A 57671-nucleotide genomic window follows, 5' to 3' on the forward strand; every position below is an offset into this window, starting at 1 on the left:
CCAAGGCCGAGTTCGAGCGCGCGCACGCGCTCAGCGCCGACGACCCCAAGGCGAATTATTTTCTCGGCCTCGCCGCCGAGCAGGACGGCCGCAAGGACGATGCCGCCAATATCTGGCGCGCGCTGCTGGCGAAAGCGCCGGCGGATGCGCCGTGGCGCCCTCTGGTGCAGACCTCGCTCGCGCGGGTCGGCGGCGGTGGCGCTACGATGCCGGCGCTGTCGGATGAGACCCTCGCAGCTTCCAAGGACATGAAAGAGGGCGATCGCAACGCGATGGTTCGCGGCATGGTCGAGCGGCTCGCCACGCGCCTCAAGCAGAACGGCGACGACGTCGAGGGTTGGCTGCGCCTGGTGCGCGCCTATCTCGTGATGGGGGATCGCGACAAGGCGCTGGGGGCATCGACCGATGCCCGCCAGGCGGTTGCCAATGATGCAGCGCGGTTGCGCCAGCTCGATGAAGGCCTCAAGACACTCGGGCTCGACGGATGACGATGTCAGGACGAGACGGGCAGGGAATGGATACGCCATGACGCGCAAGCAGCGACGTATGACCATCATCGGCGGCTCGCTCGCCGTGCTCGCGCTCGCGGCCGCGCTAGTGCTCAACGCGCTGCGCGACTCCATCGTGTTTTTCTCGACGCCGACCATGGTCGCCGAGAAGCACGTCGCGCCCGGCAAGCGGTTTCGCCTCGGCGGCCTGGTGCAGCCCGGCTCGCTCCAGCGCGGCGCCAATCTCGCAGTGACCTTCGAAGTCGCCGACGGCGGCGCAAAGCTTCCGGTCGCCTTCAAGGGCATTTTGCCTGATCTGTTCCGGGAAGGGCAGGGCGTCGTCGCCGAAGGCGCGCTCGACGCGAATGGCGTGTTCAAGGCCGATACCGTGCTCGCCAAGCACGACGAAACCTACATGCCCAAGGACGTCGCGGATGCCCTGAAGAAGCAGGGGCACTGGAAGGATGACTACGGCGCCAAGGCTTCCGATAGCGTCAAGCCCGCGGCTACGACCGCACAGGGCAATCCGCAGGGAGCAGTTCGGTGATCGCGGAATCGGGACATTATGCGCTGGTGCTGGCGCTCGGACTGGCATTGATTCAGTCCATCGTGCCCCTGATCGGGGCGCGGCTGCGCGATGACGCGCTGATGAATGTGGCGCGCTCCACTGCGCTGGCGCAGCTCCTGTTCGTCGGTGCGTCGTTCATCGCGCTAGTGATGCTGCACGTAGCTTCGGATTTCTCGGTTGCCAACGTCTACGAGAATTCCCATTCCACGAAGCCGCTGCTCTACAAGATCACCGGCGTGTGGGGAAACCATGAAGGCTCGATGCTCTTGTGGGTGTCGATCCTCGCGCTGTTCGGCGGATTGGTCGCGGCCTTCGGCAACAATCTGCCGCTGTCGCTGCGCGCGCATGTGCTGGCCGTACAGGCGTGGATCGCCAGCGCCTTCTATCTCTTCATCCTGGTAACCTCCAATCCGTTCCTGCGCATCGCCAACCCGCCGATCGAGGGACGCGATCTCAATCCGGTGCTTCAGGACATCGGTCTCGCCGTGCATCCGCCAATGCTCTATCTCGGCTACGTCGGCTTCTCGATCTCGTTCTCCTTCGCGATCGCGGCGCTGCTGGAGGGGCGGATCGACGCCGCCTGGGCGCGCTGGGTGCGGCCGTGGACGCTGGTCGCGTGGATCTTCCTGACCCTCGGCATCGCCATGGGCTCGTACTGGGCCTATTACGAACTGGGTTGGGGCGGCTGGTGGTTCTGGGACCCGGTCGAGAACGCCTCGCTGATGCCGTGGCTTGCCGGCACCGCGCTGCTGCATTCGGCTCTGGTGATGGAGAAGCGCAACGCGCTGAAGGTCTGGACCATCCTCTTGTCGATCCTGACCTTCTCGCTATCACTGCTCGGCACCTTCCTGGTGCGCTCGGGGGTCATCACCTCGGTGCATGCCTTCGCGACCGATCCAACCCGCGGCGTGTTCATTCTCCTGATTCTCTGCCTGTTCATCGGCGGCAGCCTGTCGCTGTTCGCGGGGCGCGCGACGTCGTTGAAGCAGGGCGGCCTGTTTGCGCCGATCTCGCGCGAGGGTGCGCTGGTGCTGAACAATTTGCTGCTCACGGTCGCCTGCGCGGTGGTGCTGTTCGGCACGCTCTATCCGCTGGCGATGGAGATGCTCGCCGATTTCAAGATGTCGGTCGGCGCGCCGTTCTACAATCTCACCTTTGCTCCGCTGTTCACGCTGTTGCTGCTCGCCGTGCCGTTCGGGCCGATGCTGGCATGGAAACGCGGCGATCTGCTCGGCGTCACGCAGCGTCTGCTCGCGGCAGGCGTTGCCGGGCTTGTCGCCGCCGCCATGGTCTGGGGCTGGGTGCTCGGTGGGAGTGCGCTGGCGCCGCTCGCGATCGGGCTTGGCGTCTTCGTCATCGCCGGTGCCGTCACTGATATCGTCGAGCGGACCGGCCTCGTGCGGCTACCTTTCGCAACGGCACTGCACCGGGCCCGCGGCCTGCCGCGCTCGGCCTGGGGCTCAGCTTTTGCGCATGCCGGCCTCGGCGTCGCGCTGATCGGGATCGTCTGCGAGACCACCTGGAACACCGAATATATCGCGACCATGAAACAGAGCGACGTCGCCCATGTCGCCGGCTACGAGGTGAAGCTCGACGGCTTGTTTCAGCGTCAAGGGCCAAACTTCCACGAGATGATCGCCGAATTCAACGTCAGCAGTGACGGCGAGAAGCTCAGCGTGATGACGCCGTCCAAGCGCAGCTTCACCACCCGCGGCTCGTCGACGACGGAGGCCGCCCTGCTGACGCGCGGCGCCAGCCAGCTCTACATCTCGCTCGGCGACGCCACTGCCGAGGGCGCCATTGCCGTGCGCATCTATCACAAGCCGCTGGTGCTGCTGATCTGGTGGGGACCTGTGCTGATGGCGTTCGGCGGCGTGCTGTCGCTGTCGGATCGGCGCCTGCGGGTGGGTGCACCGAAACCGGCGCGGGCCAAGCAGCGCCTGCAGCCGGCGGAGTGAACCGATGCGCCGGATGATGGCCGCGTTCGTCGCGCTGATGCTGCTGGCCTTGCCTGCGGCGCATGCCGTGCAGCCTGACGAGATCATGTCGGACCCTGCGAAGGAGTCGCGTGCACGCGACTTGTCGCGCGAGCTGCGCTGCATGGTCTGCCAGAACCAGTCGATCGACGATTCCGATGCGCCGCTGGCGCGCGATTTGCGGCTTCTGGTGCGCGAGCGTATCGCGGCCGGCGACAGCAATTCGCAAGTGCTCGATTTCCTGGTCGCGCGCTACGGCGAGTTCGTGCTGCTCAAGCCGCGCTTCGAGCGCCAGAATATGCTGCTGTGGCTGCTCGCGCCGCTGCTGCTGATTGGCGGCGGCTTGGCGCTATGGCTGCAAATCCGCCGGCGCTCGCGAAATGGTGCAGATGTCCCAGCTCCGCCGCTCACGCCCGAGGAAGAGGCGCGTCTCGCCGCATTGATGTCGGACGAGGCCACATCGCGTTAGCTACGTCGCTGCATCAAAGCAGGCACTGCGCGGGCATTCCTGGAACTTCGTTAAGTTCCTGCAGGTTCGCGATTTTCGGCCGCGATAAACTGCCGCATCCGCACACGCGTTCATTACAAAAGTTTAACCCCGCCGCCAGCGCACGGTAAGGCGGCAGCCCCCATCTTCAGGTCCGTAAGGTGCCGCCGTCAGGTACCAAATGGATTTCAAGGCCCTGGAGATCTCTGCATGACCGACCGTTCCGACCTCTCGAACCTTCCGTCCTACCGGCAGCCCCGCCGATCCGTTTTCTCGGCCCGCAAGATCGCGCTGATGGCCTCGGTCGTCGCCGGCCTCGGCGCCGCCGTCTACGGCTTCGGCACGTCGACCTCGCCGGCCGACCTGTTCTCAAGCCCGGCGCATGCACAGGTCAACAACGAGGTCCGCAAGGTCGAACGTCCCGTCGGTTTCGCCGATGTGGTCGAGCGCGTGAAGCCCTCGGTGATTTCGGTGAAGGTCAACATGAAGGAGAAGACCGCGAGCAACGATGACGGCGATGACGCGCAGTCGCCGTTCCAGCCGGGCTCGCCGATGGAGCGGTTCTTCCGCCGTTTCGGCGGTCCGGATGGCATGCCGGGCCTGAAGGGTGGTGGCGGTCGTGGCCGCGTCGTGCAGGGCCAGGGCTCCGGCTTCTTCATCTCGGCTGATGGCTTTGCCGTGACCAACAACCACGTGGTCGACGGCGCCGACAAGGTCGAAGTCACGACCGACGACGGCAAGACCTACACCGCCAAGGTGATCGGCACCGACCAGCGCACCGACCTCGCCCTGATCAAGGTCGAGGGCAGCTCGAACTTCCCGTTCGCGAAGCTTGCCGACGGCAAGCCGCGGATCGGCGACTGGGTGCTCGCGGTCGGCAACCCGTTCGGCCTCGGCGGCACCGTGACTGCCGGCATCGTTTCGGCCAGCGGCCGCGACATCGGCAACGGCCCCTATGACGATTTCATCCAGATCGACGCGCCCGTGAACAAGGGCAATTCCGGCGGTCCCGCTTTCGACACCAACGGTGAGGTGATGGGCGTCAACACCGCGATCTACTCGCCTTCCGGCGGCAGCGTCGGCATCGCGTTCTCGATTCCCGCGAGCACTGTGAAGAGCGTGGTGGCGCAGCTCAAGGACAAGGGCTCGGTCAGCCGCGGCTGGATCGGCGTGCAGATTCAGCCGGTGACATCCGACATCGCCGACAGCCTTGGCATGAAGAAGGCCGAAGGTGCGCTGGTTGCAGAGCCGCAGGCGAATGGTCCGGCGGCCAAGGCCGGCATCGAGTCCGGTGACGTGATCACGTCGGTCAACGGCGAACCGGTCAAGGACGCACGCGAGCTCGCCCGTACCATTGGCGGCCTGGCGCCCGGCGCGACCGTGAAGCTCAACGTGCTGCACAAGGGCCAGGACAAGGTGGTGAACCTTACTCTCGGCCAGCTGCCGAACACGATCGAGGCCAAGGCCGACATCGACAAGGACAGCGGCAAGGGTGCGAGCCGCGGCACCGACGTGCCTAAGCTCGGCATGACCGTCGCGCCCGCCGATTCCGTGGCCGGTGCCGGCAAGGAAGGCGTCGTGATCACCGAAGTCGATCCGAAGAGCGCGGCTGCCGAACGCGGCTTCAAGGAAGGTGACGTGATTCTCGAAGTCGGCGGCAAGAGCGTGAGCACCGCCGGTGAAGTCCGCGACGCCATCAACATGGCGCGGACCGACAACAAGAACAGCGTCCTGATGCGGGTGAAGAGCGGCGGCCAGTCGCGCTTCGTCGCCGTGCCCATCGCCAAGGGTTAACCAAGGGCTGACCCAAGGGCTCGGCCTCAGGAGGCCTCCGAGATGAAGGGTGTCGCCGGCATCAGTCGCCCCCGCCGACGGCGCCCTTCGGGGGAGCAGCGCAACGTTTGCTTCCCCTGTCTACCTTCCGGTGGAATACGCCCCCCTCCGTCGGAAGGCCTAGGGCGGTGAAGTCCCCCCAGCTTCACCGCCCGCCTTTTTCTCGATGCCAGAGTCTCTCACTCGGCTTGCATGCGATTGCCGCTCGCGCCATGTTTAGAGAAGGTTCACTCCCTTGACCGTTGCCGAACGCACGATGCGCCTCCTCATCATCGAAGACGACCGCGAATCCGCCGACTACCTCGTGAAGGCGTTTCGCGAGGTCGGGCACATTGCCGACCACGCCGCCGACGGCGAGGAAGGCCTCGCCATGGCGGAGAACGGCGATTACGACGTGCTGGTGGTCGACCGCATGCTGCCCAAGCGCGACGGCCTGTCGGTGATCGGCGCGCTCCGCGACAAGGACGATTCGACGCCGGTGCTGATTCTCTCCGCGCTCGGCCAGGTCGACGACCGCATCAAGGGCTTGCGCGCCGGCGGCGACGACTATCTGCCGAAACCCTATTCCTTCGCCGAGCTGTTGGCCCGGGTCGAGGTGCTGTCGCGCCGCCGCGGCGGTCCGGCCGAGGACACGCTGTACCGCGTCGGCGATCTCGAGCTCGACCGGCTCTCCCATCGCGTCGCGCGCGGCAAGGACGAACTGACGCTGCAGCCGCGCGAATTTCGCCTGCTCGAATATTTGATGAAGCATGCGGGCCAGGTGGTGACCCGGACCATGCTGCTGGAGAACGTCTGGGACTATCATTTCGATCCGCAGACCAACGTGATCGACGTGCACATTTCGCGGCTGCGCTCCAAGATCGACAAGGGTTTTGAGCGGCCGCTGCTGCACACCATTCGCGGCGCGGGATATATGATCCGTGACGGCATTCGGTAAACTCGTCCGCACCACGGCATTCCGGCTGACGCTGGTCTATCTGCTGTTGTTCGCGATGTTCGCAGCTTCGCTGCTGGCTTATTTCGCCTGGAATACGCGGCGGCTGATCACCGAGGAAATCACGCAGACGGTCAATGCCGAGACGTCGGAGATCAACGAGATCTACGGCCGCCGCGGCTTGCGTGCTCTCGTGCTCGCGATCGAGTACCGGGCGTTGCGGCCGGGCGCCAACCTCTATCTGGTGACGACGCCGACGGGCCAGTCGATCGCCGGCAATGTCGGCTCGCTGGCGCCCGGCGTGATGGCGACGCGCGGCTGGTCCGAGACCGCCTACCGGCGGATCGAGGATGCCGATGATCGGGACCATCTTGCGCTCGTTCGCGTCACCGAATTGGAAAACGGCTTCCGGCTTCTGATCGGACGCGATCTGGCCGAGCGGCGACGGCTGTTCGGCATCGTGGCGAAGGCCGCGCAATGGTCGATCCTGATCGTCGTGGTGCTCGGCCTGGGCGGCGGCATCTTCGTGGCGCGCAGGGTGCTCAGGCGCATCGATGCGATGAGTGGCACGGCCCATCGCATCATGACCGGCGATCTCAGCGAACGCCTGCCGGTGGGGCGTAGCGGTGACGAGCTTGACCGCCTCGCCGAAAATCTCAACGCCATGCTGGAGCGTATCGAAGCGTTGATGGCGGGGCTGAAGGAGGTCTCCGACAACATCGCTCATGACCTCAAGACGCCGCTGACGCGCCTGCGCAACCGCGCTGAGGAGGCGCTGGCGAAATCGGGCGGCGAGGCCGATTACCGCGCCGCGCTTGAGCGGACCATCGAGGAATCCGACGGCCTGATCCGCACCTTCAACGCGCTTCTGATGATCGCGCGCGCCGAGTCAGGGCAGGCGCGCGGGAACATGGATGATTTCGACGCCGCCGACGTCGCCAACGGTATTCACGAGCTCTACGAGCCGCTGGCTGAAGACGACGGCATGACCTTGAAGGTCAGGTGCGAGCCGACGCCGGTTCACGCCAACCGCGAATTGATCAGCCAGGCTCTCGCGAATCTTGTCGAGAATGCGATCAAATACGGCAAGCCGGCCGCGCAGCCGGCGGGAACTGTGGTCAGCATGGAGGGCAGGCAGATCACGATCGAATCGAGGCGCGAGGGCGATCAGGTGCTTCTCAGCGTCACCGATCGCGGTCCCGGCATCCCCGAAGCCGACCGCAAGCATGTGGTGGAACGATTCGTGCGGCTGGAAGCGAGCCGCACGCTGCCTGGATCCGGCCTCGGCCTCAGTCTCGCCTCCGCGGTCGCGACATTGCATGGTGGTGAGTTGAGGTTGGGTGACGCCCAGCCCGGGCTTGTCGCCACGCTGGTGCTGCCGGCGCGAGCGGGGGTCGGCGACAGGGTTGCTCCGCCAATGCAGGATGTGCCACAGAAGGTGGCATGAACCATTCCGCGCCGGGAAACGCGGACAAGCATGGTGAGAGACTTGCCGCACGCTTCGCGGAGGCTCCCCATATTGCCGCTTCCGTCACCGACCAAGGACGTTTTGAAAGCTGGCTGGCCGAGCTCGAGCCCGCGCAATTCACCCGTCTTGAAGCGCTGTTGGCTCATCCCTTCGCGCGGGACATCCTGGCCGGCATCGCGGAATTCTCGCCTTATCTGTTCGAGCTGGTGCGCGCCGATCCACAGCGCCTGATCCGGCTGCTGGATTGCGATCCGGATGCGCATCTCGCCGCGCTGGTCGCGGAGGCGAACGGCGCCGTGCTCGCGGCATCCGATGAAGCTGAGGTGATGCGGCTGCTTCGCCGCATGAAGGCGGAGGCCGCGCTCCTGATCGCACTGTGCGACATCGGCGGGGTCTGGCCGGTGATGCGGGTGACCGCAGCGCTCACCGATGTCGCGGTGTCCTCAGTGCGGGCGGCGCTTCAATACCTCCTGCGGCAGGAAGCCGCACGTGGCAAGCTCTCGCCGTCCAATCCCGAGGCGCCGGAGGAGGGCTGCGGGCTGATCGTGCTTGCGATGGGCAAGATGGGCGCAGGCGAGCTGAACTATTCCAGCGACATCGATCTCATCGTGTTCTTCGATCCCGACCATACGACGCTGGCCGCGGATATCGAACCCCAGCCATTCTTCGTGAGGGTGACGCAGGGGATGGCACGCATTCTCCAGCAGCGCACCTATGACGGCTACGTCTTCCGCGTCGATCTGCGCCTGCGTCCCGATCCGTCCTCGACGCAGGTGGCGATTTCGCGCGACGCCGCGCTGAACTATTATGAGCGGGAAGGGCGTACCTGGGAGCGCGCCGCGATGATCAAGGCGCGAGCCTGCGCCGGCGATCCCAAGGCGGGTAAGGCGCTGCTCGCGGAAATCGCGCCCTTCGTCTGGCGCAAGCATCTCGACTTCGCCGCGCTTGCCGACGTTCACGACATGAAGCGACAGATGCAGACCTATCGCGGCCAGAGCGAGGTTGCGGTCGAAGGGCATAACGTGAAGGTCGGGCGCGGCGGAATCCGCGAGATCGAGTTCTTCGCCCAGACCCAGCAATTGATCGCCGGGGGGCGACATCCCGAGTTGCGCGTGCGGCCGACGCTCGCCGCGCTTGGCGTGCTCGCTTCCAGCAACTGGATCACATTTGCGGCGCGTGACGAGCTGACCACGGCGTACCAATTCCTGCGCCGGGTCGAGCATCGCCTCCAGATGATCGCCGACGAGCAGACCCACACGCTGCCCGAGGATAAGGAGGCGGTCGAGCGTTTCGCCTGGTTCTTCGGCTATCCGGATCGCGAGGCCTTTGCCCGCGACCTTTTACGCCAGCTCGAGATCGTCCAGGGCCACTACGAAAAACTTTTCGAGGGCGACGATCCGACCGGCACGGCCAAGCTTCCGGCGCTCGACTACAGTGCGGGTCCCGACGATCCGCGGCTGCTTCAGCATCTGGCGACGCTCGGCTTCAAGAAGCCTGCCGCCGTCGCGCAGACCGTGCGCGACTGGATCACCGGCGAGTACCGCGTCTTCCGCGTCGAGGCGACGCGCAACGCATTCGTCGAATTCGTGCCGGCCCTGATCGACGGTCTCGCTCATGCCGAGGAGCCGGATCGGGCCGTCGTGGCGTTCGACCATTTCCTTGGGGCGCTCCAGCGCGGCGGCCGGCTGATCACGCTGCTCGGTCAGAACCGCGATCTCGTCGCGCTCGTGGCCCTGGTGCTGGGCGCGGCGCCCCGGCTCGGCGAGATGCTGGCGCGGCAGCCGCAGCTCATGGACGGCCTGATCGATCCGCGCTTCTTCGGCGCCATGCCCGACCGGCAGGAATTGTCGGGGCGGCTCGCGAGTACAGTGCAGGACGCCGGCTCTTACGAAGAGTTTCTCGACCGCCTGCGCCTGTTCGGGCAGGAGAGCCTGTTCCTGATCGGTACGCGCATTCTCTCGGGCACGGTCTCGGCGCAGCAGGCGAGCACCGCATTTGTCGACGTCGCCGAGGGCATCGTCCATACCGTACATGGTCTCGTCGCCGACCGCTTCGCCGCCCATCACGGCCGGATCAGGGACCAGGAGACCGCGATCATCGCGATGGGCCGGCTCGGTAGCCGCGAGATGACCGCGTCGTCCGATCTCGACCTGATCCTGCTTTACGATTTCGACAGCGACAATCCGGACTCCGACGGTGCGAAGTCATTGCACGGTGCTCACTATTTCGCGCGCTTCACCCAGCGCCTGATCAGCGCGTTCACGACGCGCACCAATTACGGGGTGCTCTACGAGATCGACATGCGGCTGCGCCCCTCGGGACGTGCCGGCCCCGTGGCCTCGAGCCTCGTCTCGTTCGCGGACTACCAGGCCAACGAGGCCTGGACCTGGGAGCACATGGCGCTGACGCGCGCGCGCGTCGTATCGGCTTCGCCCGAATTCCGGCAACGGATCGAGCGCGTCATCCGCGATGTCCTGACCCGCCGCCGCGATCCCGGGATCACCGCCAACGATGTTGCCGACATGCGGCGTGCGATTGCCCAGGAGAAGGGCGAAGCTGATTGCTGGGACCTCAAATATGCGGCCGGCGGCATGGTCGACATCGACTTCATCGCGCAATATCTCCAGCTCGTGCATGCGCACGAGAAGCCGGAGATTCTCGACGTCGCCACGACGCAGGTGCTGGAAAATGCATGCGGGCTCGGCGTGCTCGCACAATCTGAGACCGAGATATTGCGTGCCGCAGCGCGGCTCTATCACGATTTGACGCAGATCCTGCGGCTATGCGTCAACGATCGGTTCAAGCCGGAGACCGCCGGCACCGACCTCCTGCGCGTGATGGCACGCGCGGGCGATGCGCCGCACTTCTCCTCGCTGGAGGCGCGCGTGAAGGAGACGCAGAGCGAGGTGCGCCGCGTCTTCAGGGCGCTGCTGGAAGGGACGTCGTCGGCTTCAGCGAAGTGAGCGCCTCGAGCACGTTAGGCTCAAGGCCCGCGCCGCCGGCGTCGAGATGGGCGAAGATCGCGCGCTTCATCCGCGGATCCCAGAACTTCTTGATGTGGTCGGCGATCCCCGGCACGGCCTTGTCGTGACCCTGACTCCGGAAGAACGTGCCGATCTGGTTGGCCATGTAGATCAGGCGGTCAGGCGACATCGGCAACCTCCGTGGCATGACGGGCGACAACCCGGCCGCCATGCGAAAACACTTCGAACCCGTCCTGGCGGGCAATGGCAATCAGCGTGATGCCGGCGGCCTCCGCGGTGCGCACCGCGAGTGCGGTCGGCGCGGAGACGGCGACCATCACCTGCGCGCCGATGGCGGCGGTCTTCTGCACCATCTCGATAGAGACGCGGCTCGTCAGCAACACGATGCCGCCGCTTGCAACCGTGCGGCTGCGCGCCAGCGAACCGGCGAGCTTGTCGAGCGCGTTGTGGCGGCCGACATCCTCGCGCAGCGCGACGATACCGCCGGCAGGCGACCAGAATGCGGCGGCGTGAACGGCGCGGGTTTGCAAATTGATCGATTGCAGTGGTGCGATGGTCTGCATCGCCGCCATCACCTGCCCGGGCGTAAACGTCTGCCCCTGCGGCACGACCGCCGCTGGCCGCACGGCCTCCGAGATCGAGTCGATGCCGCAAATGCCGCAGCCAGTCGGGCCGGCGATGTGGCGGCGACGCTCGCTGATGCGCGCGGCATCTTCCGACGCAAGCCACATGCGCAGCTCGATGCCCTCGTCTAGGCGGACCACCTCGAGTGACTTGATGTCATCGACCGATTTAATGATGCCTTCATCCAGGCTGAAGCCAACCGCAAAATCCTCGAGGTTCTGCGGCGTTCCCATCATGACGGCGTAGGTGCCGCCATTGTAGGTCAGCGCCAGCGGCGTCTCCTCCGGGATCAGCCGCGCTCCTTCGGACGCGACACCGTCGCGCCAGATCTCACGGTCGATAGCCTGGACCGGCACGTGCATGCCGCTACTCCGCGGCCTCGGCCGGCGCGATGCGGCGGGAATGCCGCGCCTGCGCGTCGTAGGCCTTCTGCCAGTCAGACGGGCCGTTCGACGGCGAAATCTGCACCGCCGTGACCTTGTATTCGGGGCAGTTGGTCGCCCAGTCCGAATAGTCGGTCGTGATGACGTTGGCCTGCGTGTCCGGATGGTGGAACGTGGTGTAGACGACGCCCGGCGCGACGCGATCGGTGATCTCCGCACGCAGCGTGGTCTCGCCGGCGCGGCTCTTCAGCCGCACCCAGTCCCCGTCGCGCACGCCACGCTGTTCGGCATCGTGCGGATGGATCTCCAGCCGATCCTCGGCATGCCAGACCACGTTTTCGGTGCGCCGGGTCTGCGCGCCGACATTGTACTGGCTGAGAATGCGGCCCGTGGTGAGCAGCAGCGGATAGCGCGGGCCGGTGCGTTCGTCGGTCGCGACATATTCGGTGACGACGAACTTGCCCTTGCCACGGACGAAGCCGTCGATATGCATCACCGGCGTGCCCTCGGGCGCCTTTTCGTTGCAGGGCCACTGCACCGAGCCGAGCTCGTCGAGCTTGGCATAGGAGACGCCGGCGAAGGTCGGGGTCAGCGCCGCGATCTCGTCCATGATCTCGGAAGGATGGCTGTAGGTCATCTCGAAGCCCATGGCCTTGGCAAGGCCGATGGTGACCTCCCAGTCGGCGAGGCCGTTCTTCGGCGTCATCACCTTGCGGACGCGCTGGATGCGGCGCTCGGCGTTGGTAAAGGTGCCGTCCTTCTCGAGGAAGCTGGAGCCCGGCAGGAACACATGGGCGTAGTTCGCGGTCTCGTTCAGGAAGAGGTCGTGGACGATGACGCATTCCATCGCCGACAGTGCCGCCACCACATGCTTGGTGTTGGGATCGGATTGCAGGATGTCTTCGCCCTGCACGTAGATCCCCATGAACGTGCCTTCGACCGCGGCGTCGAACATGTTGGGAATGCGCAGGCCGGGCTCGGGGTTGAGCTTGACGTTCCACAGCGCCTCGAACTGGTCACGCACGGCATCGCCCGAGATGTGGCGATAGCCGGGGAGCTCGTGCGGGAACGAGCCCATGTCGCAGGAGCCCTGCACGTTGTTCTGGCCGCGCAGCGGGTTCACGCCGACGCCGGGGCGACCAATATTGCCTGTGGCCATCGCGAGGTTCGCGATCGCAATCACGGTGGTCGAGCCCTGGCTGTGCTCGGTGACGCCGAGACCGTAATAGATCGCGCCGTTGCCGCCGGTGGCGTAGACGCGCGCTGCTTGGCGCAGATCGTTCGGATCGACGCCGGTGAGGATGGCGGTGGCTTCCGGGCTGTTGTTCGGCTGGGCGACGAACGCCGCCCATTCCTCGAACTCGCTCCAGTCGCAGCGTTCGCGCACGAAGGCTTCGTCGACGAGACCTTCGGTGACGATCACATGCGCCAGTGCCGTCATCACCGCAACGTTGGTGCCGGGCATCAGCGGCAGGTGCAGCGCCTTCACATGCGGCGATTCCACCATCTCGGTACGGCGCGGATCGATCACGATCAGCTTGGCGCCCTGGCGCAGCCGCTTCTTCAGGCGGGAGGCGAACACCGGATGGGCCGAAGCGGGGTTGGCACCGATGACGACGACGACGTCGGTGTCCTCGACCGAGTCGAAATCCTGCGTGCCGGCAGAGGTACCGAACGTGGTCGAGAGGCCATAGCCGGTGGGAGAGTGGCAGACGCGGGCGCAGGTGTCGACATTGTTGTTGCCGAATCCGGCCCGGATCAGCTTCTGCACCAGATAGGTCTCTTCATTGGTGCAGCGGGACGAGGTGATGCCACCGATGGCGTCGCGGCCGTATTTCTTCTGGATGCCGCGCATCCTGTCGGCGGCAAACGAGAATGCCTCGTCCCATGACACTTCGCGCCAGGGATCCTCGATCCGCTCGCGGATCATCGGGTGGAGGATGCGCTCCTTGTGGTTGGTGTACCCCCAGGCGAAGCGGCCCTTGACGCAGGAATGGCCGCGATTGGCCTTGCCGTCCTTGTACGGCACCATGCGGACGACTTCCTCGCCGCGCATCTCGGCCTTGAAGGCGCAGCCGACGCCGCAATAGGCGCAGGTGGTGACGACCGAGTGTTCGGGCTGGCCGATCTCGATCACGGATTTCTCGGTCAGCGTCGCGGTCGGGCAGGCCTGCACGCAGGCGCCGCAGGAGACGCATTCGGAGCCGAGGAAGCTCTCGCTCATGCCGGGCGAGACGCGGCTATCGAAGCCGCGGCCGGAGATCGTCAGCGCGAAGGTGCCTTGCACCTCCTCGCAGGCGCGGACGCAGCGCGAGCAGACGATGCACTTGGAGGGATCGTAGGTGAAGTACGGGTTGGACTCGTCCTTCGGCATCCAGGCGGCGTTGATCTCGCCATTGGACTTGCCGGGTGTCTTGGCGAAGACGTGGTTCTCGCCCTCATAGCCGTAACGCACGTCGCGCAGGCCTACGGCGCCCGCCATGTCCTGCAACTCGCAATCACCGTTAGCACCGCAGGTGAGGCAGTCGAGCGGATGGTCGGAGATGTAGAGCTCCATCACGCCCTTGCGCAGCTTCTTGAGCCGCTCGCTCTGGGTGTGCACGATCAGGCCGGACATGACAGGCGTGGTACAGGAGGCCGGCGTTCCGGCGCGGCCCTCGATCTCGACGACGCAAAGGCGACACGAGCCGAACGCATCAACCATGTCGGTCGCGCAGAGTTTCGGGATCTGATGGCCAGCGTCCATCGCCGCTCGCATGATCGAGGTGCCCTCGGGCACCGTGACCTGGTTGCCGTCGATTGTTAGCGTGACCATTGTTTCCGATTTCGAGCGCGGTGTACCGAAGTCGATTTCTTCGATCAGAGACATTGTCGTTCTCCTATTCCGCGGCCTGAAGCGTGGTCGGGGCCGGGACGAAATCCTCCCGGAAGTGCTTCAATGCGCTGAGCACGGGGTAGGGCGTGAAGCCGCCGAGCGCGCAGAGCGAGCCGAATCTCATGGTGTTGCAGAGATCTTCGACGAGTGCGAGGTTCTCGCTCACGCGCTCGCCGTTGATGATCTTCTCGATCGTCTCGACGCCGCGGGTCGAACCGATCCGGCATGGCGTGCACTTGCCGCAGGATTCGATGGCGCAGAATTCCATGGCGAAACGCGCCTGCTTGCGCATGTCGACACGATCGTCGAACACGACGATACCGCCATGGCCGATCAGGCCGTCGCGCGCGGCGAAGGCCTCGTAGTCGAACGGTGTGTCGAACAGCGCGCGCGGGAAGTAGGCGCCCAAGGGACCACCGACCTGCACCGCGCGGACCGGACGGCCCGTGAACGTGCCGCCGCCGATGTCGTCGACGAGCTCGCCGAGCGTCACGCCGAACGCCGTCTCGAACAGCCCGCCGTGGCGAATGTTGCCGGCGAGCTGGATCGGCATCGTGCCGCGCGAGCGGCCCATACCGAAATCGGCATAGGCCTTGGCGCCCTCGGCCAGGATGAAGGGGATGGCGGCGAACGACAGCACGTTGTTGATGACGGTGGGCTTGCCGAACAGGCCGCGATGCGCGGGCAGTGGCGGCTTTGCGCGCACGAGGCCACGGCGGCCTTCGAGGCTTTCCAGCAGCGAGGTCTCTTCGCCGCAAACGTAAGCCCCGGCGCCGACCCGCACTTCGAGATCGAAGCTGTGCGTGGAGCCACCGATGTTCGCGCCGAGATAGCCGTCGCGCTTCGCAGCCTGGATGGCCGCATTCATCGCCTCGACCGCGTGCGGATACTCGCTGCGGATGTAGATGTAACCCTTGGTCGCGCCGACCGTGAGTCCGGCGGTCGTCATCCCCTCAATGACGAGAAAGGGATCGCCTTCCATGATCATGCGGTCGGCGAAGGTGCCGCTGTCGCCTTCGTCGGCGTTGCAGACGATGAACTTGCGATCCGCTTTCGCCTGCGCGACAGTCTTCCACTTGATGCCGGTCGGGAAGCCCGCGCCGCCGCGACCGCGCAGGCCGGACGCGGTCACTTCATTGAGGATCGCTTCCGAGCCGAGCGACAGCGCGCGCTCCAGGCCCTTGTAGCCGCCATGGGCGCGGTAGTCGTCGAGCGAGCGCGGGTCGATCACGCCGCAGCGCGCGAAGGTCAGGCGGGTCTGGCGTTTGAGCCAGGGAATCTCGTCGGTGGCTCCGAGCCGCAGCAGATGCGGCGTGTTGCTCGCGAGCGCGTCGAGCAGGGAGGGCACATCGGTCTCGGTCACAGGGCCGAACGCGATCCGGCCCTGCGGCGTCGCGACCTCGACCAGCGGCTCGAGCCAGTACAGGCCGCGCGAGCCGGTCCTGACGATCTCGACGGCAATGCCACGCTTGGCTGCAGTCTGCTCCAGCGCCAGCGCGACCTCGTCCGCGCCGACCGCAAGCGCACCCGCATCGCGAGAGACATATAGACGGATGCTCATCGCTGCGCCTCCGCAACGAGAGCATCGATGCGCTTTTCATCGAGTCGGCCGATCAGCCGGCCGTCGAGCATCGCGGACGGCGCGGTTGCGCACAGTCCGAGGCAGTAGATCGGCTCCAGCGTGACGCGGTCATCGGCCGTGGTGTGGCCGAGCGAGACGCCAAGCTTCGCCTCCGCACGCGCAGCCAGCGCGTCACCGCCCGCCGCCTGACAGGCCTCCGCGCGGCAGAGCTTCAGCACATGGCGGCCGGCCGGCCTGTGGCGGAAATCATGGTAGAATGTGAACACGCCGTGCACTTCGGCGCGGGACAGATTGAGCGCCTGCGCCACCATGGGAATGGCTGCCGCTGGCACGTAGCCGAACGCCTCCTGGAGCGAGTGCAGGATCACCAGCGTCGCGCCTTCCTGCTCGCTGTGTTCGGCAATGATCTCGGCGCCGCGCGTTTCGTCCCAAGGCTCAAAAACCGCTGTCATTCTTCGTTCTCAACCGGAGCGTCTGCTCAGGGCAAACTATTTGGAATCATTCGAAGATCAATAAAGCTGTCTCATGCTGCGATTGCGGATTCCGATCGATCTGCCATGGCAATCATTCGATTTGAAATTGCAATTGAAGCCGTCCGCGGGGCGGTTTTTACGTGTTGGGAGGGGGAGGGCATGCTAGCTTGCATGCCGCCACACGATCCGGGGGACGAACGGTTGCTCGACAAGCTTGAACTGCTGCTGGCGCTGGCGAAGGAACGGCATTTCGGCCGGGCTGCCGAAATGTGCGGCGTGACGCAACCGACGATGTCGACCGGGCTGAAGCAGCTCGAGGAGATCCTCGGCGTGATGCTGGTCCAGCGCGGCTCCCGTTTCCAGGGTTTTACGCCGGAAGGCGAGCGGGCGCTGGATTGGGCGCGGCGGATCGTCGGCGATGCCCGCGCGATGCGTGATGAGATCAACGGGCTGAAGCATCAGCTCTCCGGCGAGATCCGTATCGCCGCAATCCCTACCGTGCTGGGCATGGTCGCCGCGCTGACGACGCCGTTCCGTGCCAGGCATCCCGAGGTGCGTTTCCGCATCCAGTCCACCACCTCATCGGAGGTGCTGGGGTTGCTCGAGAATCTCGAGGTGGATGCGGGGCTGACCTATATCGAGAACGAGCCGATCGGCAAGGTGCGCACCATCCCGCTCTACAGCGAGAGCTATCGTCTGCTCACCGCGCCGGATGGAATGTTCGGCGATCGCGAGACGGTGACGTGGAAGGAGGTCGGGCAGGTGCCGCTATGCCTGCTGACGCCCGACATGCAGAACCGCCGCATCATCGACCGCGCGTTACGTTCGGTCGGCGCCGAGGCGACGCCGACCTTGACCTCGAATTCGCTGCTGGTGCTGTTCACGCATGTGAAGACGGGGCGCTGGGCCAGCGTGATGCCGGCCAAGCTCGCCGAGACGCTCGGCCTTTCCGATACGGTGCGCTCGATCCCGATCACCGATCCCGATGTCAATTACAGCATCGGCATGGTGATCCCGCAGCGTGATCCGATGACGCCGCTGATTGCGGCGCTGGTCAACGTCGCGCGGGAAGTCGCGCCGTCGCTGCAATCGTAGCAATCAGGCCGCGGCCGATATTCCGGACGCCGACTTGATCGCGTCGCGGGGCAGGGTGACGCGCACGACCGTGCCGACCTCGAGTTTGGAGCGCAGCCGCATCGAGCCGCCATGGAGCTGCGCCAGCGAGCGAGCAATCGCCAGCCCCAGTCCCGAGCCGTGATAGGTCTTGGTGAGCTGGCTCTCGACCTGCTCGAACGGGCGGCCGAGCCGCGCCAGTGAATGCGGCGCGATGCCGATGCCGGTGTCGGCGATCATCAGCACGATCCTGTCGTCGAGCTGTCGGCTGCGCACCACGATGCGTCCGCCGTCGGGCGTGAACTTCACGGCGTTGGAGAGCAAATTGACGATGATCTGCTTGGTGGCGCGGCGGTCGGCGACGACCGAGATGGACTTTGCGATGTCGGCGTCGAGCGTCAGGTGCTTGTCCTGCGCGCGGCCAGTGACGACTCGCAGGGATTCCGCCAGCGTCTGCGCCAGGTCGAGCTCTTCCATGTCGAGCTTCATGCGGCCGGCTTCGATCTTGGACATGTCGAGGATGTCGTTGATGACTTCGAGCAGATAATGCCCGCTGGTCAGGATGTCGTGGCAGTATTCCTGGTACTTCTCCGAGCCGAGCTCGCCGAACATGCCCGAGCCCATGATCTCGGAGAAGCCGATGATCGCGTTCAGCGGCGTGCGCAACTCGTGGCTCATATTGGCGAGGAATTTCGACTTGGTCTGGTTGGCTTCCTCGGCGCGGGTCTTCTCACGCTGGTATTTCTCGGCGAGATCGGCGAGTTCGCCGGCCTGGCGTTCCAGGGCTGCCTGCGAGCGCTTGAGGTCGATGACGGTGGCGCGCAGGCGCAGATCGTTGTCGACCAGCTTCTGCTCGTGCTCCTTGATGCGGGTGATGTCGGTGCCGACCGAGACGTAGCCGCCGTCCTTGGTGCGGCGCTCGCTGATGTGCAGCCAGCTGCCGTCGTCAAGCTGCGCCTCGAAGGTGCGCGCGCCGGGACCCTGGCTCGCGGTCTCGTTGTGCCGGGTGCGGACCTCGGGCATGCGGCCGACCTCGAGCACGGTCTCGTAGGAGGTGCCTGGGATGACGGCGCTGTCGGGCAGCTTGTGCAGCCGCTGGAAGTGCGAATTGCAGAGCACCAGGCGGTCGCTCGCATCCCACAGCACGAAGGCTTCGGGAATGGTCTCGATCGCGTCGCGCAGGCGCAGATCGGCTTCCACGGTCCGCTCGGCGAGGCTCTTCTGCTCGGTGATGTCGACGGCGATCCCGATCAGGTGAACGCTGGAGTCGGTGGCGCCGCTGGTTTTTTCGCAGCGGACGCGGAGCCAGATCCAGTGGCCGTCGACATGCTGCATGCGGAAGGTCTGGTCGATGTGGTCGATCTTCTCGGAGATGAGCTGGTCGGCGATCTCGAACAGGTCGATGTCGTCGGACTTCACCAGCGCGTTGACCTCGCCGAAGGTGAGGAGTTCGTTGCGGCCGTCGAGGCCGAGCATGGAAAACATCGACTGCGACCAGAAGATGCGGCCGCGTGACAGGTCCCAGTCCCACAGTCCGCAGCGGCCGCGGTTGAGCGCGGTGTCGATCCGGCCGCGCACGGCGTCGTTGATCAGGTCGCCCTCGCGGGCACGGGTGGACTGCCAGTGGAAGGCGAAGCCGAGGATCAGGACCACGAAGCCGGTGGTGGCCGACAGCGTCACCGACAGCGCGGCGTCCGAGCCCCAGATCGGCTCGTTGCGTTCCTGGATCACGGTCACGAAGCCGGGCAGCGACTTGATCTGCCGCGAGGTCGCCATCGCGGCATTGCCGTTCGGCAGCGTCATGTCGGAGATGTTGCCGTCGCGCGGCGGCGCCGCCAGCAGTTGCGCCGTCGTGATTGCGTCGAGCAGGCGGTCGTTGCCCGAGGGATCGCTGTCGACCGGGATACGGGCGAGGATACGACGGTCGAGTCCGGCCGAGGTGACGATGACGTGGCGGCCCGAGGCGGTGCCCCAGGATGGAATGAGATCGGGCAGCAGCGCCGGCAGGCTCTCGATATTTTTCAGCCGCTCCTGTCGCGCAGAGGTGAGGCGGTCGATACGCTCGGCGAGCAGGTCGGCGAGCGCCGAGATGTCGTGGCGGATCACCAGTCGCTTCTGGCGCGTCTGGTCGACGACCTGCACGAACGCGCCGAGGCAGATCGTGATCAGGAACGCGATGATGAGCGTCGGCACGGCACGGCGCAGTGCAGGCTCCGCGATCAGGAGCCGATGATAGGCAGGTTTCGCGATCGATTGCGCCAATCCTTTGATCGAATCGGATTGGACGCACGCGTTCGCGGCGTCTGCACGCGACATGCCTAAAGCCCCCTGGAAACCTGCTTGCAACTGGACTTCGGAAGCAGCCCCACATCGCTTCCGAATCATGGTCGATTTGAATCCAGATTTCGCGAGCTGTCGAGAGTCAACGAATCGTTAACGCGAATTTATTCTTATCCAACGCGCAGTTTGCGTGATGCGCGTCCGCAAACTTACGTGCGCGGCGAGTCCGAAACGAGAACATGTGACTCCTCGCACATTCTCCGTCACGCGCGCGGCGGTTCGGCGTGACTGATGACGCGCTTCACGCTCGGGAACGCGCGCCGCAACGCGCGCTCGATCGCGTCGACATGCTCGTGCACCCTGATCACGCTCATCGACGGCTCGGCGCGGCAGTGGAAGTTGACGATCTCGCCGGCATCGGTGTTGCGGACGCGGACATTGTGGATGTCGTGGATCTCGCCGCCGGCGGTATATTCCGTCAGAGCGGCGGCGATGGCCCGCACCCGTTCCGGTTCGGCGTCGACCCCGAACGGCAGTTCCGGTTCCAGCGGTTCGATGTGGACGTCGACTTCGACGTCCGCGCCGAACTCTTCCTGGATGTTGCGTTCCAGCGTATTGGCGACGTCATGGGCGGCGTCGAGCTGCATCCCGGCGTCGACCTCGAGGTCGATGCTGACGATCAGCTTGGCGCCGAGGTCGTGCACGGTGACGTGGTGGATGGCGAGGCCCGAATTGTGGGCGATGACCATGATGCGGTCGCGCACGGTCTCGTTGTCGCGCGCCACGGGGACTGCGGTGAAGGTGAGGTCGGTATCGCCGAAGGCCTTCTCGACGGCTGCTTGCGCGTTGCGCTTGATGTCCTCGACCCGGTCGATGGGATAAGTCCGCGGCACCTTTGCGATCGTGTCGATAAACGTGGTTGCACCGACCATGCGCACGCGGAGCCGCTCGACGTCGATCACGCCCGGCACGCTGCGGATCGCAGCCGTGGCCGTCTCATGCGCGCCTTCCGGGGCGCGGTCGACCAGCGTCTGCACGGTCGAGCCGGCCATGCGCAGGCCGAGCAGGGCGATCATCACGGCCACCGCGGCGGCGGCAGCCGCGTCGCCCCACCAGAAGCCGAGGCCGGCGAGGATCAGGCCCACGATCACGGCGAACGAGCCCATCACGTCGGAGGCGAAATGCAGCGCATCCGCGGCGAGCGCCTGGCTCCTGGTCTCCCGCGCGGCACGGTGCAGGGCACGGGCGCGCCAGAGATTGACGACGATGTCGATCACCAGCACCACGAACGGCACGGCCGAAATGGTCGGCGGCGCGGTTCCCTCGCGCAGCCGGCTGTAGGCTTCGACCAGGATGCCGCCGGCGAGCACATAGAGCAGGGCGGTGACGCCCAGCGCCGAGACGCTTTCGAGCTTGCCGTGGCCGTAATGATGCTCCTCGTCCGCCGGCTTGTCGGACACCCGCACCACCGCCCAGGTGATGATGGTCGCGACCAGGTCGATCGAGGAATGCAGCGCCTCAGAAATCAGCGCCAGCGAGCCGATCGCGATGCCGACCGCGAACTTGGCCGCCGCCATGCCGCCGCTGGCGAAGATCGAGATCGCTGCGACTGAGGTTTTGTTGTGTTGGCCTGTCATGGCGGGGATTTAGCAGCCCAGGGGTGAACATCAAGCGACGATCCACAGGCGTACACGCTAGTGAGTTGCAGGAGCGGGCGCCTCCACCTCCGTCATGCCCGGGCTTGTCCCGGGCATCCACGATCTTTCTAAATCGCGGGAAAGACGTGGATGGCCGGGACAAGCCCGGCCACGACGAGCTGAGAGAGCGCGCCATATGGCCTCTCGCCGCTGCCCGCGGTCACTAGAGCGTCACCACAATCTTCCCCAGGTGCTTGTTCGCCTCCATGTGCTCGAACGCCTTGTCGATGTCGTCGAAGGCAAACACCTTGTCGATCGGCAGCTGGAGCTTGCGCGACTCGACCGCGCCCCAGATGTCCTTCTTGACCTCGTCGAAGATCTCACGGACTTCCGCGATGGTGCGGGTGCGAAAGGTGACGCCGATGTAGCTGATGCGGCGCGCTGCATGCAGGTCGAAGTTGAAATCGGCGTGGGTGCCGCCGAGCCGGCCGACATTGACGATGCGACCCTTGACCCTGGTCGCTGCAAGGTTCTGATTGGCGACTTGGCCCGAGACCTGGTCCACGATGAGGTCGACACCTTCGCCGTTCGTCGCCTTCAGCACCTCGTCGACCCATGTGGGGTCGGAGGAATCGACCGCGAGGTCGGCGCCATACTCCTTCAGCCGGTCGCGACGAGTGGCATCGGTCGAGGAGCCGATCACGAGCCTGGCGCCCTTCAGCTTCGCAATCTGCATCGCCATCAGGCCGACGCCGGAGCTTGCGCCCTGGATCAGCACGGCCTGCCCGGGCTGCACGCCGCCGATGGTGACGACGGCGTTGTGCATGGTCGCCAGCGCGACGGGCAGGGTGGCGGCTTCCTCGAAGTTCATGTTCGAGGGCGCGCGGAACAGCCGGCCGTGATCGGCCAGCGTGTATTCGGCAAACGCCGCGCCGCCCGAGCCCATGATGCGGTCACCGACCTTGACGCCCTTGGCATCCGGTCCGAGCGCGGCGACCTCGCCGGCCCATTCCATGCCGAGCACGGTGCCGGCGCCGCCGGCCGCGCCATGAGCGTGGCCCTTGCGCATGCCGGTATCGGCGCGATTGAGGCCACAGGCGCGGACCCGGACCAGCACCTGCGTGCCTTCAGGCTTTGGTTGAACGACGTCGGAAATCGTAGCGCCACCAGGGCCGTAGACATAAGCCTTCATGTATTGCTCTCGCTTCTTGCAGTGATTATTCCGCAGCCTGCGCTGTCGGATGAACGATCATGCCTTCGAGCCGGCTGCGGATGATGGCCTCCGCTTCGCGCACGATGCGGGAGATCAGCTCGGCGCAGGTCGGGATGTCCTGGATCAGACCCTGGACCTGGCCCGCCGACCAGATGCCTTCGTCCGAGTTGCCGGTCGCGTAGACCATCTTGCCGCGGGCGCCCGCGACGAGCTCGCGTATGTCCTCGAACTTGGCGCCTTCCTTCTCCATCGCGACAACCTTGGTCGAGATCTCGTTCCTGGCGACGCGGGAGGTGTTGCGCATGGTGCGGAAGATCAGCTCGGTCTCGCGCTCGTCATTGGCGACGATCTTCTCCTTGATGAGCTGATGAATGGGGCTCTCTTTGGTCGCCATGAAGCGGGTGCCCATGTTGATGCCTTCGGCGCCCAGCGCCAGTGCGGCGACCAGGCCGCGGGCGTCGGCAAAGCCGCCGGAGGCGATCATCGGGATCTTGATCTTGTTGGCGGCGGCCGGGATCAAAATCAGGCCGGGGGTGTCGTCCTCACCGGGGTGGCCTGCGCATTCGAACCCGTCGATCGAGATGGCGTCGACGCCCATGCGCTCGGCGGAGAGCCCGTGACGGACGCTGGTGCATTTGTGCACGACCTTGACGCCGTGCTTCCTGAACTCGTCGACATGTTCCTGCGGCTTGTTGCCGGCGGTTTCGACCACCTTGATACCGCTCTCGATGATGGCGGCGCGGTATTCGGCATAAAGCGGCGGCTTGATCGCGGGCAGGATGGTGAGGTTGACGCCAAACGGCTTGTCGGTGAGATCGCGGCAGCGGGCGATCTCCTTCCTGAGGTCCTCCGGCGTCGGCTGGGTCAACGCCGTGATGAAACCGAGCGCGCCGGCATTGGCGACGGCAGCGACCAGCTCGGCGCGCCCGACCCATTGCATGCCGCCCTGGACGATCGGGTGCTCGACACCGACGAGCTTGGTGAACCGTGTCTGCAGCATGATCTGTTTCCTCCGCCCGTGTGGCGTTCTGTTATCGTTTGATGGCGGCAGGATGCCGCCCGGGTCGGGAAAAGTCTATTGGGAGAGCGTGCCGTGGAGGCGGGTCGATCATGCGGGGAGCGGGGGGATTCCGCAGGGCGGATAATTGAGGTGGGTAGCACCGGTGGCGCGAGGGTCTTGTGCGCCGCTGCTTCAACATCGTCATTGCGAGCGCAGCGAAGCAATCCCGGCTGTCCCCGTGGAGGGATTCTGGATTGCTTCGCTGCGCTCGCAATTGACGGAGGATGAGGAGCTTTCGGAGACCATCAACTTGCATTTCCGTCGCAAGACACGCCTTCGCATCCTCGCGGCGTATCCGCCCGAGCTTTGCCTGGTCGCATCACCCTCGCGGTAACAAGGGCGCAGGGAAGGCCGGGCGCCGGCTGGCACCCGCAAGTCCGTGCGCCAAAGGAATGCACACGGGGTGGACCACAGGTCAGCCAATCGCCCGGCCTTCCCTGCGCGATGGTTTACGGTGTACTTCGTGCTCTCCCCGGGGAGCGATGCACTATTGCCCCCGTCGCCCCGCAGATCGCTGATGCGCGCGCCCGGTCGGGCAGCACGCATCACCACAGGACTTGACGCACAGACCCCGGGCGTCAGGACCACACGACTTGACCGTCCGCGCACGTCCTCGCTGGGCCTTCGGGAGCTGGCGTGTGCTCGCACCCGAAGCCATGCGAAGACGCTGTCGGCGCCGTGTCGTAGGCACGAAAGCCTGTGCTCACGGTTTCCCGCCCTGCAAGGCTCGCCGCGCCCGACGCCGTCGCGTCCATCGCTGCCCAACCCGCGGTTCGTGACGATCGCGATCCGCCCCTTGTTCCGGGTCAGGGTATCGCGTACGTACGACAAATCCGAATTTCGGTAAAGCGGAATATTTTTGCGGGCGGGGATTGACAGGCGGGCTGGGAAATTTGCGCGGGTGTTTTGCCCGACGGGCACTCCGCCGATCCATCGTGCCCCAATTGCTTCGGCATCGTCATTGCGAGCGCAGCGAAGCAATCCAGACTTTACCCGGGGAGGGACTCTGGATTGCTTCGCTGCACTCGCAATGACGGCGTCGCGTGGTACGTCCTGGCAGGCTCTATTCCGTCGACAGCCGCACCATCTGGCGGCCGCCGTTCATTTCCTTGAGGCTGTTGACGAAGTTTTCCGGGCGCTGCCAGCGGTTGGGGACCTTCAATCCCATGTACTCGGCGATGTCGCCGATGAACCCGGTGCAATTGGTGGTCTCGGCGTTCCAGACCGGCGAGTTCGCTTGCAATTTCTTGATATAGGCAAACACGCGCTTGGCGTCGGCTTCGTTCAAATAGACGCGGTAGTTCGCGGTCAGGTAATCCGGGTCGAGATCGCCGTAACTCGCGCCGGTCTCCGCCGGCACCCAGGTGAGGTGACCGAGCACATAGGCCCAAGTGTCGCCGGCGGGCGTGAGCCCTGCCACCTCGACGGCGCGCTCGCTGGTCTTGCCGTACCAGACGAAGGCGTGGCCCCAGCTCGCGGCCGTGCGGGCGCGGAAATCGACGTAATACGGACCTTTCTCCGCGCGCGCGACCGCGCGCCGCGTCGTTTGCGGCGCCGGACGTGATGCGGTGTCGGTCGTGGCAAGCGCGTTTGCATCGGCAACGCGCTTGTTCGCTTCGTGGGCCGAAGCCGAGGGTGTCGTACACGCGAGCATGGCCGCGAGCGCGACTCCCGCAAGGATGCAGGGTCCCGATCGATCAGGTTTGTTCGTCACGCTATGCCCCTCGACTGTCGGCCACTCACGCAGAGTGCCTCTTCTGCGCGTATTCGCTAAGGCGTCAGTAGCGCGCCGCGACCGGGCCGGGCGCCTTGCCGATCGGGGCCTTTCCAACCGGGCTCTTGCCAATCGGCATCTTGCCGATCGGCGCCTGCTCTGAATAGACGGGAACGGGCTGGCGGCGCGGCAGATCCGCAGCGTTCGCAGCCGTCACCAGAGCAAACGTAGCACCCACGACAAATACAATCTTCTTCACAGTCATACCCCTAGAAGGTTTGGTCCAAACACGGCACCGCCGTGCCCGCAGACACGCTCACAGAAGGGCGGCCGAATGCGTCCACAGTGCGGCGCGCTGGCGACATGTTGGCGGCATATGCCGGGCGCGCGGAGATGTGATGTGTCTGAAAGTTTCGGAGCCCGCGGCTGGTAGGATGGGTAGAGCGGAAGCGAAACCCATCGAACGCTTAGCCGAGGTGAGATGATGGGTTTCGCTGCGCTCTACCCATCCTACGAGGCTCACCCGATCCGGTTCAGGCTATTCCGGATCGTCGAGAAGATGCCGCCGATGTCTTTTCGCAAGCCGTCGAGCGCGTTGAAATTGTCGAAGATGCGGGCGAGGCGGTCTTCGACCTCGCGCTTGCTCCTGGTCAGTGCCTCGACGCGAGAGGCGAGGGTGACGTCGCCGCTCGCCTCGATCTCGCCGACGGTTTTGGCAAGGAGATCGCGCGTGGTGCCGACGTCCGCGATCAGGGCCTCGATGCCGAACACGGGCGCCTTCAGCGGGAGGAGGTCGGCCTGCGACTTCGACAGCTCCGTCTGGAAGGCGTTCAGTGTCGCCAGCGTCTCCTGTAACGCACCGAGGCGCTGGCGCGACTGGAGCACAAAATCGTTCAGCGCATTCTGGCGGTCGGCAAGCGTCTTGCCGTCGGCGTCGGTCTCGACACCCGCGAGCGAGCGTTCGAGCTGGGCCTGGCGCTGGCCGAGCTCTTCGAAGTCGAGTCCGATGCCTTTCAGGATGTGGAAGCTGTCGTCGATGCGGGCCAGGCGCTGCTCGATCTCGATCTTGTTCTTCGACAGCGTCGCGACGCGGGCGCCGAGCGGGGCTTCGCCGCCGGTTTCGAGCTCGTCGACGCTCTTGGCGAGGCGCTCATGACCGAGGCCCAGCTCGCCGATCAAGGCATTGAGGCCGGCGTCCGACGCGCGCAGCGGCACCAGCTCGGCGTGGGACTTCGCCAGATCTTCCTTGTACTGGTTCAGGGTCGCAAAGGTGTTCTGGACCGTGCCGACCCGCGACAGCAGCATCGATCCGTCGCGCGCGATGTCCTGGAGCCGGTCGGCGAGGTTGTTCTTGCGATCGTCGGTCTCGAGGTCGTGCAGCGAGCGTTCGAGCTGGTTCTGGCGGTCGCGGATCTCGGTGAAAACCGGCTCCACCGCGCGGCGCTGCTCGGCGACCTTGCCGACCATGTCGCGCAGCTCCTGCTGGCGGCGGCGGATTGCGGCGAGCTGGTCGTGCATGTCGGTGGATTCGTTGCGGCCGCGCTGGAGCAGTGCGCGCTGCTCGGTCTCGCCCAGCTTGTCGTCGAGGGCGGAGACGGCCTCCCGGGGATCGCTCTCGATCAGGTGTTGGACGGTGGCGTCGAGATGGTTCTGCAGGGCGTGGGCGACGACGACGTCCTCGCGGGTCTTCTTGAGGCGGTCGCGCAATGTGTCGAGGCGCCGGTCCTGGCGCGAGAGCCGCCAGGCGGAGGCGCCAATCAACGCCAGCGCCAGGGCCAGGATCGCGCCGGTCGCAATACGCTGCGGGACGGGCAGGCCTCCGAACCAGGCAGGCAGGTGGCCGAAATCGTAACCGAGCGCCTGCTGGGCGAAGATCGCGATGGCGGTGAGCAGAACAAACCAGGCAACCAGGAAAAACAGCCACATCGTGACTTCCTCACGCCGGCACATTATCGCCATAGTTGCTATTGGAGAGCGGAACCGAGATCAAGGGCCGCGGGGCTTGCCGGAGGTTTCCCGGTAGCGCGATCCACGGCCGGCCGCGTCAGCCGATCGGTGGAGGGGCGGCGCGGGTTGCGGGGGTTTCCCGACGCGGGGTGGGGCGCTTCCTCCGCGTCATTCCGGGGCGCGCGCGGCGCGAGCCCGGAATCCATTGATCTGCAGTCTCTGACGCCCGATGGACTCCGGGTTCGGCGCTGCGCACCGCCCCGGAATGACAGAGTGCGCTACAGCCGAAACTCGTTGGTCAACTCGCCGATGCCGTCGATCGCGACGGTTACCGTGTTCACGGGCTCTTTCATCACGCCGACGCCGACCGAGGTGCCGACGGCAATGAGGTCGCCGGGAAGCAGGGTCATGTCGTGGGAGATCCGGCTGACCAGCTCCTGCGCGGTGAAGATCATGTCCGATATCGGATAGTTCTGCCGCTCCGCGCCGTTGAGGATGGTACGGACCACCAGCTTGGCCGGATCGAGACCGGTGGCGATGACCGGGCCGAACGGGCCGTAATCGTCGATGCCCTTGGCCCGCGCCCATTGCGGGAAGGTCGGGTCGCTGGTCAGGATGTCGTTGGCGGTGATGTCGTTGACGCAGGTGTAGCCGAAGATGAAGCTGTCCGCTTCCGCCGGCGACACCCGGGCACAGGCCTTGCCGATGACGATGCCGAGCTCGCCTTCATAGGTAGTCTTGCCGTCGTAATGAGAGGGGCGGCGGATCACGGCGCCGGGCGTCGTGATGCTGGTGGTGGCCTTCAGGAGGTAGAGCGGCTCCGGCGGCTCGGGCTGGTTGAGCTTGGCCGCGAGCGCGTGAAAATTATTCCAGAGCGCGACGATCTTGCTGGGCGCGCAGGGCGCGAGCAGTTCGACCTCCGACAGCGCCAGCGTCTTGCCCGTGGCGGCATGGCGGCCAAACATCTCGCCCTCATGAACGCTGATGCTTGACGAATTCAGCGTGCCGAAGCCGGTCGCGCCGCTCTTGCGGAAGCGGAGCCATTGTTTGACCTCGCCAGCCATCACGCCACCGCCAGTGCGCGCGGATCTGATGGCGTCGAGATGCCGTCGTAGAGACCGGCGATGCGGGCGCGCTGGGTCACCATCGCCAGCACGGAATCGAGCGCGGGGGTGGCGACGCCGGTGAGGCGGCCCATCTCTTGCACGACGGTGACGAGCGGGTCGATCTCCATCGGGCGGCCGCGCTCGAGATCCTGGAGCATCGAGGTCTTGTGCGCGCCGACCTTGCGGGCGCCTTCGATGCGGCGCTCGACGTCGACGCGGAATTTGACGCCGAACGTCTCGGCGATGCCTTGCGTCTCCATCATGATCGCGCGCGACAGCGCGCGGGTGGCCGGATCGGTGCAGATCACGTCGAGCGTTGCATGGGTGAGTGCGCTGATCGGGTTGAAGCAGACATTGCCCCACAGCTTGAGCCAGATCTCGTCGCGGATGCGGTCGAGCACCGGTGCTTTCAGCCCGGCTGCGACGAAGAGATCGGCGAGGCGCTGCACGTCCGGGGTGATCTCGCCGGAGGGCTCGCCGAGCGGAAAGTTGTTGCCGTAGACGTGACGGATCACGCCGGGCGCCTCGATCTCGGTGGCGGGATAGACGATGCAGCCGATGGCGCGCGCGGCGCCGATTTCGCGCCACTGCCGTCCGCCGGGGTCGATGCTCTCCAGCGTCGCGTTCTCGTATTGGCCGCCATGCTTGTAGAAGTACCAGTAGGGAATGCCGTTGACGGCGGTGACGATGCGGGTGTGGGGCCCGAGCAGCGGCTGCATCGTCTCGATCACGCCGGTGATCGAGTGCGCCTTCAACGTGATGATGATGTAGTCCTGCACGCCGAGCTCGGCGGGATCGTCGGTGCAGCGCGGATGCACGGTGTGCTTCTCCTCGCCCGCGAGCAGCGTCAGGCCGCGCTCGCGCATCGCGGCAAGGTGTGCGCCGCGTGCGACTAGGCTGACGTCGGCGCCCGCGCGCGCGAGCTGAACCCCGAGATATCCGCCGATTGCGCCGGCGCCGTAGATGCAGATCTTCATGGAATCCTCGCGAAGCAGCGGAAGCCGGATTTCGGGACGAAAGATCCGGTCCGGCTCGGAAGGGTCCGAGCCGGGTCCGGTAGTCGCAGGGGAAGTGAGGCGCTTTAAGCTGCTTGCGGCGTGCCGTTGATCGCTTCGTCGATGAAGGATGCGATGTCGCGCATGCTGATGACGGAGACGAGGCTGTAGTCGTCGATGACGGGGAGGTGCCGGATGTGATTCCGGTTCATCAGATGGCGGACGTGCTCGATCGTGTCGCTCGACGTGCAGGACACGAGCTGTTGCACCGAGACGAGCTGCGAGACCTTGACGTTGACGGCATTGGCGCCGTGCTCGGCAACGGCGCGCACGACGTCGCGCTCGGTGAACATGCCGACCGCGGTATTACCCTCGGAGCGGACCACGTCCTTCACGACCAGCGCGCTGATATTGTTGGCGCGCATCAGCTTGGCGGCGATACCCACCGTTTCGTTCATTCGCACCGTGACAACGCGCGGTGTCTTCTTGCGCAGAATGTCTCCGACCAGCATTGCAACCTCCCTGGGTGAATGATGAACCAAGTGTGGTATACATAATGCCAATCGTCAAGCATTCGATTTGGCTGATCCGAAAAATCTTGCGGCAGTCATGCTGACGTTTGCCGTGAGCCAAAAAGAAAGGGGGCGCATCGCTGCGCCCCTGTCTCACCCGTGCAAGGTGCGTGTTCGTTATGCCGTCTCGGTCTTGGCGTTCCCGGTCGCGGCGTTGGCGCCCTCGGCTTCCTTGCCGAGGATGAAGGAGCGGCGCATCGGCTTGATCACGAACAGCGCCGTCAGCGCCGCCGTCGCGTTCAGCGCCACCGCGACCACGAATACGGCCTTCCAGCCATAGGTGGCCGAGATCACGCTTGCGAGCGGAACGAGCAGGGATGCCGTCCCCTTCGCGGTGTAGAGCATGCCGTTGTTGGTGGTTGCGAACTTCGAGCCGAAGGTGTCGCCGCAGGTCGCCGGGAACAGCGAGTAGATCTCGCCGAACACGCCGAAATAGACCGCGGTGGCGAGCACGAAGACGATAGGCACGTGGCCATAGGCCGACAGCGTCAGCAGCATCAGCGCGGCGGTGCCGAAGGCGATGAACATGGTGTGCTCGCGGCCGATCGTGTCGGAGACGAAGCCGAAGAAGGGACGTCCGAAACCGTCGAAGATGCGGTCGAGCGAGATCGCGAACGTCAGTGCCGCCATTTGGAAGCCGGCGAGCGTGACCGGCGTGTCGGCGATCTTGAAGTCGTGCGCGATCGGGGCGATCTGCGCCGCGGTCATCAGGCCCCCGGAGGCGACCATGACGAAAACGAGATACATCACCCAGAAAATAGGGGCCCGCAGCACCTGGGGCGGGGTGAAGTCGATCTTGGTCTGCGGCAGATTGAGCTGCTTCTTCTTCGGCGGGATCGAGATCCGCGGCGGCTGGATGAAGAAGGCGAGCACGAAAACGATCACGCCCTGGCCGATGCCGAAGGTGAGGAACGCGTGCTGATAGCCGCTCGTTGCGATCATGGTCGCGATCGGCACGACGGTGAGCGCAGCGCCTGCGCCGAAGCCGGCGGCAGTCGCACCGGCGGCAAGGCCCCGACGATCGGGAAACCATTTCAGCGCGTTGCCGACGCAGGTGCCGTACACCGCGCCCGCGCCCATGCCGCCGATGATCGCGGCCGCGTAGAGCAAAGTGAGGCTATCGGCATAGGAGTTGAGAATCCACGACAGCGCGATCATGACGCCGCCGAACATGATGACGATGCGCGGGCCGTACTTGTCGACGAACCAGGCCTCGATCGGCACCAGCCAGGTTTCGGTGACGACGAAGATGGTGAAAGCGAGCTGGATCGCGGCGCGCCCCCAGTGGTGCGCGTGATCGATCGGATCGACGAACAGCGTCCAGCCATATTGCAGGTTGGCGATCATCGCCATGCAGACGATGCCCATAACCAGCTGGAGCCAACGGAAACCTGTGCGGAGAGGCGCGGCCGTGACAGCGCCATCGGTGCTGGAAATCATCAAGAACCTCCCAAGCGCCTGTCTGCTTCGACACCGGTTGCAAGATGACCTGATGTCGCAATATTGTGGCTTATCGTCGCAAGCGCTGCTGCGACCTTGGTATACCATATTCCAGATTGCAAGCCCTATCTTGGCGGGCCGCAGATAAAATATGCGGAGTTCCGTCTGGGAATGGCGGGTTCATGAAAACGTCGCGCACAACGAAAACGCCCGGCCGCGAGGCCGGGCGTTTTGCGCGAGAAGGCGCTTTTGCAGCGCGTCAGACGGTCGATTGCGCGACCACGACCTTGCGCCAGGGCTTGAGCACCGCGATCGCCAGCGCCGAGGCCAGGATGTTGGCGCCGGCCGCGATGATGAACACGTTGTCCCAACTGCCCGACGACTGCTGCATGTAGTTGCCGATCGGGACCAGCAGCGCGGCCGTACCCTTCGCGGTGTAGAGCAGGCCGGCATTGGTGGTCGCGAACTTGGCGCCGAACGTGTCGGTGCAGGTCGAGGGGAACAGCGAGTAAATCTCACCCCAGGCGAAGAACACGAAGCCCGAGAGCAGCACGAACCAGAGCGGATCGTGGCCCCAGAGGTAGAGCATCCAGATGCCGATACCTTCCATGCCGAAGGCGATGAACATCGTGTTCTCGCGGCCGATCATGTCGGAGATCCAGCCGAAGAACGGACGCGTCAAGCCGTTGAGCACGCGGTCGATCGTGGCCGCGAAGGTCACCGCGGTCATCGTCACCGCCATCAGCGTGACGGGCACGTTGTCGATCTTCCAGTCGGCCGCGATCGGCTTCAAATTGGCCGTCACCATCAGGCCGCCGGCGCCGACGATCACGAACATGAAGTACATCAGCCAGAAGATCGGCTGACGCAGCACCTCCGTCGGCTGATAGTTGCGGCGGGTCTGCTGCAGATTGGCGTTCGCCACCACGCTGGGCACCTGGCCTGCCTTCGGCGCCAACAGGAAGAAGGCGAGAATGCAGATAATGATGCCTTGTCCGAGGCCGAAATAGAGGAAGGTGGTCTGGAAACCGCTGTCCTTGATCATGGCCTGGATCGGCGCGACGGTCAGCGCAGAGCCTGCACCGAAGCCCGCAGCCGTGATGCCCGCGGCAAGACCGCGCTTGTCCGGAAACCACTTCAGCGCGTTGCCGACACAGGTGCCGTAGACGCCGCCGGCGCCGATGCCCGCGACGATCATGCCGAGATAGTAGCCGTTGAGCGTGGTCGCCTGCGCGTTGATGGCCCAGCCGATGGCGCAGAGCACGCCGCCGACCAGTACGACGAGGCGCGGGCCGTATTTGTCGACGAACCATCCTTCGATCGGCACGAGCCAGGTCTCGAACAGCACGAACAGCGTAAAGGCCCATTGGATCGACGCGCGATCCCAGCCGAACTTCTTCTGGATGTCGGGGACGAAGAACGTCCAGCCGTATTGATAGTTGGCGATCATCACCATCGCCGCGACACCGACCGCCAATTGCGCCCAGCGATACGTGTCGCTAACGCGCGCGGCGGTTGGGGCCGTTGCCTGCACCATGTCCGTCATAAAGCCTCCCGTGGCGCCTCTAATTTTTCTGCGAGCGCTGGAGGGGCATTCTTGTATGCATTATGCCAAGCTTCAAGCGCTGGTCCGGCCACCGTGCGCAAATGTCGCAGGACCGCACCCGGCTGCGGCTGCGACTCAGGACAGCACAAGTAGAAATGGCCCCGTCATCCGGGGCCATTCATCAAAAGTCGTATGCAAACCGATATAAAACCGTCCCGCAGCGCGGCGGCGGGGGAGGCTGCCCGGCTTACAGGCCGAAGCGCGGCAGGTCGCCGTTGTGGTTCGAGATCTTGGCGCTCGCCATCAGGAGGCGGTCGATCGTGGCCATCAGGCGGGCGAACAGCGAGGAGGAGGGGGCGAGAGCGACGGAAGCGGTCTTGGACATCGGAATCCCTTTCTTGAGACGGTCAGCAGTGCTGTCTCATTTCGAAGGGCAATCTATGTATACCAGATGCCAAAGTCTATGCATGCCATTGCATAGCAGCATTTAGCTCTTCGCATTGCAGCATAACAATCCGTTAAATCGGCCGATTTGAGCGCGATATGCCCCAACCCCGCCGAAACTCTATCATTTGACCGCCGATGTCCAAAAAACGGAGCCTTGGCAGCGGTGCGCGAAGCCGCTAGTGGTCTGCCCCCTTCCAATCATCTGTCAGAGTGGTTCATGTCGAGCGCCTCGCCCGCCGTCTCGATCGGCATCGATTTTGGGACCAGCAACACGGTCGTGGCCCTTGCGGCGGACGACCGCCGGGTGGAGGCCATCCGCTTCGATCATGGCGGACAGCGCCACAGTGTCTTCGTATCGGCGCTGTGCTTCTGGGAGGACCGGCCGGGAGCCGGCGCCCAGGCCGAAGGCGGTCCGTGGGCGATCGAGACGTTCCTCGAGGGACGGCATGTCTACCGCTTCCTCCAGTCGTTCAAGACCTTCGCCGCGAGCTCCAGCTTCAACACCACCCAGGTGTTCCGGCAGCGCTACAAGTTCGAGGATATTCTGGCGGCGTTCCTGCGGACCCTGGCGCGCCATGGCGGCGATAAATTCGGCTTCGAGACGTCCACCATCACGGTCGGCCGCCCCGTCCGCTTCGCCGGCGGCAATCCCGACGAGGCGCTGGCGATGCAACGTTACCGGGCCGCGTTCGAGCGCCTTGGCGCCGGCCACGCGCGCTATGTCTACGAACCCGTGGGTGCAGCGTTCTCCTTCGCCCGCCGTCTGGAGCGCGATGCGACCGTGCTGGTTGCGGATTTCGGCGGCGGCACTAGCGATTTCTCGGTGATGCGGTTCTCGCGTGCCGGCGGCGCCTTGCGCGCCGAGCCGCTCGGCCATGCCGGCATCGGGATTGCGGGCGACACGTTCGATTACCGCATCGTCGATCACGTCGTCTCGCCGCGGCTGGGCAAGGGCTCCAGCTTCCGGTCGTTCGACAAGGTGCTGCCGATCCCCACCGGCCACTACACCAATCTCGCGCGCTGGCATCAGCTCGCGATGATGAAGAGCAATGGCGACCTGCGCGAGCTCCGGGAGCTTGCGCGCACCGCGGTGAAGCCGGCTCTGCTCGAGGATTTCATCACCATCGTCGATCTCGACCTCGGCTTTTCGTTGTACCGCGCGGTGTCCGACGCCAAGGTCGCGCTGTCGGCGCAGGATCAGGTGGAGTTCCGCTTCAAGGGCGGCGGGGTCGACATTGGCTCGACCATCACACGGAAGAACTTCGAAGCCTGGATTGCCGACGATATCGCGAGGCTCGGGGCCACCGTCGACAAGGTGCTGGGCGAAGCGGGCATCACCGCGCGCGAGGTCGAGAAGGTGTTTTTGACCGGCGGCACGTCCTTCGTGCCCGCTGTCCGAAAACTGTTCGCCGAGCGGTTCGGCAACGAGCGGCTGATGTCGGGCGATCAGTTCGAGTCGATCGCCTACGGTCTTGCTTTGATCGGACACAGCCCGGACCCCGACCGCTGGACCGCAAGCGGCGGGATTGCGCCGCGGGCAGGGGCGTAGGGCATTCGCGCGATTGTGTGCGCGCCTCGTCCTTCCAGATGCTATTGCTTGATCTCAGGCTCGACGAGCCTCGCCAGATTGCGCAGCGATTCCTGCCAGCCGAGATAACATGCCTCCGGCGGGATGACGTCGGGAATGCCGGCCTGCGTGATATCCACCTCGGTGCCGACGGATACTTTCTTCAGGATCACGGTGACCTGGATCTCGCCCGGCAGATTGGGGTCGTCGAACCTGTCGGTGTAGCGCAGACGTTCGCCGGGGACGAGTTCGAGATATTCGCCGCCGAAAGCGTGGCTGTTGTCCGTCGTGAAGTTGCGGAACGACATCTTGAACGTACCCCCGACCTTCGGCTCGAAATGATGGACGGTGCAGGTGAAGCCGTTCGGCGGAAGCCATTTCGCCAGCGCATCCGCCTCCAGGAAGGCGCGATAGACTTTCTCCGGGCTGGTGGTCAAAACGCGGTGCAGGCGAACAGTGCTGGGCATGATCATCTTCCTCATGAATCGCCGGGCTCGACGTCAGCGTCTATTGCCCTTTCTGTCTAGATGACGGACGAGATACCCCCGATCCGACAGGGCGTTTCGAATTTTTTGATTGATGGCCGGCAAACTGCCGCCACGTCCTGCGGCGTCATGGTGAATACGAGATTGTAGCCGGGAATCGTCGGAATGTTCCGCCCGCCTGCGGCGCGAGGCGCCGACGGCGAAAGCTGGCCGGCGATCACGCGCTCGACTGCATCGGTTGCAGTTATTGATCGAGTCGAATCTGCGCGGTTTTGACAATGTCCTGCCAGCGCGCGATCTCTTCGGTCATCCGCCGCTTGAGCGGTTCGGGGCCTCGCTGGTCCGGCGGGGGCAGGATCAAGCCTACCAGTTCGAGCCGTTTGCGCACGCCGTCATCGTCGAGCGCTGAGCGAAGCGCATCCGAGAACCGGTCGCGAATGGCGTCGGGAGCGCCTTTCGGCAGGTAGAACGCGAACCAGCTCGATGCGACAAACTGTGGAAGCCCTGCTTCCCGGGACGTCGGTGTGTCCGGCAATTGCGGAACACGTGCGGCGGCCGAAACGGTCAGAAAGCGCAGATTGTTGTCACCCAGGAAGGGAAGAACGTCGCCCAACAGTCCACAACTGAAGTCGCTGCGGCCCGCGACCAGGTCGGTCATCGCCAGCGCTGATCCGCGATACGGCACCTCCACCGGCTTGAATCCGATCACGGAGGTGAACAGCAGACAGCTGATATGGCTGATCGAGCCGACACCCGCATGGCCCAAGGTGAGGTCCGGGCCACGCGCCTTGGCGATCGCGATGAACGACGCCATGCTATCTGCGGCGAGGTCGCGGCGAACGACGACGAGGATCGGCGTTTCCGCAACCAGGCCAATCGGCGTGAAATCAACCAGCGGGTCATAACGGAGGTTCGGATACAGCGCGACCGATGCCGCATGCGTCCCGACGTGACCGCTGACGAGGGTATAACCGTCGGGCGCGCTTTTCGCGACGCGCGTTGAGCCGGTCGTGCCGCCCGCCCCAGCGACGTTCTCGACAATGATCGGCTGTCCGAGTTTTCGCGCCATGTGTTCGGACACGATCCGGCTCATCACGTCATTCGGGCCGCCAGCCGCGAACGGGACGACCAACGTGATCGGTCGTGACGGGAACGGCGACTCGGCGTGTGCCGCATTCAATAGTGTCAGCACCGCAGCTGCGACGAGGGCCGTGTGCTTGCGTTTCAGAATCATATGGCCTCACTCCGCATCAATGGCGTCGCCTTGCACCGCCGCGAGGACACGATCGACCTCACGGCCGGACAGGCCGATGTATCGGGCCGGGTCCGCGGCCGCCTCGATCTCATGCACGGCGATGTGGGCCGTCACGGCCGGATCTCGCGAAAGGCTCTGGGCTAGTGTCAGGCCTGAAGCGATGGCGTGCGTGCATGCCGCACTCACCATCTCGTGCGCATGATGGCGCCCGACGTGCGGAGCCAGCACCATCATGACGGCCTCGGCGGCGATGAGCCCCTGTGTCCGCCCAAGATTGGCCTGCATCGCATCGGGTCTGACGACCAGTCCGCTGCAGAGGCGAACAGCGTTGTCCATGGCCCGAGAGACCAGCACGAACGCTTTCGGCAGCAACAACCATTCGGCTTGCCACGGTCCCGTCGCCCGTTCATGGTCGTGGACCGAAGCGTCGAGCATGGCGCTTGCCAGCCGGCGCAGCGACGGTCCGGTGCTGAGAATTTGCTCGCAGATGATCGGGTTGCGCTTGTGCGGCATGGTGCTGGAGGCGCCATGGCCTTGGCCGCCTGGCTCCAGCACTTCGCCGACCTCGGTCTGCGCCATCAACACGACATCGGTCGCGATCTTGCTCAGGGTCGCCGAGATCAGGCCAAGCAGGCAAACCGTCTCGGCCAACCCATCGCGCGCGGCGTGCCATGCCACCAGGGGCTCGCCGAGTCCGAGTTCGCTGGCCAGCGCAGCGCGGACGCTGTCGCCATCATCCCCGAGCGATGCGAACGTGCCGACCGCACCGCCGAACTGGACCTGCAGGACCCTTGGTTTGAGTTCGGCGAGCCGTCGCCTGTGGCGCAGCAGGCCCGACAGCCAGACGGAAACCTTGAACCCGAAGGTGATCGGGATCGCGTGTTGAAGCTTGGTCCTGCCGACCATGGGCGTATCGCGATGGGTACGCGCCAGATCCGCAAGCGTCGATATCAGGCGCTCCAGATCGCGGTGGATGAGCTCGAGCGCGTCGCGTATCTGCATCACGAGCGCGGTGTCCATGATGTCCTGGCTCGTGGCGCCCCAATGGACGAATTCGCCATGGGGTTCGCCGGTGAGCCGGATCAACTGCTCGACCAGGTTCACGACCGGCAAGCCGGCGCGCAAAGTGCCCGCGGCCAATTCATTGAGATCGAGTAGTTCAGTACGTGCAGCGGAGGCGATCGCAGCAGCAGCCTCGGCAGGAATCACGCCGAGCTGCCCTTGAACCTTCGCCAGCGCGACCTCGACCAGAAGCATGGACTCAAGTGAATTGCGCTCACTGAAAATAGTGCGCATCGGGGCGGTGCTGAAAATATCGGCGAGGTGGCGGCTGCTGAAGACCGTTCCGGGCTCGAAACTCAGCATGGCCGTGTCGCGATCATGGATGACCGAACGCGCGCGCGTTCAAACCAGCCGGCAAGCCTTGGTCTCTCGGAACGCCATGACAGATGCCCCGCGCGAAAATCGATGTAGTCAAGTGCACAGGCGAGCCCGATGTCGCCGAGGTCGAAGCGCCGGTCATCGAGGTCGAATCGAGCTTCAATCGATGACAGCGTCCGCGCAATCGCTCGCTCCTGACGCGCAACCCAATCCGCCCAGCGCATCTCCGATGGCCTGCGCCCTTCGATAGCGCAGATGAAGGTTGCATCGATCAGGCCCTGATACAGCGCAGCGCGTCCAAGACAGAGGTGTCGTGCAGGCTGCTCGTTCGGGATCAGTCGCGAGTCGATGGTCAGATCGTGCAGGGCCTGTCCGATCGTGTCGCTCTCGGTCACAAGCGTTCCGTCGGCGAGAACGAGTGCCGGCACTTTGGAGAGCGGGTTGATGTCGGTGAAATGATGCAGCTCGAGCCAGGGGTCGACTTCGATAAACTGAATCGCGTCGTTCAATCCGAGCTCATGAATGGCGACTCTTACCTTGCGGGCGTAGGGCGACGTCTGATTAAAAAATAGCCGCATCGGTCGGTATCGATCCCTCCGTCGTCGCGCCTCATTGCGCAGCCGTACGGCTTGACTTCGATCAAGCCTAGGTCACCCCCTCGTTTTGTAAAAATGCATTATTGCGATGCATGCGTTCTGAATTGGAGAACGCCGTCGAGCGCATGTGGCGCTCGGCAGCCCTCCCAGAGCAGCTGGCGGCGAATGATGAGTGTGCTCGGTAGCGGCGTCCTGGACCTACCGCCGGGCTCCCGAGGCGTTAAATTCGGTCAAGCCTTGCAAATGGCGAGGATGAGGTATACGTTGAGGCTGTTCGTTCAGCCGCTGTGCCTTGTTGAATGCGCCCGCGGGCTCCTTTTCCATAGACATCGACGAATAGAATTTGTTCTGCGTGACGATCACGCGGAACCTGCGCGTATGCGCTTTGGAGAAGAAAATGACGACAGGTACTGTGAAGTGGTTTAACGGCCAGAAGGGCTTTGGATTCATTCAGCCGAACGACGGCGGCAACGATGTGTTCGTTCACATCAGCGCGGTCGAGCGGGCTGGTCTTGCAGGTCTCGCTGAAGGCCAAAAGGTCAACTTCGAGCTCAAGACCGACAAGATGCGGGGCAAGGTCAGCGCTGAGAATCTCTCGCTGGCCTAAAGCCTTGGTGCCGTTTCACGGATGTACTGAAACGGCCATGCCACCCGCTCGATCCCAGGATTGAGCGGGTTTTTGTCCGTTGCAAAGCAGGGTGAATAATGAGCGCCAAGAGACCGGCCGAACCGTCACCCGAAAGCATCGCGCGTTCTAACCGTCAGCGTTTGGCCGCTGAGGAAGGCGCCCGGGCGATGGTTGATGTTGGCAAGCAAGCCGTCGATGTTCGCAAGAACATGGCGCGGCTTCGAGAGCTGCGCGAAGCCAAGGAAGCGGCAGACGCCGCCCTTCAGGCATCGTTGCCAGCGGTCACGCCAACGAAGCGCAAGAAGAAGGTGACGCCATAGCTGCCTTCCATTGCGCCGACGACAACTCGGAGAGGACCGACCACATGCCCAAGAGTGCGGGTCGTGCCTAGAATCAAGTCGGATGGCGGTGGTACCATCACCTTCTTTCTCGCGCTTGGCGCGGGCCGACAGATGTGCCGTCTTGCGACGACGTTCCTGACGCAGAAACAGGCTTTCAGCTATCTTCGCAAGAACCGGACGGAGCTCGAGCGGGTGGCGCGGGCGCAGCTCGCTTCTGGTGCCGTCGAAGACGGAATCGTCGTGCTATCGATGCTGTAGATCAGGCGGATTTCGGCGCCCCGCCTTCAGCGGAATCCGCGGTCGGAGCCTGGGACCGACGCTCTTATTCAGAGCCGCTTCCCGGCTTCGCCTCCCGGGCCAATCGCTCCGCTTTCAGCCGTTCGCGATTCTCGTTGAAGGAATTCTGGTCCTTCGCATAGTCGTTCATCGGCTTCTGCGTTGTCGCCGGCTTGAACGCCTTGTTGGCTTCACGCTTGGCGCGATCAGAGGATTGATCTTTCGACATTTAAGCCCTCAATTTAATCAACGAGCGTGGTCCTGGCGAGTGCCGGACGCGCCGCCGCCGTGCCTGAACTGAAAGGCCGACTTGCCACCCTCGCAAACGAAGGAGACCAGTTCTTCAGCGTGAGGCAGATCTTTGCGAGGCGTGCTGCACTCGCTGTGGAGATGACATGCTGGCATTTCCGGGCGTGCTCGCATTCCCGGGAGCACGGCGGACGAGGGAGTAACGGCCGGCCACCGCATCAGTTCCTCGCGGACCAATCTTTAATCCAGCCTTCGCGGCGCGGCAAGCGTGCCGATCGTGCGATGCAGCTCTTCCGCATCAACAAAAAGGCCGCCGAAGCCGGCGGCCTTTCGCGTCGTGAGATAAGCCCGCTTACTCCGCGGCCTGCTTCTGCGGCGGATCAAGCGCGCCGGACTTGTGGATATCGGCGACCTGATGGTCCGAGAAGCCGAGCACGGTGCGCAGGATCTCGTCGGTGTGCTCGCCGAGCATCGGGGAGCGCTCCACATCGCTCGGGGAGTCCGACAGCTTGATCGGGTTGCCGACCGAGATGTACTTGCCCCGGGTGGGGTGGTCGACCTCGACCACGGTGCCGGTCGCGCGCAGCGACTGGTCCTCGGCGATCTCCTTCATCGACAGGATCGGTCCGCAGGGGATGTCGTCCTTGTTGAGGATTTCCATCGCCTCGAACTTCGTCTTCGTCATCGTCCACTGTTCGATGCGGCCGAAGATCTCGTTGAGGCGCGGCAGGCGGACGGCCGGCTTGGCGTAGTTCGGATCGGTCTTCCAGGAGGGCTCACCGATCACGTCGCAGATCTTCTCCCAGACCGGGGCCTGGGTGATGAAGTAGATGTAGGCGTTCGGATCGGTCTCCCAACCCTTGCACTTCAGGATGCGGCCGGGCTGGCCGCCGCCGGAATCGTTGCCGGCACGCGGCACGGCATCGCCGAACGGAATGCCTTCGCCGAACTGGCTGTATTCCTTGAGTGGACCATGGGCGAGGCGCTGCTGGTCGCGCAGCTTGACGCGCGCGAGGTTGAGCACGCCGTCCTGCATCGCAGCCGTCACCTTCTGGCCCTTGCCGGAATGGGTGCGCTGATAGAGTGCGGTGACGATGCCGAGCGCCAGATGCAGGCCGGTGCCGCTGTCGCCGATCTGCGCGCCGGTCACCAGCGGCAGGCCGTCGCGGAAGCCGGTGGTGGAGGCGGCGCCGCCGGTGCACTGCGCGACGTTCTCATAGACCTTGCAGTCTTCGTACGGTCCGGGACCAAAGCCCTTGATCGAGGCGACGATCATCTTCGGGTTGATGGCCTGGATCTTCTCCCAAGGGAAGCCCATGCGGTCGAGCACGCCGGGGCCGAAGTTCTCGACCAGCACGTCGCACTTCTTGATGAGCTCGGTGAGAACTTCCTTGCCCTTGGGGTTCTTGGTGTCGAGCGTGATCGAGCGCTTGTTGTGGTTGAGCATGGTGAAATACAGGCTGTCCACGTTCGGGATGTCCTGCAGCTGGCCGCGGGTGATGTCACCCACACCCGGACGTTCCACCTTGATCACGTCGGCGCCGAACCATGCGAGCAACTGCGTGCAGGTCGGCCCGGACTGGACGTGGGTGAAGTCGAGAATGCGAACGCCCTCGAGCGCTTTTGTCATCGTGTTGCTCCTGTTACTCTTCTGTTTCCGTCATGCCCGCGAAGGCGGGCATCCAGTATTCGCTGAAGGTTCAGTTGGGCCTCAGTGCTCGCCTCAGGGATGATCTGGCGATCACTGGATCCCCGCTTGCGCGGGGAATGACCCGGCGGCTGGTTACTTCTTCTTCTGCAGAACGCTCTGCGGATTGAGGTTGCCGATGCGGCCGCTCTCGGAACCGGCGGCCGGATCGATCACGGCGTTGATGAGCGTCGGCTTGCCCGAAGCCATCGCTTCGTTGACCGCGCGCTTGAGCTCGTCCGGCGAGGTCGCGTTCACGCCGACGCCGCCGAAGGCTTCCATCATCTTGTCGTAGCGGGCGCCCTTGACGAACACCGTCGTCGCAGGATCGGCGTTGGCGCCGTTGACGTCGGTGCCGCGATAGATCCCGTCATTGTTGAAGATGACGACGCAGATCGGCAAATTGTAGCGGCAGATGGTTTCGACCTCCATGCCGGAGAAGCCGAAGGCCGAGTCGCCTTCCACTGCGAGCACGGGATGGCCGGTCTCGAGAGCCGCCGCGATCGCCTGGCCCATGCCGATGCCCATCACGCCCCAGGTGCCGACGTCGAGACGCTTGCGCGGCTTGTACATGTCGATGACGCCGCGGGCGAGGTCGAGCGTGTTGGCGCCCTCGTTGACGAGGATCGCCTCGGGATGATCCTTGATGACGTTCTTCAGCACGCCGAGCGCGCCGTGATAGTCCATCGGCGACTTGTTGTTCATGAGCTTCGGCGCCATCTTGGCGACGTTCTCTTCGCGCTTGGTCGAAATCGCCTTGGTCCATTCGGCCGGCGGGGCGGTCCAGCCCGAAGCCATTGCCTGGTTGAAGGCGGAGACGACCGAGCCGATGTCGCCGACGACCGGCGCGACGATCTCGACGTTGGAGTCCATTTCCCTGGGCTCGATGTCCACCTGGATGAATTTCTTGGGCGCTTCGCCCCAGTTCTTGCCCTTGCCGTGCGAGAGCAGCCAGTTCAGCCGGGCGCCGATCAGCAGCACGACGTCGGATTCCTTCAGCACCGTCGAGCGGGCAGCGCCAGCGCACTGCGGATGCGTGTCGGAGAGGAGGCCCTTGGCCATGCTCATCGGCAGGAAGGGGATGCCGCTCTGCTCGACGAAGGTTTTGATCTCTTCGTCGGCCTGCGCGTAGGCCGCGCCCTTGCCGAGGATGATGAGGGGACGTTTTGCGCTCTTCAAAACATCAAGCGCGCGCTTGATCGAAGCGGGCGAGGGGATCTGCGCGGGAGCCGCGTCGATCACCTTGACCAGCGACTTCCGGCCGGCATCGGCGTTCATCACCTGGCCGAACAGTTTTGCCGGCAGGTCGAGATAGACGCCGCCCGGACGGCCGGAGACGGCGGCACGGATGGCGCGGGCAAGACCGATGCCGATGTCCTGGGCGTGCAGCACGCGATAGGCTGCCTTGCACAGCGGCTTGGCGATCGCGAGCTGGTCCATCTCTTCGTAGTCGCCCTGCTGGAGGTCGACGATCTCGCGCTCGGAGGAGCCCGAGATCAGGATCATCGGGTAGCAGTTGGTGGTGGCGTGCGCGAGCGCGGTGAGACCGTTGAGGAAGCCGGGCGCGGAAACGGTGAGGCAGATGCCGGGCTTCTTGGTGAGATAGCCGGCGATGCCCGCCGCATAACCGGCGTTCTGCTCGTGGCGGAACGAAATCATGCGAATACCGGCCGCCTGCGCCATGCGGCCCAAATCCGTGATCGGGATGCCCGGCACATTATAGATGGTGTTGATGCCGTTCAGCTTGAGCGCGTCGATGACGAGATGGAAACCATCCGTCAATTCCTGCTCGGTGCCCGGTGCTTCGGACTTGGTCGCGGTATTCAGCATGGGCCTTGTCTCCCTGGTCTCAAGATGCCGTTTCGGGCTTTTGGGGGCGATGCCTTCGCCCTTATGGTGAACGTTGCTGGCTAGAAGAGTTCCTGACCATGCGCTTCGACGTAAGCGGCAAGGCCAAGGGTGTGATCGCGGGCGCGCTTCTCGGCGAGCTCGGTATCGCGCGCCTCCAGGGCTTCGATCATGCCGAGATGCTCGGGTAGCGACGTCGCGGTGCGGTCCTTGCGTCCGATAGTCAATTGCCGATAGCCACGCACGTGCAGCAGCAGGTCGTTGGTGAGATCGACCAGCACCGGTGATTCCGACAGCGAGATCAGCGCCTGGTGGAAGGCGATGTTGGCGCGCGAATATTCCTCGACGTGATCCTGGGGGAGGCGGTCCTTACCAAAATCCTTGAAGTAGTCGCGCAGCGCCGTGATGTCTTTCTTGCGCGCCGTGGCGGTGATGAGGCGCGCGGCCATGCTCTCCAGCGCCGCCCAGGCGCGGATCATGTCCACGATCTCGCTCTTGGTCCTTCGCACCACCATGATGCCGCGGCGCGGAACCGTCTTCACGAAACCGTCTTGCTCGAGCATCGCGATGGCTTCGCGGATCGGCGTGCGGCTCACACCCAGGCGCTCGGACAACGCGCGCTCGTCGAGCATCACCGGCTCGGGCGTCGAGTAGATGTCCATCTTGAGGATGGCTTCTTTCAAGGCGTCGTACGCCTTGTTCTTGAAGCTCGACTCCGGGGCAATACGAACGATTGCGATATCTGCCTCGGCCATGTTCGGCAACGCCTTGGTTGGTTTCCGCAGTGACACGACGAATCTCCTCCAGTGGGAGTCGTCTTTTACAGGATTATTAACGGGAAAGTTTTTGGCATACCAAATACCAAGATGTCAAGCTGCCTATTTTTTGCAGCGTTCTAAGGTGCGCGGCAGCTTGACAAGTTGGCTTCTGGCATACCAAATGCCATCGCCAGCCATTTTTGATCCATGCCGGCGGAGTAACCTTGGCTTTATGCCACTCCGTTCCGCGACATGGAACAGAGCGCGGCGAATGGAAAGCATCACGGGCAGCCGCAACACGCGCGCGCTTTGAGAACGCAAGAACCAAGGTCAAGGGAGAGCCACATGTCCAATTCCAAAGATGCCGTCCGCAAGGTGCTTGACCAGGTCAAGGCGGACAAGCGCACCAGCCTGACCGCGCCGGAAGGCAAACTGGTCTGCGATGCCTACGGCATTGCGGTGCCGAAGGAGGGTGTGGCGAAATCGGCCGGCGAAGCCGGCAAGATGGCCGCCTCGATGGGCTTCCCGGTGGTGATGAAGATCGTCTCGCCGGACATTCTCCACAAGACCGAAGCCGGCGGCGTCATCGTCGGCCTCAAGACGGCCGAAGACGCCGAGAAGGCCTACGAGACGATCCTCTCGAACGCCAGGAAGTACAAGTCCGATGCCAAGATCGAGGGTGTCCAGGTGCAGCAGATGCTGGCCGGCGGCACCGAAGTGATCGTCGGGTCGATCACCGACGCCTCGTTCGGCAAGCTGGTTGCCTTCGGCCTCGGCGGCGTGCTGGTCGAGGTCCTGAAGGACATTACCTTCCGCCTCGCGCCCGCGACCAAGCAAGACGCGCTATCGATGCTCGACGGCATCCAGGCGCATGAGATTTTGAAGGGCGTTCGCGGCGGCGAGCCGGTGAACCGCACGGCGCTTGCGGATGTCATCGTCAAGGTCTCGCAGCTCGTCACCGATTTCCCCGAGATCATCGAGCTCGATCTCAACCCGGTGTTCGCGACGGCCAAGGACGCGATCGCGGCCGACGTCCGCATTGTCGTCGACTTCGCTTACGTGCCCAAGCCGAAGCCGCGCCCGACCGAAGAGATCGTCGCGGCCATGAGCCGCATCATGCAGCCGAAGGCGGTTGCCGTGGTCGGCGCTTCGGCCGAAGACGGCAAGATCGGCAATTCCGTGATGAAGAACCTCATCAACGGCGGCTACAAAGGCGACATTTACCCGATCCATCCCAAGGCCGCCGAGATCCTCGGCTACAAGGCATACAAGAGTGTCAAGGACGTGCCCGGCGTAATCGACACCGCGGTGTTCGCAATTCCCGCGAAGTTCGTGGCAGCGGCGCTCACCGAATGTGGCGAGAAGAAAATTCCCGGCGCGGTTCTGATCCCCTCGGGCTTCGCGGAAGCCGGCGCGCCGGAGCTCCAGGCCGAGATCGTCGAAGTCGGCAAGAAGTACGACATCCGCCTGATGGGACCGAACATCTACGGCTTCTATTATACGCCTGCCAATCTCTGCGCGACTTTCTGCACCGCCTATGACGTCAAGGGCCACGCGGCGCTGTCCTCGCAGTCGGGCGGCATCGGTATGGCCATCATCGGCTTCTCCCGTTCGGCCAAGATGGGCGTGTCGGCGATCGTCGGCCTCGGCAACAAGTCCGATATCGACGAGGACGATCTGCTCGCCTTCTTCGAGCAGGATCCGAACACGAATCTGATCGCGCAGCATTGCGAAGACCTCAAGGACGGCCGCGCCTTTGCGGAAGCGGCAAAGCGCGTCTCCAAGAAGAAGCCGGTCATCGTGCTCAAGGCCGGCCGCACCTCGGCCGGTGCGAAGGCGGCCTCGTCGCACACCGGCGCGCTCGCCGGCAACGACAAGATCTACGAGGACGTCCTGGCGCAGTCCGGCGTGATCCGCGCCCGTAGCTTGCGGCAGCTGCTCGAGTTCGCGCGCGGCGTGCCGGTGCTGCCGACGCCGAAGGGCGAGAACGTGCTGATCATCACCGGTGCCGGCGGCTCGGGCGTGCTGCTGTCGGACTCCTGCGTCGACAACGGCCTGTCGCTGATGTCGATGCCGGCGGATCTGGATGCGGCTTTCCGCAAGTTCATCCCGCCGTTTGGCGCGGCCGGAAATCCCGTGGACATCACCGGCGGCGAACCGCCGATCACGTACGTCAACACGGTGAAGCTCGGCCTGACGGACGAGCGCATCCATTCGCTGATCCTCGGCTACTGGCACACCATCGTCACGCCGCCGATGGTGTTCGCCCGCAACATGGTCGAGGTGAAGAAGGAGATGGAGGCCAAGGGCTTCGTGAAGCCGATCGTCGCCTCGCTCGCCGGCGACGTCGAAGTCGAGGAAGCCGCCGAATATCTCTACCAGAACGGCATCCCGGCCTATGCCTATTCGACCGAACTGCCGGTCGAGGTTCTCGGCGCCAAGTACAAATGGGCGCGCGGGGCAGGGCTGCTCTGAGTCGACGATGCCGCTTCGCCTCTCCTCGCCTGCGGGGAGAGGTGAGAACAGTCAGGTCGCGATGGGCAGGAACGTGATCCGGCGCAAATCGATCGAGCCTCGATCGTCATCGGAGGCCGACCACGACGCGCGAGACGGCGGCGTGCAATCCGTTGACCGCGCGCTGTCGATCCTCGAAACATTGTCCGAGGATGACGAGGGCTATCGCCTCAGCGATCTCGCTGTCCGCACCGGGCTCTCCGCCTCGACCGTGCACCGCCTGCTGGCGACGCTGGAAAGCCGCCGCTTCGTGCAATTCGACCGCGCCGAATCCAAATGGCATGTCGGCGTGCGCAGCTTCACCGTCGGCGCGAGCTTTGCCCGGCGGCGCAATTTCAGCGCCCAGGCTATTCCCTATCTGCGCAAGCTGCGTGATCTCACCCGCGAGACCGCCAATCTCGCCATGGTCGACGACGAGTTCATCATCGTGCTGACCCGCATGGAGAGCCGCGAAATCATGCGCTCGCTGACCCAGGTCGGCGGCCGCGTTCCCATGGTGACGTCGGGCGTCGGCAAGGCGGTGCTCGCAACCTATTCCGACGAGGACGTCGGCGCCGTCATCCGCCATCACGGCATGCCACGCCTGACCGAGAAGTCGATCGTGCGGCCGAGCGACCTGTTCAAGGAACTCGAAAAGATCCGCAAGCAAGGCTACGCGCTGGATGATGAAGAGGCCTGCATGGGCCTGCGCTGCGTTGCCGCGGTGGTCTACAACGACTGCGCCGAGCCGCTCGCGGCGATTTCGGTCTCCGGCATGACCAGCCGGCTGACCGATCAGAGGTTACCGGACATCGGGCAAGTCGTCCGGGATGTTGCAGCCGAACTGACGGCCGCGCTCGGCGGGGTAGTTCCGACGCCCCGCTAATCAGAAACCAGGGGTATGTCACTGGACAGTGTCGGCCGTTTTGGCTGATATGCGACCAAACGACACGATGCGGCAAATGTCCGCATGAGCCCGGAGACGTCCCATGTTTCAACTTCCCGCGCGCCTCGTCGGCGCAGCCGTCGCGCTGACCCTTGCGGCAGCCACGCCGGCCCTTGCCCAGCAGCTCGAGCTCAAGCTGATGGCACCGGCGGCGCCGGGCGGTGGCTGGGACCAGACCGCGCGCTCGATGCAGCAGGCGCTGGTCGCCGCCGGCGTCGCACGCAGCGTGCAGGTCACGAACGTTCCCGGCGCCGGCGGTAGCGTCGGCATCGCGCAGTTCGTCAACGGCGCCAAGGGTGACGGCAACCAGCTGATGGTCAACGGCTTCGTCATGGTGGGCGCGCTCGCCATGAACAAATCACCCGTCACGCTCGAACAGGTGACGCCGATCGCGCGCCTCACCGAGGAAATCCAGGTGATCGTGGTGCCGGCGAATTCGCCGATCAAGAACGCGCAGGATCTGGCCGCAGCGGTGAAGGCCGACATCGCCAAGGTGACCTTCGCCGGCGGCTCGGCCGGCGGCGTCGATCATGTGATGGCGGCATTGTTCGCCGGCGCCGTTGGCGCCGACGCGAAGAAGATCAATTACATCCCGTTCTCGGGTGGCGGCGAGTCGCTCGCCGCCATTCTCGGCGCGAAGGTCACCGCCGGCATTTCGGGCCTCAGCGAATATGATGGGCAGATCAAGTCCGGCAAGCTGCGCGCGATCGGCGTGACCTCGGAGAAGCGCATCCTAGGGAGCGACATCCCGACGTTCAAGGAGCAGGGCATCGACCTCGTGATCGCCAACTGGCGCTCGGTGGTCGCGCCTCCCGGAATCACGCCGGAGCAGCGCAAGACGCTGAGCGACGCGGTCGAGAAGATGGTGAAGTCGGACGCCTGGAAGGACATCCTCAAGCAGAAGGGCTGGGAAGATGCCTATCTCGGCGGCGACGCCTTCGCCGAGTTCCTGAAGAAGGAAACGGTACGTGTGACGGACGTGCTGAGATCAGTCGGCCTGATCAAGTCATGACCACAGGCGATCCCGTCCAGCCGCCGCGGCGCGTCGATCGCGCCGGCATCGTGATTGCGGCGTTGCTCGCAGGTCTTGCCGGGGTGCTGGTCTGGGACGCGCGCGGGCTGCAATCGACCGCGATGTACGGGATGGGGCCGGAAGCCATGCCGATCGTGATCGCCTCCGGCCTCGCGCTGCTTGCGATCGGCAATCTCGTTGACGCGTTGCGCGGCAGTCTGCCGGCACGCGAGAGCGCCGATCCCGTGCCTGTGGTCTTGATCCTCGCCGGCCTTGCGCTGCTGATCGGCATCATCGGCTTCGGCGGCGGGTTCATCCTGGCGACATCGGCGCTGTTCGTCACGACCTCGGCAGCATTTGGGCGCCGCGCCGTGCTCGTCGATTCCGCCATCGCCCTCGTGATGTCGACCCTCATTTACCTCGCGTTCGACCGGCTGTTGACGTTGAGCCTTCCGGCCGGCCCCCTGGAGCGACTGCTGTGATGGACACCTTTGCCGCGCTGGCCCACGGCATGGCGGTCGCCGTCCAGCCGATGAATCTCCTCTACGCCCTGATCGGCGTGTTCCTCGGCACCGCCGTGGGCGTGCTGCCCGGCATCGGCCCAGCGTTGACGGTCGCGCTGCTGCTGCCGGTGACGTACAAGCTCGATCCCGGCGGTTCGCTGATCATGTTTGCCGGCATTTATTACGGCGGCATGTATGGCGGATCGACCACGGCCATCTTGATCAACACGCCCGGCGAGAGCGCCTCAATGGCGACGGCGCTCGAAGGCAACAAGATGGCCAAGGCCGGCCGCGGCGGGCCGGCGCTCGCGACCTCCGCGATCGGCTCCTTCGTCGCCGGCACCATCGCCACCATCGGGCTTGCATTTCTCGCGCCGTGGTTGGTCGATTTCGCGGTGCGCTTTGGCCCGGAGGACTATTTCGCGCTGATGTGCGTCGCTTTCGTCACGGTGTCGGCGACCTTCGGCGATTCCCCGATCCGCGGCCTGACCAGCCTGTTCATTGGTCTGACGTTGGGCCTCGTCGGCATCGACAAGCTGACCGGCCAGGCGCGGCTTGCGTTCGGCGTGCCCGAGCTGCTCGACGGCGTCGAGGTGACGACGCTCGCGGTCGGCCTGTTCGCGGTGGGCGAGGCGCTCTACGTCGCATCGCGCCGCCACCACACCGAGGAGAAGCTCGAGCCGGTGCGCGGCTCGCTGTGGATGACCAAGGAAGACTGGAAGCGATCGTGGAAGCCGTGGCTGCGCGGCACCATGTTCGGCTTCCCGATCGGTGCGCTGCCTGCCGGCGGAGCGGAGATCCCGACCTTCCTGTCCTATTCTTGCGAGAAGCGGCTGACCAAATACCCCGAAGAATTCGGCAAGGGCGCGATCGAAGGTGTCGCAGGACCGGAGGCCGCCAACAACGCTTCGGCTGCGGGCACGCTGGTGCCACTCCTGACGCTGGGATTGCCGACCTCGGCGACCGCCGCGATGATGCTGGCGGGCTTCCAGCAATACGGCCTCAACCCGGGGCCGCTGCTGTTCGCCGAGCGGCCCGACCTCGTGTGGGGCCTGATCGCGAGCCTGTTCATCGCCAATTGCATGCTGCTGGTACTCAATCTGCCGCTGGTAGGCCTGTGGGTGCGGCTGCTGGCGATCCCGCAGCCGTGGCTCTATGCCGGCATCCTCGTGTTCGCGACCATGGGCACCATCGCCGCAAAGCCGTCGGTGGTTGAACTGTCGATGCTGGCCGGCTTCGGCGTGCTCGGCTTTCTGATGCGGCGGTTCGACTTTCCGATCGCGCCCGTCGTGGTCGGCCTGATCCTCGGCCCGATCGCCGAGAGCCAGCTGCGTCGCGCGCTCGCGATCAGTCTGGGCGATCCCATGACGCTGCTCCAGAGCCCGATCTCGGCGACGCTGCTTGCGCTGGCGTTGATCGCGCTGCTGGCACCCTTCGTGCTGAAAGGGATGGGACGCTTCAAGGCGAACGAGGACTAGCCATCCCGACGCGAGCGTCTTCTCGTGCTAAGTCCATCTCGTGAGGGAAAGTCATGCCGTCAGAGCTCCGTTCGCCCCGTCTCGCCGTCCTGATCGATGCCGACAATGCTTCGGCGAAGATCGCGGATGGACTGTTCGAGGAGATTGCCAAGATCGGGGAGGCCAGCGTCCGGCGCATCTACGGCGACTTCTCCAATGCCAGGTCGAGGGGCTGGGCCGACATCCTGTCGAAGCACGCCATCATCCCGCAGCAGCAGTTCGCCTACACGACGGGAAAGAACGCCTCGGACATCACCCTGGTCATCAACGCGATGGACCTGCTTCACAGCGGCCGGTTCGACGGCTTTTGCCTGGTTTCGTCGGACAGCGATTTCACCCGTCTCGCCGCCCGGATCCGGGAGCAGGGCATCGATGTCTTTGGGTTCGGCGAACAGAAGACGCCGGAGAGCTTCCGGCAGGCCTGCCGAAGGTTCGTCTACACGGAGAACCTGCTTCCCGCCCCGGCGAACACCCAGGACGCCGCCTCGCGATCGACCTCGCTTCAGCCACCTGATGCCGCAACGCCCATCATCAAGAAGGTCATCACCCAGATGGAGAGCGAGGACGGCTGGGTGACGCTTGGGGAAGTCGGCCGTCAGCTCGCCAATCTCGCGTCCGATTTCGATCCGAGAACGTTCGGCTTCCGCAAACTGAGTGACCTCGTGCGCAAGACGAATGCGTTCGAGATCGACGAGCAGAACGGGAGGTCGATGCGGATTCGGGTCAAGCCCGCTGCCGCAGCGGCCCCGAGACGACGGAACTCGCGCAGACCCGCGAGGTCAGGGACGGCAGGCACTTCGCCGCCTAAGGCGTAAGCAGGGCGTGCCGTTATATTTGCGCTTGCCCGGTCCGGCGCAGGGCGTAACCATCCCAGGGTCATAACGCCACGCGAGGGTCCTGATGACCAGACTTACCCGCTTCGCCGTCGCACCGCTGCATTCGATGACCCGCCGTCTTGCCGATGTGGCCTCGGCGCGTGTCGCGCCGGATCTCGTCGTCACCGGCGCGCGGGTGCTCTCGACCTATTCGGAGCGCATCCACGCGAGCCGCGAAATCTGGATCACCGGCGGCCGCGTTGCTGCGGTGAAGCCGACGGGTGCCGCGAAGAAAGTCTTCGGCAACGTGCCGGTTTACGACGCGGCCGGCGGCATCGTCGCGCCGGGGCTGGTCGACCCGCACATCCACATCGAATCCTCGATGGTGACGGCCTGCGCCTATGCCGAAGCGGCTCTGCTCAACGGCACCACCACGATCTTCTGCGACAGCCACGAGATCGGCAACGTGATGGACGTCGCCGGCGTCGAAGCGATGCTGGAGGACGCGCGCGAGGCGCCGCTGTCGATCTTCCTGACGGTGCCCTCCACGGTTCCTGCGACTTCGGCCGCACTGGAGACTGCGGGCGGCGACCTCACGCCGGACAAGATCGCCGGCCTGTTCGACCGCTGGCCGGAAGCCGTCGGGCTCGGCGAGAAGATGGATTTTGTGCCCGTGACCATGGGAGACGAGCGCAGCCATGCGATCCTCGCCGCTGCCTTGAAACGCGGACGGCCGGTGTCCGGTCACGTCTACGGCCGCGAATTCGTTGCGGCCTATGCGGCGAGCGGCGTCACCGACACCCATGAGGCGATCGACCGCGACATCGCCGACGATTTGCTCGATGCCGGCGTCTGGGTGTTCCTGCGCGGGGGACCGCCGACCACGCCCTGGCACTCGCTGCCGCAGGCGATCCGGACCATCACCGAGCTCGGGGCCTCGCACAAGCGCACCGCCGTGTGCACCGACGATCGCGATGCCGACGATCTCCTGCTGTTTGGGCTCGATTGGGTGGTGCGCGAAGCCGTGAAGGCAGGGATGTCGCCGGAGCAGGCCTGGTCGATGGGCTCGCTGCATGGCGCGACGCGCTTCGGCATGGACAGCGATATCGGCGGGCTCGGCGGCGGCCGCCGCGCCGATCTCGTGCTGATGGACGATAATCTGAAGCCGCAATGCACCTGGTATGGCGGCGAGCTCGTGGTCGAGAACCGCAAGATCACGCCGAAGCTCGATCAGGCGCTGTCGCAGCGCTATCAATACCCGAAGGCGGCCTATGCGACCGTGAAACTGCCCGAGAAGGTCAAGCTGACGCCGGAGCTTCCGGCGAAAGCCTGTACCGTCAACGCGATCAAGACGGCGTTGCCCGGCATCACGCTGATTCATGAGAAGATCGCGACCGAGCCCGCAAAGGACTGGCCCTCACTGTTCGCCCGCTACGGCCTGTGCTTCGTCACGGTGGTCGAGCGTCACGGCAAATCGGCCGGCAATGTCGCTTATGGCCTGTTGAAGGACTTCGGCCTGAAGCGCGGCGCGGTCGCCTCCAGCGTCGGGCACGACAGCCACAACATCATCGTTGCCGGCACCAACGAGGCCGACATGCAGGTCGCGGTCGCCGCCATCAAGGAGCAACAGGGCGCCGTCTGCCTCGTCGCTGAGGGCAAGGTGAGGGCGCTAGTGCCGCTGCCGATCGCCGGCCTCCTGTCCGACAAGCGCGTCACAGAGGTGGCCGAAGAGGTCAAGGTGCTGAAGAAGGAATGGGCGGAAGCCGGCTGCACCATTCCCTACATGGGCTTCAATCTGATTCCGCTATCGGTCATTCCGGAAATTCGTATCACCGACAAGGGACTCGTGCTGGTGCCGCAGATGCAGCTGGCGCCGCTGTTCGAGTGACCGCTTTCACGCGTGTCTCGACTTAACTGACTGAAGCTGCCGCGATTTTTCCGCGGTTGCCGCATCGTGGAAAATAAAATCGATCTCGTTGAGTGCAGCACCCGCGCGCCCGATGATCTCGCTCGAGCCAACATAACCGAGCGAGGTCCGATATGGCGAAGATGCGAGCCATCGATGCTGCCGTGCGAATTCTGGAGAAGGAAGGCATCTCGACCGCCTTCGGCGTTCCCGGGGCCGCGATCAATCCGCTCTACTCGGCGCTGAAGAAGCGCGGCTCAATCCGCCACATCCTGGCGCGCCATGTCGAGGGCGCCTCGCACATGGCCGAGGGCTACACGCGGGCCAAGGCGGGCAATATCGGCGTCTGCATCGGAACTTCGGGGCCGGCGGGCACCGACATGATCACCGGGCTTTATTCGGCGATCGCCGACTCGATCCCGATCCTGTGCATCACCGGCCAGGCGCCGCGGGCGCGGCTCTACAAGGAAGATTTCCAAGCCGTCGACATCGAATCGATCGCAAAGCCCGTGACCAAATGGGCGGTGACGGTGCGCGAGCCGGCGCTTGTGCCACGCGTGTTCAGCCAGGCTTTTCACGTGATGCGCTCGGGAAGGCCCGGCCCCGTGCTGATCGATATGCCGCTCGACGTGCAGCTCGCCGAGATCGAGTTCGACGACGAGACCTATGAGCCGCTGCCGGTCTACAAGCCAACCGCGACCCGCAAGCAGGTCGAGAAGGCGCTGGAGATGCTCAATGCGGCCGAACGGCCGCTGATCGTCGCGGGCGGCGGCGTGATCAATGCTGACGCCTCGGAATTGCTGGTGGAGTTCGCCGAGATCGCCAACGTGCCGGTCGTGCCGACGCTGATGGGGTGGGGAGCCATCCCGGACGACCACGTGCTGATGGCCGGCATGGTCGGTCTTCAAACCAGCCATCGTTACGGCAATGCCACCATGCTCGAATCCGATTTCGTGCTCGGCATCGGCAATCGCTGGGCAAACCGCCACACCGGCTCGGTCGAGACCTACACCAAGGGTCGCACCTTCGTGCATGTCGACATCGAGCCGACCCAGATCGGGCGCGTGTTCAATCCCGATCTCGGCATCGTCTCGGACGCGAAGGCGGCACTCGAACTGTTCGTCGTCGTCTCCAGGGAGTGGCGCCGGTCAGGCAGGCTGCGCGAGCGCCAGGCGTGGCCTGCTTCCTGCCGCGACCGGAAGAAGACGATGCTGCGCAAGAGCCATTTCGACAACGTCCCGATCAAGCCGCAGCGCGTCTACGAGGAGATGACCAAGGCCTTTGGCCGTGACACCTGCTACGTCTCCGTGATCGGCCTGTCGCAGATCGCCGGCGCGCAGTTTCTGGGTGTTTACAAGCCGCGCAACTGGATCAATGCCGGGCAGGCGGGACCGCTCGGCTGGACGCTACCCGCGGCGCTCGGCGTGCGCGCGGCGTGTCCGGATCGGGACATCGTCGCGCTCTCCGGTGACTACGACTTCCAGTTCCTGATTGAAGAGCTCGCGGTCGGGGCGCAATTCAATCTGCCCTACATCCACGTCGTCGTGAACAATTCCTATCTCGGCTTGATCCGCCAGGCCCAGCGCGGCTTCGACATGGACTATCACGTCCAGCTCTCGTTCGAGAACATCAACGCGCCCGAACTCGGCGGCTACGGCGTCGATCACGTCGCCGTCGCCGAAGGGCTCGGCTGCAAGGCGATCCGCGTCACCGATCCCAAGGACGCGCAGGCCGCGTTCGCCACTGCGCGCGAATGGATGGCGAAGCACCGCGTGCCCGTGATGGTCGAGTTCATTCTCGAACGCGTCACCAACATCGCGATGGGCACGGAAATCGACAACATCGTCGAATTCGAGGAGGTGCTGGATTTGCCGCTCGACGAGGTCACGACCGCTCAGTCCGGCGTGCTGCAGCCGGCCGAATAGGGACCAGCATCATGCCGAAATTCGCTGCCAATCTCACCATGCTCTTCAACGAAATGCCGTTCGTGGACCGCTTCGCCGCGGCCAAAGCGGCGGGCTTTTCCGGGGTCGAGTACCTCTTCCCGTATGATTTCGACAAAGCGCAGCTGCGCGAGCAACTCGACAGTCATGGGCTGACGCAGGTGCTGCACAATCTGCCGGCCGGCAATTGGGCGGCAGGCGAGCGCGGCATAGCGATCCTGCCGGATCGTGTCAGCGAGTTCAGGGACGGCGTGTTTCGCGCCATCGACTATGCCAAGGCGCTCGATTGCGAGCAGCTCAACTGTCTCGTCGGCATCGCGCCTGTCGATGCCGATCCGCGCGAACTCAACGAAACCCTGGTCGCAAATCTGCGCTTCGCAGCTTCGACGCTGGCGCGGGAGAACATCAAGCTTCTGGTCGAGCCGATCAACACGCTCGACATTCCTGGCTTCTTCCTCAACGGCACCGAGCAGGCGGTGCAGCTGATCTCCGAAGTCCGCTCGAACAATCTGTTTATCCAGTACGATATCTATCACATGCAGATCATGGAGGGCGATCTCGCCCGTACCATGCAAGAATATCTCCCGCAGATCGCGCACATCCAGCTCGCCGACAATCCCGGCCGTCACGAGCCCGGCACCGGCGAGATCAACTATCCCTTCCTGTTCCGCCATCTCGACGCGATCGGCTATCGCGGCTGGATCGGTTGCGAATACAAGCCGCGCACCACGACGCTGGAAGGCCTGTCCTGGCACGCCGCGCAAACGTTTGAGACCTGAGGAAACTTTGACATGATCGACATCGGCTTTATCGGACTTGGCACCATGGGACGGCCGATGGCCGGCCATCTTCTGGCCGCAGGCCATCGCGTTCTCCTGCACGATGTCGGGCCGGTCGCACCCGAGTTGATTGCTGCCGGCGGCGTTGCCTGCAAGTCAAGCAAGGAGGTCGCGGAGGACGCGGATGCGATCATCATCATGGTGCCGGATACGCCGCATGTGGAGGCCGTGCTGTTCGGCAAGGACGGTGTCGCGGGCGGCATTTCCAAGGGCAAGATCGTGGTCGACATGAGCTCGATCTCGCCGCTGGCGACCAAGGAGTTTGCGAAGAAGATCGAGGCGCTCGGCGCGGATTATCTCGACGCACCGGTGTCAGGCGGGGAGGTCGGTGCCAAGGCGGCAAGCCTCACCATCATGGTCGGTGGCCCCGAGCGCGCCTTCAACACCATGAAGCCGATCTTCGACCGGATGGGAAGGAATGTCACCCGGGTCGGCGCCAATGGCGACGGCCAGACGACGAAGGTCGCCAACCAGATCATCGTCGCGTTGACGATCGAGGCGGTCAGCGAAGCGCTGCTGTTCGCGTCGAAAGCCGGTGCGGATCCGGCGCTGGTGCGGCAGGCCCTGATGGGCGGCTTTGCGTCGTCGCGGATTCTCGAAGTGCATGGCGAGCGCATGGTGAAGCGCAATTTCGATCCCGGCTTCCGCATCGAGCTGCACCAGAAGGATCTCAACCTCGCGCTTGAAGGCGCCCGCGTCCTCGGCCTGTCGCTGCCGAGCACGGCAGTGGCGCAGCAATTGTTCTCGTCTTGCGCCGCGCATGGCGGCAAGGGTTGGGATCACTCGGCAATGGTGCGCGCGCTGGAACTGATGGCGGGGCACGAGATCGCCGCGACCTGAACTGTTACCGGGTAACAGTCTCCACTTGTAGTTCTGCCTAGA

General features: G+C 64.6%; 49 protein-coding genes (1 of these 49 running past the window's edge). 23 read left to right on the forward strand and 26 right to left on the reverse strand.

Translation table 11 applies throughout. The features are described 5' to 3' along the window. The 8 genes from ccmI to ABIB66_RS02645 all read left to right on the forward strand — a co-directional run. On the forward strand, nt 1–488 hold the final stretch of the coding sequence (ccmI, locus tag ABIB66_RS02610) for a c-type cytochrome biogenesis protein CcmI (RefSeq protein WP_354206761.1). Its footprint begins 628 nt before the window's first position; 488 of the gene's 1116 nt are visible here — the last part of the coding sequence; its start codon lies off the left edge, out of view; its stop codon occupies nt 486–488. A 37-nt stretch (nt 489–525) separates the two neighbouring features. Beyond that, nucleotides 526–1035: a cytochrome c maturation protein CcmE gene (gene ccmE, locus ABIB66_RS02615; protein WP_354206759.1), complete on the forward strand. Its 510-nt coding sequence runs from the start codon at nt 526–528 to the stop codon at nt 1033–1035. Further along, nucleotides 1032–3014 (forward strand): heme lyase CcmF/NrfE family subunit, encoded by a 1983-nt coding sequence (locus ABIB66_RS02620; protein WP_354254084.1) that lies wholly within the window; start codon nt 1032–1034, stop codon nt 3012–3014. Before ccmE ends, ABIB66_RS02620 begins: the two co-directional genes overlap by 4 nt. 4 nt (nt 3015–3018) lie before the next feature. Further along, the gene (locus ABIB66_RS02625) at nt 3019–3501 is read left to right on the forward strand and encodes a cytochrome c-type biogenesis protein (RefSeq protein WP_354206757.1); all 483 of its coding nucleotides are present in this window, start codon (nt 3019–3021) and stop codon (nt 3499–3501) included. Nucleotides 3502–3729: 228 nt separating this feature from the next. Further along, nucleotides 3730–5313: a Do family serine endopeptidase gene (locus ABIB66_RS02630; protein ID WP_275167735.1), complete on the forward strand. Its 1584-nt coding sequence runs from the start codon at nt 3730–3732 to the stop codon at nt 5311–5313. Between the two features lie 295 nt (nt 5314–5608). After that, nucleotides 5609–6289, forward strand: coding sequence for a response regulator transcription factor (locus ABIB66_RS02635; RefSeq protein WP_035969420.1), 681 nt, complete (start codon nt 5609–5611; stop codon nt 6287–6289). Then, nucleotides 6273–7733, forward strand: a complete 1461-nt coding sequence (locus ABIB66_RS02640; protein ID WP_354206754.1) for a sensor histidine kinase — start codon at nt 6273–6275, stop codon at nt 7731–7733. The genes ABIB66_RS02635 and ABIB66_RS02640 overlap by 17 nt, the downstream gene beginning before the upstream one ends. After that, entirely contained in the window at nt 7730–10717 is a 2988-nt protein-coding gene (locus ABIB66_RS02645) for a bifunctional [glutamine synthetase] adenylyltransferase/[glutamine synthetase]-adenylyl-L-tyrosine phosphorylase (RefSeq protein WP_354206752.1), read from the forward strand. The genes ABIB66_RS02640 and ABIB66_RS02645 overlap by 4 nt, the downstream gene beginning before the upstream one ends. Here the strand turns inward: ABIB66_RS02645 and ABIB66_RS02650 are convergent. The 5 genes from ABIB66_RS02650 to ABIB66_RS02670 are packed head-to-tail and all read right to left on the reverse strand — an operon-like array spanning nt 10674 to nt 16654. Next, nucleotides 10674–10907, reverse strand: a complete 234-nt coding sequence (locus ABIB66_RS02650; RefSeq protein ID WP_275167731.1) for a formate dehydrogenase subunit delta — start codon at nt 10905–10907, stop codon at nt 10674–10676. The two genes, ABIB66_RS02645 and ABIB66_RS02650, sit on opposite strands and share 44 nt — an antisense overlap. Continuing rightward, nucleotides 10897–11724 carry a formate dehydrogenase accessory sulfurtransferase FdhD gene (gene fdhD / locus ABIB66_RS02655; protein WP_354206750.1) on the reverse strand — a complete coding sequence of 276 codons (828 nt, stop codon included), beginning with the start codon at nt 11722–11724 and terminating at the stop codon, nt 10897–10899. The genes ABIB66_RS02650 and fdhD overlap by 11 nt, the downstream gene beginning before the upstream one ends. Nucleotides 11725–11728: 4 nt before the next feature. Then, a complete protein-coding gene (gene fdhF, locus ABIB66_RS02660; RefSeq protein WP_354206748.1) occupies nt 11729–14614 on the reverse strand; it encodes a formate dehydrogenase subunit alpha in 2886 nt (961 codons plus the stop codon). Between the two features lie 10 nt (nt 14615–14624). After that, on the reverse strand, nt 14625–16181 hold the full coding sequence (locus ABIB66_RS02665; RefSeq protein ID WP_354206746.1) for a formate dehydrogenase beta subunit: 1557 nt from the start codon (nt 16179–16181) through the stop codon (nt 14625–14627). Then, nucleotides 16178–16654, reverse strand: coding sequence for a formate dehydrogenase subunit gamma (locus ABIB66_RS02670; protein WP_354206744.1), 477 nt, complete (start codon nt 16652–16654; stop codon nt 16178–16180). Before ABIB66_RS02670 ends, ABIB66_RS02665 begins: the two co-directional genes overlap by 4 nt. Nucleotides 16655–16876: 222 nt before the next feature. Here ABIB66_RS02670 and ABIB66_RS02675 point away from each other — a divergent pair, with 222 nt between their 5' ends. Continuing rightward, nucleotides 16877–17770 (forward strand): LysR family transcriptional regulator, encoded by an 894-nt coding sequence (locus ABIB66_RS02675; protein WP_275167726.1) that lies wholly within the window; start codon nt 16877–16879, stop codon nt 17768–17770. Nucleotides 17771–17773: 3 nt separating this feature from the next. On the opposite strand, the gene ABIB66_RS02680 is transcribed toward ABIB66_RS02675, so the two are convergent. The 13 genes from ABIB66_RS02680 to ABIB66_RS02740 all read right to left on the reverse strand — a co-directional run bounded on the left by ABIB66_RS02680 (nt 17774) and on the right by ABIB66_RS02740 (nt 33683). Continuing rightward, nucleotides 17774–20104 (reverse strand): PAS domain-containing sensor histidine kinase, encoded by a 2331-nt coding sequence (locus ABIB66_RS02680; RefSeq protein WP_027569134.1) that lies wholly within the window; start codon nt 20102–20104, stop codon nt 17774–17776. Nucleotides 20105–20331: 227 nt separating this feature from the next. Then, a complete protein-coding gene (locus ABIB66_RS02685; protein WP_354206741.1) occupies nt 20332–21705 on the reverse strand; it encodes a cation-efflux pump in 1374 nt (457 codons plus the stop codon). 223 nt (nt 21706–21928) lie between these two features. Next, the gene (locus tag ABIB66_RS02690) at nt 21929–22897 is read right to left on the reverse strand and encodes a zinc-binding dehydrogenase (RefSeq protein WP_354206739.1); all 969 of its coding nucleotides are present in this window, start codon (nt 22895–22897) and stop codon (nt 21929–21931) included. A 25-nt stretch (nt 22898–22922) separates the two neighbouring features. After that, a complete protein-coding gene (locus ABIB66_RS02695) occupies nt 22923–23918 on the reverse strand; it encodes an NAD(P)H-dependent flavin oxidoreductase (RefSeq protein ID WP_354206737.1) in 996 nt (331 codons plus the stop codon). A gap of 1123 nt (nt 23919–25041) precedes the next feature. Beyond that, nucleotides 25042–25692 (reverse strand): hypothetical protein, encoded by a 651-nt coding sequence (locus ABIB66_RS02700; RefSeq protein WP_354254086.1) that lies wholly within the window; start codon nt 25690–25692, stop codon nt 25042–25044. Between the two features lie 64 nt (nt 25693–25756). Continuing rightward, nucleotides 25757–25957: a hypothetical protein gene (locus ABIB66_RS02705; protein WP_275167719.1), complete on the reverse strand. Its 201-nt coding sequence runs from the start codon at nt 25955–25957 to the stop codon at nt 25757–25759. Nucleotides 25958–26211: 254 nt separating this feature from the next. Further along, entirely contained in the window at nt 26212–27618 is a 1407-nt protein-coding gene (locus ABIB66_RS02710) for a coiled-coil domain-containing protein (protein ID WP_354254088.1), read from the reverse strand. Nucleotides 27619–27917: 299 nt separating this feature from the next. Next, on the reverse strand, nt 27918–28703 hold the full coding sequence (locus tag ABIB66_RS02715) for a fumarylacetoacetate hydrolase family protein (protein WP_354206730.1): 786 nt from the start codon (nt 28701–28703) through the stop codon (nt 27918–27920). Then, entirely contained in the window at nt 28703–29722 is a 1020-nt protein-coding gene (locus tag ABIB66_RS02720) for a 2-dehydropantoate 2-reductase (protein ID WP_354206728.1), read from the reverse strand. The genes ABIB66_RS02715 and ABIB66_RS02720 overlap by 1 nt, the downstream gene beginning before the upstream one ends. Nucleotides 29723–29826: 104 nt before the next feature. Further along, nucleotides 29827–30252 (reverse strand): CBS domain-containing protein, encoded by a 426-nt coding sequence (locus tag ABIB66_RS02725; RefSeq protein ID WP_354056124.1) that lies wholly within the window; start codon nt 30250–30252, stop codon nt 29827–29829. Nucleotides 30253–30429: 177 nt separating this feature from the next. Then, nucleotides 30430–31752: an oxalate/formate MFS antiporter gene (gene oxlT, locus ABIB66_RS02730; protein ID WP_354254090.1), complete on the reverse strand. Its 1323-nt coding sequence runs from the start codon at nt 31750–31752 to the stop codon at nt 30430–30432. A gap of 259 nt (nt 31753–32011) precedes the next feature. Continuing rightward, nucleotides 32012–33298 (reverse strand): oxalate/formate MFS antiporter, encoded by a 1287-nt coding sequence (gene oxlT, locus ABIB66_RS02735; protein WP_275167713.1) that lies wholly within the window; start codon nt 33296–33298, stop codon nt 32012–32014. Between the two features lie 247 nt (nt 33299–33545). Next, a complete protein-coding gene (locus ABIB66_RS02740) occupies nt 33546–33683 on the reverse strand; it encodes a hypothetical protein (RefSeq protein ID WP_007608347.1) in 138 nt (45 codons plus the stop codon). 279 nt (nt 33684–33962) lie between these two features. On the opposite strand from ABIB66_RS02740, the gene ABIB66_RS02745 reads away from it, so the two are divergent. Then, a complete protein-coding gene (locus tag ABIB66_RS02745; RefSeq protein WP_354206722.1) occupies nt 33963–35294 on the forward strand; it encodes an Hsp70 family protein in 1332 nt (443 codons plus the stop codon). 41 nt (nt 35295–35335) lie between these two features. Here the strand turns inward: ABIB66_RS02745 and ABIB66_RS02750 are convergent, their stop codons facing one another. The 4 genes from ABIB66_RS02750 to ABIB66_RS02765 all read right to left on the reverse strand — a co-directional run bounded on the left by ABIB66_RS02750 (nt 35336) and on the right by ABIB66_RS02765 (nt 39010). Next, nucleotides 35336–35779, reverse strand: coding sequence for an SRPBCC family protein (locus tag ABIB66_RS02750; protein WP_354056119.1), 444 nt, complete (start codon nt 35777–35779; stop codon nt 35336–35338). Nucleotides 35780–36041: 262 nt separating this feature from the next. Then, entirely contained in the window at nt 36042–37031 is a 990-nt protein-coding gene (locus ABIB66_RS02755; RefSeq protein ID WP_354056117.1) for a Bug family tripartite tricarboxylate transporter substrate binding protein, read from the reverse strand. Between the two features lie 6 nt (nt 37032–37037). After that, nucleotides 37038–38417: a 3-carboxy-cis,cis-muconate cycloisomerase gene (gene pcaB, locus ABIB66_RS02760; protein WP_354206719.1), complete on the reverse strand. Its 1380-nt coding sequence runs from the start codon at nt 38415–38417 to the stop codon at nt 37038–37040. Further along, nucleotides 38411–39010 (reverse strand): glutathione S-transferase family protein, encoded by a 600-nt coding sequence (locus tag ABIB66_RS02765; protein ID WP_354206717.1) that lies wholly within the window; start codon nt 39008–39010, stop codon nt 38411–38413. The genes pcaB and ABIB66_RS02765 overlap by 7 nt, the downstream gene beginning before the upstream one ends. A gap of 415 nt (nt 39011–39425) precedes the next feature. Between ABIB66_RS02765 and ABIB66_RS02770 the strand changes: the two genes are divergently transcribed. From ABIB66_RS02770 to ABIB66_RS02780, 3 genes are all read left to right on the forward strand, one after another. After that, the gene (locus tag ABIB66_RS02770; RefSeq protein WP_007593324.1) at nt 39426–39635 is read left to right on the forward strand and encodes a cold-shock protein; all 210 of its coding nucleotides are present in this window, start codon (nt 39426–39428) and stop codon (nt 39633–39635) included. Between the two features lie 98 nt (nt 39636–39733). Next, nucleotides 39734–39976: a transcriptional regulator gene (locus ABIB66_RS02775; protein WP_275167707.1), complete on the forward strand. Its 243-nt coding sequence runs from the start codon at nt 39734–39736 to the stop codon at nt 39974–39976. 54 nt (nt 39977–40030) lie between these two features. Continuing rightward, complete coding sequence (locus ABIB66_RS02780) at nt 40031–40255, forward strand: hypothetical protein (RefSeq protein WP_275167706.1); 225 nt, start codon at nt 40031–40033, stop codon at nt 40253–40255. A gap of 64 nt (nt 40256–40319) precedes the next feature. Here ABIB66_RS02780 and ABIB66_RS02785 read toward each other — a convergent pair whose 3' ends face one another. The 4 genes from ABIB66_RS02785 to ABIB66_RS02800 all read right to left on the reverse strand — a co-directional run bounded on the left by ABIB66_RS02785 (nt 40320) and on the right by ABIB66_RS02800 (nt 44812). Then, nucleotides 40320–40502 carry a hypothetical protein gene (locus ABIB66_RS02785; protein WP_275167705.1) on the reverse strand — a complete coding sequence of 61 codons (183 nt, stop codon included), beginning with the start codon at nt 40500–40502 and terminating at the stop codon, nt 40320–40322. Nucleotides 40503–40874: 372 nt separating this feature from the next. Further along, complete coding sequence (frc, locus tag ABIB66_RS02790) at nt 40875–42152, reverse strand: formyl-CoA transferase (protein ID WP_354254092.1); 1278 nt, start codon at nt 42150–42152, stop codon at nt 40875–40877. A gap of 153 nt (nt 42153–42305) precedes the next feature. Further along, nucleotides 42306–44039 carry an oxalyl-CoA decarboxylase gene (gene oxc, locus ABIB66_RS02795; RefSeq protein WP_275167702.1) on the reverse strand — a complete coding sequence of 578 codons (1734 nt, stop codon included), beginning with the start codon at nt 44037–44039 and terminating at the stop codon, nt 42306–42308. 80 nt (nt 44040–44119) lie between these two features. Beyond that, nucleotides 44120–44812: a GntR family transcriptional regulator gene (locus ABIB66_RS02800; protein WP_275167814.1), complete on the reverse strand. Its 693-nt coding sequence runs from the start codon at nt 44810–44812 to the stop codon at nt 44120–44122. A gap of 348 nt (nt 44813–45160) precedes the next feature. On the opposite strand from ABIB66_RS02800, the gene ABIB66_RS02805 reads away from it, so the two are divergent. The 10 genes from ABIB66_RS02805 (at nt 45161) to ABIB66_RS02850 (ending at nt 57629) form a co-directional block, all read left to right on the forward strand. Beyond that, entirely contained in the window at nt 45161–47290 is a 2130-nt protein-coding gene (locus ABIB66_RS02805) for an acetate--CoA ligase family protein (protein ID WP_354206713.1), read from the forward strand. 61 nt (nt 47291–47351) lie between these two features. Continuing rightward, nucleotides 47352–48194 carry an IclR family transcriptional regulator gene (locus ABIB66_RS02810; RefSeq protein ID WP_354056106.1) on the forward strand — a complete coding sequence of 281 codons (843 nt, stop codon included), beginning with the start codon at nt 47352–47354 and terminating at the stop codon, nt 48192–48194. 103 nt (nt 48195–48297) lie between these two features. Then, nucleotides 48298–49266 (forward strand): tripartite tricarboxylate transporter substrate binding protein, encoded by a 969-nt coding sequence (locus ABIB66_RS02815; RefSeq protein ID WP_354206711.1) that lies wholly within the window; start codon nt 48298–48300, stop codon nt 49264–49266. Next, complete coding sequence (locus tag ABIB66_RS02820) at nt 49263–49748, forward strand: tripartite tricarboxylate transporter TctB family protein (RefSeq protein ID WP_354206709.1); 486 nt, start codon at nt 49263–49265, stop codon at nt 49746–49748. The genes ABIB66_RS02815 and ABIB66_RS02820 overlap by 4 nt, the downstream gene beginning before the upstream one ends. Further along, nucleotides 49748–51247: a tripartite tricarboxylate transporter permease gene (locus tag ABIB66_RS02825; protein WP_027517005.1), complete on the forward strand. Its 1500-nt coding sequence runs from the start codon at nt 49748–49750 to the stop codon at nt 51245–51247. Before ABIB66_RS02820 ends, ABIB66_RS02825 begins: the two co-directional genes overlap by 1 nt. Nucleotides 51248–51300: 53 nt before the next feature. Continuing rightward, entirely contained in the window at nt 51301–52101 is an 801-nt protein-coding gene (locus ABIB66_RS02830; protein WP_354254094.1) for an NYN domain-containing protein, read from the forward strand. A gap of 85 nt (nt 52102–52186) precedes the next feature. Further along, on the forward strand, nt 52187–53989 hold the full coding sequence (locus tag ABIB66_RS02835) for an adenine deaminase (protein ID WP_354213869.1): 1803 nt from the start codon (nt 52187–52189) through the stop codon (nt 53987–53989). A 152-nt stretch (nt 53990–54141) separates the two neighbouring features. Continuing rightward, on the forward strand, nt 54142–55932 hold the full coding sequence (gene gcl, locus ABIB66_RS02840) for a glyoxylate carboligase (protein WP_354206704.1): 1791 nt from the start codon (nt 54142–54144) through the stop codon (nt 55930–55932). Between the two features lie 11 nt (nt 55933–55943). Next, entirely contained in the window at nt 55944–56729 is a 786-nt protein-coding gene (hyi, locus tag ABIB66_RS02845) for a hydroxypyruvate isomerase (protein WP_354206702.1), read from the forward strand. A 12-nt stretch (nt 56730–56741) separates the two neighbouring features. Further along, a complete protein-coding gene (locus ABIB66_RS02850; RefSeq protein WP_354206700.1) occupies nt 56742–57629 on the forward strand; it encodes a 2-hydroxy-3-oxopropionate reductase in 888 nt (295 codons plus the stop codon). Nucleotides 57630–57671 lie beyond the last annotated feature (42 nt).

The organism is Bradyrhizobium sp. F1.13.3 (assembly GCF_040548265.1).
In the GTDB taxonomy this organism is placed as follows: domain Bacteria; phylum Pseudomonadota; class Alphaproteobacteria; order Rhizobiales; family Xanthobacteraceae; genus Bradyrhizobium.

Coding starts and splice junctions, on each gene's coding strand:
- ABIB66_RS02805 (WP_354206713.1), top strand. CDS start 45,161: ATGTCCAATTCCAAAGATGCCGTCCGCAAGGTGCTTGACCAGGTCAAG.
- ABIB66_RS02765 (WP_354206717.1), bottom strand. CDS start 39,010: ATGCGGCTATTTTTTAATCAGACGTCGCCCTACGCCCGCAAGGTAAGA.
- ABIB66_RS02745 (WP_354206722.1), top strand. CDS start 33,963: ATGTCGAGCGCCTCGCCCGCCGTCTCGATCGGCATCGATTTTGGGACC.
- ccmE (WP_354206759.1), top strand. CDS start 526: ATGACGCGCAAGCAGCGACGTATGACCATCATCGGCGGCTCGCTCGCC.
- ABIB66_RS02680 (WP_027569134.1), bottom strand. CDS start 20,104: ATGTCGCGTGCAGACGCCGCGAACGCGTGCGTCCAATCCGATTCGATC.
- ABIB66_RS02625 (WP_354206757.1), top strand. CDS start 3,019: ATGCGCCGGATGATGGCCGCGTTCGTCGCGCTGATGCTGCTGGCCTTG.
- ABIB66_RS02755 (WP_354056117.1), bottom strand. CDS start 37,031: ATGATTCTGAAACGCAAGCACACGGCCCTCGTCGCAGCTGCGGTGCTG.
- ABIB66_RS02670 (WP_354206744.1), bottom strand. CDS start 16,654: ATGACAGCGGTTTTTGAGCCTTGGGACGAAACGCGCGGCGCCGAGATC.
- ABIB66_RS02830 (WP_354254094.1), top strand. CDS start 51,301: ATGCCGTCAGAGCTCCGTTCGCCCCGTCTCGCCGTCCTGATCGATGCC.
- ABIB66_RS02695 (WP_354206737.1), bottom strand. CDS start 23,918: ATGCTGCAGACACGGTTCACCAAGCTCGTCGGTGTCGAGCACCCGATC.
- ABIB66_RS02645 (WP_354206752.1), top strand. CDS start 7,730: ATGAACCATTCCGCGCCGGGAAACGCGGACAAGCATGGTGAGAGACTT.
- pcaB (WP_354206719.1), bottom strand. CDS start 38,417: ATGCTGAGTTTCGAGCCCGGAACGGTCTTCAGCAGCCGCCACCTCGCC.
- hyi (WP_354206702.1), top strand. CDS start 55,944: ATGCCGAAATTCGCTGCCAATCTCACCATGCTCTTCAACGAAATGCCG.
- ABIB66_RS02720 (WP_354206728.1), bottom strand. CDS start 29,722: ATGAAGATCTGCATCTACGGCGCCGGCGCAATCGGCGGATATCTCGGG.
- ABIB66_RS02665 (WP_354206746.1), bottom strand. CDS start 16,181: ATGAGCATCCGTCTATATGTCTCTCGCGATGCGGGTGCGCTTGCGGTC.
- gcl (WP_354206704.1), top strand. CDS start 54,142: ATGGCGAAGATGCGAGCCATCGATGCTGCCGTGCGAATTCTGGAGAAG.
- ABIB66_RS02710 (WP_354254088.1), bottom strand. CDS start 27,618: ATGTGGCTGTTTTTCCTGGTTGCCTGGTTTGTTCTGCTCACCGCCATC.
- ABIB66_RS02800 (WP_275167814.1), bottom strand. CDS start 44,812: ATGGCCGAGGCAGATATCGCAATCGTTCGTATTGCCCCGGAGTCGAGC.
- ABIB66_RS02785 (WP_275167705.1), bottom strand. CDS start 40,502: ATGTCGAAAGATCAATCCTCTGATCGCGCCAAGCGTGAAGCCAACAAG.
- ABIB66_RS02750 (WP_354056119.1), bottom strand. CDS start 35,779: ATGCCCAGCACTGTTCGCCTGCACCGCGTTTTGACCACCAGCCCGGAG.
- fdhD (WP_354206750.1), bottom strand. CDS start 11,724: ATGCACGTGCCGGTCCAGGCTATCGACCGTGAGATCTGGCGCGACGGT.
- ABIB66_RS02630 (WP_275167735.1), top strand. CDS start 3,730: ATGACCGACCGTTCCGACCTCTCGAACCTTCCGTCCTACCGGCAGCCC.
- ABIB66_RS02810 (WP_354056106.1), top strand. CDS start 47,352: ATGGGCAGGAACGTGATCCGGCGCAAATCGATCGAGCCTCGATCGTCA.
- ABIB66_RS02850 (WP_354206700.1), top strand. CDS start 56,742: ATGATCGACATCGGCTTTATCGGACTTGGCACCATGGGACGGCCGATG.
- ABIB66_RS02690 (WP_354206739.1), bottom strand. CDS start 22,897: ATGAAGGCTTATGTCTACGGCCCTGGTGGCGCTACGATTTCCGACGTC.
- oxlT (WP_275167713.1), bottom strand. CDS start 33,298: ATGACGGACATGGTGCAGGCAACGGCCCCAACCGCCGCGCGCGTTAGC.
- ABIB66_RS02835 (WP_354213869.1), top strand. CDS start 52,187: ATGACCAGACTTACCCGCTTCGCCGTCGCACCGCTGCATTCGATGACC.
- ABIB66_RS02635 (WP_035969420.1), top strand. CDS start 5,609: ATGCGCCTCCTCATCATCGAAGACGACCGCGAATCCGCCGACTACCTC.
- ABIB66_RS02650 (WP_275167731.1), bottom strand. CDS start 10,907: ATGTCGCCTGACCGCCTGATCTACATGGCCAACCAGATCGGCACGTTC.
- ABIB66_RS02825 (WP_027517005.1), top strand. CDS start 49,748: ATGGACACCTTTGCCGCGCTGGCCCACGGCATGGCGGTCGCCGTCCAG.
- ABIB66_RS02715 (WP_354206730.1), bottom strand. CDS start 28,703: ATGGCTGGCGAGGTCAAACAATGGCTCCGCTTCCGCAAGAGCGGCGCG.
- ABIB66_RS02775 (WP_275167707.1), top strand. CDS start 39,734: ATGAGCGCCAAGAGACCGGCCGAACCGTCACCCGAAAGCATCGCGCGT.
- ABIB66_RS02685 (WP_354206741.1), bottom strand. CDS start 21,705: ATGACAGGCCAACACAACAAAACCTCAGTCGCAGCGATCTCGATCTTC.
- oxc (WP_275167702.1), bottom strand. CDS start 44,039: ATGCTGAATACCGCGACCAAGTCCGAAGCACCGGGCACCGAGCAGGAA.
- fdhF (WP_354206748.1), bottom strand. CDS start 14,614: ATGTCTCTGATCGAAGAAATCGACTTCGGTACACCGCGCTCGAAATCG.
- oxlT (WP_354254090.1), bottom strand. CDS start 31,752: ATGATTTCCAGCACCGATGGCGCTGTCACGGCCGCGCCTCTCCGCACA.
- ABIB66_RS02705 (WP_275167719.1), bottom strand. CDS start 25,957: ATGACTGTGAAGAAGATTGTATTTGTCGTGGGTGCTACGTTTGCTCTG.
- ABIB66_RS02740 (WP_007608347.1), bottom strand. CDS start 33,683: ATGTCCAAGACCGCTTCCGTCGCTCTCGCCCCCTCCTCCTCGCTGTTC.
- frc (WP_354254092.1), bottom strand. CDS start 42,152: ATGACAAAAGCGCTCGAGGGCGTTCGCATTCTCGACTTCACCCACGTC.
- ABIB66_RS02770 (WP_007593324.1), top strand. CDS start 39,426: ATGACGACAGGTACTGTGAAGTGGTTTAACGGCCAGAAGGGCTTTGGA.
- ABIB66_RS02725 (WP_354056124.1), bottom strand. CDS start 30,252: ATGCTGGTCGGAGACATTCTGCGCAAGAAGACACCGCGCGTTGTCACG.
- ABIB66_RS02820 (WP_354206709.1), top strand. CDS start 49,263: ATGACCACAGGCGATCCCGTCCAGCCGCCGCGGCGCGTCGATCGCGCC.
- ABIB66_RS02815 (WP_354206711.1), top strand. CDS start 48,298: ATGTTTCAACTTCCCGCGCGCCTCGTCGGCGCAGCCGTCGCGCTGACC.